Origin of the sequence: Catalinimonas alkaloidigena (assembly GCF_029504655.1) — a bacterium.
Classification (GTDB): domain Bacteria; phylum Bacteroidota; class Bacteroidia; order Cytophagales; family Cyclobacteriaceae; genus Catalinimonas; species Catalinimonas alkaloidigena.
Genome location: NZ_JAQFIL010000001.1, coordinates 5,656,629 through 5,714,299 on the forward strand (window position 1 = coordinate 5,656,629; position 57,671 = coordinate 5,714,299).

Consider the following 57,671-nt stretch of genomic DNA (forward strand, 5'->3'; position numbering starts at 1 on the left):
CTTTGCCCTCATTCATGATTTCAGTCTTGAAGACTGAAACCAGTTTTTAGTTTAATGTAAATAAGTCTTCATACTTATGTAAGAAGTAGGAAGCGTGAAGTTGGAAGCCAGAAGTAAAATTTCCCGCTTCTAGCTCCCTACTTCCACTTCCTGTTTCTCCTAAAACCCAAACTGCCTCGGCAGCCAGAGACTGATTTCAGGAATATAAGTTACCAGCAGCAGCACAATGATCATAGCGATAAAGAGGGGAAGTAAGGGCCGGATGACTGATTGTATTTTGATGTTGGCGACACTACAGCCAATAAAGAGCACGGTGCCTACCGGCGGGGTACATAAGCCTACACAAAGGTTCATGATCAGTATGATGCCAAAATGTACCGGGTCTATGCCCAATTGCTGAGTAACTACCGGCAAAAAGATGGGTGTAAAGATCAGTACCGCCGGTGTCATGTCCATAAATACCCCTACGAAAAGCAGTATAATATTAATGATCAGCAAGATTAAAAAGGGGCTATCACTAAGCTGTAATAATGCCGCACTCACATTCTGAGGAATCTCCTGATATGCCATGACCCAGGATAAGCCAATGGAAGACGCTACCATCAATAATACGATGCAGGTGGTCAGACTTGTCCTGATCAATATTCCCGGCAAGTCACTCCAACTGATTTCCCGGTAGATAAAAGCCAATATCAGACAGTAAATTACAGCTACCCCTGAGGCTTCAGTAGCGGTAAATATTCCTGCTACGATACCCCCCAAGATGATTACCAGCAGCAGTAGACTAGGTAAGGCAGCCAGTAATTTGTAAATACCTTCTTTCAAAGGCACCTTATCGCCGGTGGGATAATTATGACGGTAAGCATGCGCCGCTGCGAAGCCAATGAGCGCAATACCGGTCAAAACTCCGGGTATATATCCAGCTAAGAATAAGGCAGCGATAGAGACACCACCACTCGCCAGCGAATAAATAATCAAAATATTGCTGGGAGGAATGACCAAACCGGTAGTGGCTGATGATATATTGACTGCCGCACTGAAATTTTCGTCATACCCCTCCTTCTTCATGCGGGGATGCATGATGGTACCGATAGCGGATGCCGCAGCTCCGGCTGAGCCGGATATTGCTCCAAAAAGCATGTTAGCCAGAATATTGACTACTGCCAGCCCACCGGGTAAGCGACCTACGATTACTTTGGCAAACTCTATGAGGCGGGTGGCAATTCCTCCGGTATTCATCAACTGACCAGCCAGTATGAATAAGGGAATGGCCAAAAGTGTAAAACTATCTAAGCCGGTAGCCATCCGCTGGGCAAAAGTGGTGACAGCAGGAAGATAGTCTATGGATAACAGCATCGTAATGATGCCTGCCAAGCCTATACAATAGGCGATGGGAACTCCAATAATGATAAAAAAAACAAAAGTGATGACCAGTACTAAGACTTCAAATACCTCCATTATTGCGTTGCTGTATGTAGTTCGTTGTATGTATTATCAATTGAATAATAGGCGATGAGCAGTCCGGAAACAGGGACGACGAGGTAGACATAACCCAGAGAAAGTTGCAGAGAAGCGGATACCTGTCCGAAGATAAAGCTGGTATATACCAACCATACTCCACCCACACCCAACACGCCTAAAGCAAAAGTGATGACGAAAAAATTGATTAGCAGGTCTATATACTTTTTACTTTTTGGTGACAGACTTCCTGAGATGAGGTCAATGGCGAGGTGTTGTTTTTCTCCGGTGGCATAAGCAGAGCCTAAGAGCCCGACCCAAATCAGTAAATAGCCTGCCAGTTCATCAGTGAAGCCGAGCGGAGACTGAAAAAGGTAGCGGCTCACTACTTGCAAGCTTACATCCAACACAATCACCGTCATTAATACAATTAGTAACCATCTTACTGTTTGATCTATTAAGTGTCTTAATCTCATAGCTTGTTATTGTACCGCTTTAATTCTTTGGATAAGGGAATAAAGTTTTTCGTTCTCTCTAAAATCTTCATAGACAGATTGTACCTCTTCCTGAAAGGGTGATTTTTCAGGATAGTTGATTTCCACACCGGCCGCCTTTACAGCTTCCATCGCTTCCTGCTCAGACTCTTCCCACAGTACCCGCTGGCGCTCTACTGACTCATCGGCTGCTTCCTGTACCCATTGCTGCTCCTCTTCGCTTAGTTTGTTCCAGATGATCTGGCTGATGAGAAACACATCCGGCACCTGCGTATGCTGATCTATAGAATAGTATTTACAGACTTCGTAATGACGCGACAAATAAAAGCTGGGCGGATTATTCTCAGCGGCATCTACCACGCCACTTTGTAGGGCAGTATATAGTTCTCCCCAGGAGATAGGCGTGGGGGAACCACCCATAGCCTGTACCATCTCTATAGCGGTATTACTTTTCATCACCCTCACTTTCATGCCTTCCAGATCCGAAGGGGTATTGATGGGACGATCTTTGGTGTAAAAGCTGCGGTAGCCGGAATCATAAAAGCCCAATCCCTTGAGCCAGTACTTTTCTCCCGACTGCAGGATTTCTTTTCCAATCTCTCCATCCAGCACCTTGAAGGCGTGCGCTTTGCTCTCAAAAAGGTAAGGGAGCCCCATTACTTTGTACTCTTCAGCAAAGCTTTCCATTACCGCGGCCGATACTTTGGTCATGGCAAGGCTGCCAAACTGCAGCATCTCCAGACATTCTCTCTCCGCGCCTAGCTGTTCACTCGGATAAATTTTGAGTTGTAATTTTCCACTGGATTTTTCCTCCAGCCGCTCTGCCATAAATACCATTGCCTTATGTACAGAATGGTCGGCTGATAATCCATGACCGAGTCTCAGTACCCTAACCTCATCTTTATCTTTACAAGCGAAGAGTATCAGCAGTAATAACAGCCAGCAGTTTTTTTGTAACAGGAAATTTTTGCTCATCTACATATAGTTTTCACACACACAATAATCTGTTCAAGAGAAGCTTGAAGTCACCTATCGTGAAGTCAATTTTTAAAAAATGCGTTTACTGCACCTCCGCCCGGCTCATCTCATAAGCCTTCATGGTGATGTAGTACTTGGCAATCATATTGGCTACCTCCCATTCCGGAAGTTCACCTGCTACCAGATAGTCCAGGTACTTTTGTGTCACCTGAGAAAAGTGCGACTCATGCCCTACTTTATATTCTTCAGGAATGATAATCTCCCAACCTACATCAGCTTTTTGCATGCTCAGTCCCGGATATTTATCACCAAGTGTTTCCAATGCAGCTTTCAATTTCTGCTCAAAGTCCTGCTGGTCTTCAACAGCTTCGGTCGGCTCCACGTACAAAGTAGGTTTGTAATTTTGCGGCTCATCCTGCCGTATGACCAGATTAGCTAAATTCCCCCGCATCATGGAGAAATGGGTGTCCAGCGCACCTTCAGGCGCTTCAAAATTCCATATTACGGATACCTTACCGTGCACACCGCGAGCAGTAAAGACAAACTCCCCATTAGAATATGTGCTCAAGACTGAATCATCTTCAATGTCTTTTTGCAGGTAATCGGGATATTCATCCAGGCCAGTTACCTTGCTAAATTGGGTAGGCGTAAGCTTCGTGGGCCAGTGGCGGGCACTGACGACCTGGGTATTGGCAGTATCTATCACCTCTTCAGGAAAACATTCCCAGAGGATCAGGTCTACCAGGTGGGTGGATACATCTACTATTCCTTCCCCCTGCTGCTCGGTGTCAAAGAACCAGGCCGGACGAATAAGCGGGCTACCGGCCACATACTTGAAAAAGTGATGCACGCTTTCTTTGGAGATGGCCGGGTTTTCAGGTGTTCCTTTTTCCAGCTCACCAAATACTTCAGCCACTTGAGCAAGTTCCTTCTGTAGCATGGTAGTGATTTCGTATCGCTCAGTCATGATATCGTACAGGAGTACGCCTTTTTCCTGAGCTGTCTCCAGGGCAGCTTTCAAATCAGGATATTCAGAAGGCTGAATAACCATGGGCTTGTCGGCCAGCACATTCAGCCCTGCTTCCACTGAGGCCTTGATGTACTCGGTTTTCTTGGCATTGTTTCCAGACAGTACCACCACATTGCCGGGCTGCTCTTCCATCATTTTTTCAAAGAAGTCCGGCCCAGTATATACATCTTCCTCCCAGGCGGTAGGGTCTTCCTCCCGGGTGTTAAAGCCTTCAATACGTTGCAGGTGCATTTGCAGGTCTTCACCCTCAGGGGCATATACATGCACTACCGAGTCTACTTGATCGTACATAAATTTCTGTACCAGGGCCGCATGGAAATGTCCGGGGTCCAGGGTCATCAGCTTTACTTCTCCGGGAACTCCTGTAAAGTTATTCATCGGACTGGTTTGGTCAGAAGAGTTTTCGGTTTCCTGGGTACCGGTACATCCGGCCACTAACATCAGGGGTATGGCAAGGGCAAGGAAAGGTTGTCGTAGGTTGTTCATGTTTTTTTCTTTACAAAATAGGCTGTACAGGTAAGAATTCACAAACCTATACAGACCACCGTAAAATCAAAGACTTATTTTGCGTAAGTGGCTCGCAGCGCATCAGTATGTTTGTAACCCCAGGGGTATCTTTGTGAGCGGGCCAGCATAGAGTTAGCCTCATCATCGTTTTTGAAGCGCTCGTTTACCGGGTCCCAGTAAAGTTTGCGGGGCACCTTCATAGCGATATGTGATACCAGGCAGGCGCTGCAGGAACGGTGCGCCACCTCTGCCGGAGAGATGGTCGCCTTACGGCTCTTGATGCAGTCCAGCCAGTTGCCATGTTGCTCCGGGCTTTCGTACAAGTGAATTTCATCCTCACCGATTTCAGACTCCAGAATTTTTCTATCGCTGGCAGCAAAGGCTTCGGATGTGCCAAAGTTAGGATCAGAAGAGGTAACCGCCACATTCCCTCTGGACACAAATATCCAGCCTTCAGAGCCTTCAAAACGAACACCATTAGGATACTCACCACTTACCAGCATGGTAACGCCATTATCATATTTAGCTGTTACATTGAAGTCTCCGTGCACATTCCATAAACCTGACTTAGGGAAACTAGCCGTAGCTTCTACTTCTACCGGACCGCTATATTCGGTCCCCATACCCCAGTGAGCAATATCAATATGGTGTACACCCCAGCCGGTGATCATGCCTGCACCAAACTGCTCGCACCTTAGCCAACCCGGGCGAGAATAGTCCTCCTGCGGATGTACCCGCTTCTCAGTATAGTACTCATAAGGGGTAGAACCCAGCCACATGTCATAGTTCAGATTTTCAGGGATGGGCATTTGTGGCTCTTCCTCCCCTCCCGGGTCGCCGGGCAGGCCTACTTTGATGGTATGCACTTCTCCTATCCTGCCGTTGCGCACCAGCTCGCAGGCTCTTTTGAACTGGGGCCAGGGATTCATAGAACGCTGCTGGCTACCCAGCTGAAATACCTGTCCGGTGCGGTGCATGATATTACTCATTGCCCTACCCTCCTCTATGGTCAGAGAAGTAGGTTTTTGCAAATAAATATCTTTGCCGGCAAGCGCCGCTTCAATGGCCGGTTGCGCATGCCAGTGGTCGGGCGTACTGATGATGACCGCATCAATATCAGAGTTGGCAAGCATTTCACGGTAGTCGTCATACATCTGTACATCAACATAGTTTTTCTTGCCCTTATTTTCTTCGTACCAGCCCTCTATGAAGCGTTTGCCATCTTCTTTGCGCTTGCTGTCTACATCACTCACCGCCATCACTCTGGCTATATCATATTTCATGGTCTCCGGTAAGTCATGTCCACGGGCTATTCTACCGAAGCCAATCTGCCCAATATTAATTTTATTGCTAGGGGCGTTTTTCCCAAATACGGTAGAGGGTACGATGGTAGGCACAGCAAACGCTCCGGCTACCCCGATTGCAGACTTTTTGAGATAGTCTCTCCTACTAATATGATTTTTGTTCTTCTTCTGTTGCATGTTGTATATGTTTAGGCTGTAATTATTAGTGTGATAAATAACGAGCAGTGAATACCTTAATGAATAATGATTAACGACAAACGATTAACGAACTCATTATCATTCGTCCATGCGCTATTCTTCACCTACTACCCACTGGATACCTCCCAGAATATGACGCATAAAGGTAGGGTCGGAGTAGTGTTCAATCCGGTGCCCTAAAGCAGTATACCACTGGCGTCCACCTTCAAACTCATGGTACCAGGCGAGCGGAAACTGATCTCCAAAAATGATATCAGGGTACTCCCCTCTCTTTTCATCTTCTACGGTAGTCAGGTCGGCGGCCAGCAGCACGTGATTGCTAGGGTTCAGATGCTTTTGGTAGTAACATTCGTCCATTTCCACCTTCCACACATCCGGCAGGAAGGAGGTAGAAGGATGGTTTTTGTCCAGCACAAATACATCAAAATCCTGACGTTTTGGATGACGCAAAAACCTGCCACCCAGCATCTGGGCAAACCAGGGCCAGTCACGCTCCGAACCGCTGGCAGAATGTATGCCTACAAAGCCCCCCCCGGAACGGATATATTCCTGAAAAGCTTTCTCCTGTGCTTCTGTATCAAAAACATCATTATTGGTATTGGAAAAGATCATCGCATCGTACTGCTGTAAATCTTCTTCGGTAAAGAGGGCGGGATCCTCAGAAGCTACCACTTCAAACCCGTTTTCTTTACCTAGTTTCCTGAGGGCTTCAACACTGGCAGCTATGTTGTCATGCACAAAGCCTTCACCGTTTTTGGTGTAGACCAGTACTTTCTTCCCTTCCAGCGAAGGCAGCACACTTACCTTAACTTTGGGCGGGTTGGCAAAATCATGCCAATAGCGTTCGGCAGTAGCACTGTCAATTTCACCATCATAAACCATCATGCGGTACTTCAGGCTGTATTCTTTGCCGGGTTGCAGTGTCCAGTCTCTGTCCTGGGCAGGATTGAAGTTGAAGAATACATTTTCTTTTCCTTCATTGGCACCTGTCGGCCAGATACGCAACTGCTCAGGATAATTATAGTTGACCGGAGACGTCATGAACAGCACCCCTGCCTGACCTACATCGGTAGGCCCATCAATAAAGCACCAACGGGCACGTGTCCCGTTACCATCGGACTTATCATAGCCTTCGGAGGTGACCAGCGTAGCCGTTTGATCATCCCATTGCGCATTGGCGCGGAAGCCAAATCCCTGATAGCGATACTCTTTGATGGTGAGCGGGCTATTAGGAGCATTCAGGCTGGAAACAAAATCCACCAGAAATACTTCAGCTTCCGGCTCAGTGTTCCACACCCTGATGTCCCACTCTTCATTCAGGGCTACTTCATTATTTTCAGCATTGAGGGTATCCAAGACCACATGTTCGTGTAGCGCAGTTACTTTTCCATATACATCGCCTTCCGTGACGATAGGCACACCTTTCACCTGTACTGTACCCTGGCCTTTGTAGATATTCCAGAAATCTACTTCTTCGCCTTTGTATTCGGTATGCGTCCAGGGATTCCAGATGCCGTAATGATGGTAATGGTCAGGCGGCTGCACGCGGGTGAGGACTCCACCTTGGGGAGATTTTAGCGGGTGAATGTATCCCCCCCGACGGTAGAGAGGCGAAGCCCCTTCCGGCTCAGGTCTTAGTGCATACTGATAAGCCAGCACTTCGCTATCACCTACCTTCAATTGTATCGCCTCGCCCCTATCTTCAGCAGTGACTTTAGCACCAATTTCACTTTCACCACTGTTTTTGGAAATAAATTTGAGCTTGAAAGTTCTGCTGCCTCCGGGCGGCGTTTCTCCTCTTAGTATCCAGTGTAGCTGAGGGCGGTAGCCGGTTTCCAGTTGAGAAGGCACCGGCTTTTCCTGTCCATTGGTAATTTCTACCAATTGCAGATTATACTCTGCCAGATGTAAAGGCAAATTTTTGAGAGAAGCAGAAACAGGAGTATTTTGGCGCTGGTATTTTCCTGCTTCAACTAGCATATTGACCTCGGGGAGCGATTGTGCATGAAGCCAGGTATGTATGCCCATACAGCACAAAACAATGAAAAGGAAAATTCGGAATGCAGCTTTTGTGACAAGAAGCATAGGTAGCGGTTAAGTTGATGTAAGAATCAGGTTTCGTAATTTTCTTGATTGTTATCCATAAACATAAAAAATTAATTTTTATTTTACGCAACCGATTGTGTAAATTTTAGCATAACTTTATACATGTAGCCTGTGGGCGTGCTTCAGCCTTTACTATGCATAAGCCTGTAGCGGGTTAGATATCATTCTATATGCATTCCGACAAACAGCAATTTGTAATGCTACAAGTACGAGGGTTCCTTACGGATAAGGCTGAGCATGATGGAGTAGTGAGGCAGAACTCCGGATTATGTTTAAAACCATGAAGAAAAACAACAAAGAAGTAACCATATACGATATAGCCAGAGAACTTGAGGTTTCTCCCGCTACTGTGTCCAGAGCCCTTCAGGATCATCACAGCATAGGTAAAAAGACCACAAAGGCAGTCAAAAAACTTGCCCAAAAGCTGGGTTATCATCCTAATACAGTAGCATCCAGTCTCAGAAGGAACAGAACCAACACTATCGGGGTGATTGTACCGATGATACACCGCCCCTTCATCGCTTCGCTGATCAGTGGAATTGAGGAGACTGTCAGTAAAAAAGGGTATAATGTGATCATCTCCCAGACTTACGATGTCTATGAAAAAGAAGTAATCAATGCCCGGACACTTTACTCCAGCCGGGTTGCCGGTCTGATCTTTTCTCTCTCTATGGAAACCAGCAATTACGAACATTTCCACTCTTTTTTACATAAGAATATTCCTCTTGTATCCATAGACAGAATCGCGGAAGAAATAGACACCGACCGGGTGATTATTGACAATTACGCGGCTGGCTTTAAAGCTACTGAACACCTGATCAGCATGGGCTGTACACGCATTGCCCATTTCGGAGGGGCGCAGCACCGCAATATCTACGATGGAAGACAGAGAGGGTATATTGATGCTTTGAAATCACACAACCTTCCCATTGATGAAGACCTTATTGTGCACAATAAACTGAGCATGGAAGAAGGACAAAAAAGCACCGAACATCTTCTGGGCTTGGCTGAACCTCCTGATGGTATATTTTCTGCCAATGATTCGGCCGCAGTAGGTGCAATACAATATGCCAAGGCAAAGGGAATACGCATCCCCCAGGAATTGTCTATCGTAGGGTTTAATGATGACCCTATCTCCTCCATCATTGAACCAAGCCTCACTACTATCTCTCATCCCGCATTTGATATGGGGAAAATAGCAGCCCAGCAAGTGCTCAAAAACCGGGAGCATACGGATATAGTCCAGTCACAAACAATTGTGCTCAAAACTGAACTTATACAGCGTGCCTCCTCCTTAAAAAATGGGGCTGCTGTAAAAAAATAAGGTAAAGTGATTGAGGTCGGAGCTTATAACCAATCATATAAAAAGCGCTATTTATTAAACCGATTGCAAAAACATACAACATTAATGGATATTTTTACGATTTTTCTATTTATTGAATACATATTTAATGTAACCCTCTCCATGCAGATCCATTAAGCCAAGATGAACACGAGAAAAGAAATTACCATTTATGATATTGCCAAAGCACTGAATATTTCGGCTGCAACGGTCAGCAGAGGCTTAAAAGACCACCCTGCCATCAAAAAAGAAACAAAAAAGAAGATAGTAGAGACGGCCCAACAGATGGGCTATCAGCATAATATTTTTGCTAGTAGCCTGCGCAAAAAGAAGACCAATACTATAGGCGTAGTTGTTCCTCACCTTAACAGCTATTTTATGTCTTCCGTCATAGCTGGTATAGAAAAGGTAGCCAACCAGGCAGGCTACAACCTACTTATCAGCCAATCCCTGGAGTCCGTACAGAAAGAGCTGACCAATGTCACAACCATGTATAACAGCCGTGTGGATGGCTTACTGGTCTCACTCTCGGGAGAAACGCAAGATATTGAACACTTTGACTTTTTATTTAAAAAGGGGATACCGCTCATTTTCTTTGACCGAATATTCAAAAGTTCCCACTGTAGCAGTATCGTTATCGATAACTTCCAGGCTGGCCACGATGCTACCCATCATCTGCTGGAACAGGGCTGCCGAAGAATCGTACACATCAGCGGAAGCCTGAGGTCCAATGTATATGCAGACCGACACGCAGGCTACAGAGCAGCCCTGAATGATTACCAGGTAGCATATGATCCCGAATTGGTTATTATAGGGATCAGAGGTGGACAACTGGGCATCAAGGCCGCTCAGCAGATACTGGATATGAAAATACTGCCCGATGGCATTTTTACTGCTAACGATACTGCCGCCATTGCCTGCATGAGTGAGTTGAGAAGGGCTGGTCTCCGGATACCCCAGGACATTGCTATCATTGGTTTCAATGATGATCCTATATCCAGCCTGATTGAGCCTCTCCTGAGCAGCGTGTATTATCCCGGATATGAAATGGGTGAGCTGGCTGCCAGCACCCTAATCAAACAGCTGAATGATAAATCAGGAAATAGTCAGCGTACCATCGTCTTAAGACATGAAGTGGTGGTGCGGGAATCTTCTCTAAAAAAAGTTACTCATTGACATTGATTGCCTAGCTATATGAAAGTAAACTCACTGTTTTTTGTACTGATTTTTTCTTTTGTAACCAACAGTATACAGGCTGAAGATGGTTACCGCCTTTGGCTGAGGTATGATCAGGTTAAAGATGCACAACAGCTAAACACCTACCGGGAAGCCATCGGTGGCTGGCTGGTTGAAGGTGAGTCCCCAACCTTTGAAGTGATCCGTAAGGAATTACAGCTGGGTTTAAGCGGCCTGCTGGGAGCGTATATGCCTTCACTGCAATCTGTTGAGCAAGACGGCATGCTACTGGCCGGCACCCCTTCTTCTTCTCCTTTGATTGCTTCGCTTAACCTTAATGCCCAACTGGATACGTTAGCTGACGAAGGATATATTATTACACAAAAGACTGTCAACACTCACCCGACAACCATCATTACAGCAAAGCATGATGTAGGTGTTTTATATGGAATATTTCACTACCTGCGGCTTTTACAAACACATCAACGCATCGATAAGCTATCCATCCAAAGCACACCGGATGTGATGCATAGGGTGTTGAACCACTGGGATAACCTGGACCGAACCGTAGAGAGAGGCTACGCAGGCTTCTCCATCTGGGACTGGCACAGACTTCCTGAATATATTGCCCCTCATTACATAGATTATGCCCGTGCCAATGCATCTATCGGCATCAATGGTACAGTGCTGACCAATGTCAACGCCAACGCGCTAGTGCTTACCCCTCATTATCTGGAAAAAGCCGCTGCTCTGGCGGATGTATTTCGTCCCTTCGGAATCAAAGTATACCTTACCGCCCGCTTCAGCGCTCCGGTAGAAATCGGCGGACTGGAAACTGCTGACCCCCTTGATCCCGAAGTACAGCAGTGGTGGAACGAAAAAGCAAATGAAATCTATGAATTTATTCCTGACTTCGGAGGATTCCTGGTCAAAGCCAATTCGGAAGGCCAGCCCGGTCCGCAGAACTACGGCAGAACACATGCCGATGGCGCCAATATGCTGGCCGATGCTGTAGCTGAGCACGGTGGCATCGTGATGTGGCGTGCTTTTGTATACAGCGAGGAGGAGCCTGAAGACCGGGCCAAGCAAGCATATAATGAGTTTAAACCTCTGGATGGTGCGTTTCGGGATAATGTAATGGTACAGGTCAAAAACGGAGCTATAGATTTTCAGCCCCGTGAACCTTTTCACCCGCTTTTCGGAGCTATGCCTCAGACTCCGCTGATGATGGAATTTCAGATCACCCAGGAATATCTGGGACAGGGTACACACCTGGTCTTTCTAGCCCCTTTGTTTGAAGAAGTACTACAGTCCGACACCTATGCCCAGGGAGAAGGTGCTACCGTCGCTAAAGTGATAGATGGCAGCTTACACAACTATCAGATTACCGGCATGGCCGGAGTAGCCAACATAGGTACAGACCGCAACTGGACCGGACATCATTTTGGCCAGGCCAACTGGTACACCTTTGGCAGAATGGCCTGGGATATGAATATGTCTTCAAGAGATATCGCTGATGAGTGGATAGGCATGACCTTTTCCAATGATGAGGGCGCTATGCGAAACATCCGTACAATGATGCTCAATTCTCATGAAGCCGTTGTCAACTATATGACACCGCTGGGACTACACCATATCATGGGCGCAGGGCATCACTACGGGCCTGGTCCCTGGGTAGCGGAAATGCCCCGCGCCGACTGGACTTCGGTGTATTACCATCAGGCTGATAAAGAAGGGATAGGATTTGACCGTACCGAAACCGGCAGTAATGCAGTAGAACAATATTTCCCTCCGGTAGCCAGGAAATTTGGTGAGCCGGAAAGCTGCCCCAACAAATACCTGCTCTGGTTTCATCATCTGGACTGGGATTATAAGATGAAATCAGACAATATTTTATGGGATGAGATCGCTTTTCATTATCAGGCAGGGGTAGATAGCGTACGGCTGATGCAGGAAAAGTGGAACAGTCTGGAAAGTGAAATTGACCAGGAACGCTTTCAGCACGTCAAATCTTTTCTGGAAATACAGGAAAAAGAGGCGGATTGGTGGAAAGATGCCTGCCTGAACTATTTCCAGACCTTCTCAAAACTTCCCATTCCTGAAGGAGTAGAAAAACCAGAAGAGTCGCTGGAATACTATCAGAACCTGAGTTTTCCTTTTGCTCCGGGGATAAGGCCGAGATGGTAATCTAAAGTGCGCACGAGCAAAAAAGTAATAAATTACTCTGAGGCGCTGTGATTGATAAAATAGGTTTATCTTTTAAACTGACGAAAAATGAAATTACTATCAAGAGGGACTATAGTGGTAATTACCATAATGCTTTTGACCGGATTTTTTCTGGCTACTCCTTCCTTAAAAGAAGTATTTGAGGAAGATTTCCTTATAGGCGCAGCGATCAACAACAGGCAGGTTGATGGTGAGGATAAGCAGGCAGTAGCACTTGTTAAAGAACATTTTAACACCATCACTCCGGAAAATATGCTGAAATGGGAACGGGTACACCCTAAACCCAATGCCTACAATTTTCAGCCTGTTGACAATTATGTAGCCCTGGGCAAAGAGAATGATATGTTCATTATTGGGCATACACTGGTCTGGCATCAGCAGACTCCCAGTTGGGTATTTGAAGATGAAAAAGGCAATCCGGCAAGTAAGGATACACTGCTTAACCGCATGCAACAGCACATTGCTACTGTAGCGGGAAGATATCAGGACAAGATTGACGGTTGGGATGTAGCAAACGAAGCCCTGAATGAGGATGGCAGCCTGCGTCAAACGAAATGGTCAGCAATCATTGGAGAAGATTATTTGTCCCGGGCCTTTACTTTTGCTCATGATGCTGCTCCAAATGCGGAATTGTATTACAATGATTATAACCTGTGGAAGCCTTCTAAAAGAGAAGGCGCTATTCGCATTGTCAAAAAACTAAAAGAAAAAGGCATTCGGATTGACGGCATTGGCATGCAGGGGCATTATAGCCTCACTTCACCTCCCATAGATGAGATTGAAGCCAGCATACTTGCTTTCTCCAGACTGGGCATAAAAGTAATGGTCACCGAACTGGATATAGATGTACTACCCCGGCCAGGTAATCAGGGCGCGGATTTAAATGAAAGCTTTGGTGAAAATGCAGAGTACAACCCTTATCCCAACGGGCTACCAGATGCTGTACAGAAACAATTAGCAAAGCGTTATACCGAACTGTTTGCGCTTTTTCATAAGCATAGGGAGAAAATCAGCCGGGTAACTTTCTGGGGAGTGGCTGACCATCACTCCTGGCTCAATAACTGGCCTGTCCGTGGAAGAACTAATTACCCTTTACTCTTCGGCCGGGACTTCCAACCCAAGCCTGCATTTGAGGCGGTGATCAGGCAAGGTAAAGAGGGCTAAGACTGGCTGTATCAGGGCAATTTTCTACTCAACGCTTTTAGCCTCCTGGAAATCTATCCTGTACGCATGTCCATGCTTGTCCAGCAGTGAGAGTAAGTGTTTGCCATTCAAAAGGGAGATTGGTTTATCTCTGACATACGCCCTGGCGTCTTCCTCATATTCGGCAGTTGTAATTAATATACCTTTGGTAGCCTTCATCTCAGTTACATGCTCAAATAAAGTCTGTAAGACAGGTAAACTGACCTTCTTTCTTTTTCTTTGTGCATAAATGACAATTTTACCTCCCCGGATAGGATCAGGGTCAAAAGCCACAGCTTTTAAGATTCTTTTGCTATCTGATTTTATGAGCGTTACTTCTCCTCCCGCTACGTTAAACTCATGCTCAAAAACCTCCGTGATCAAAGCCGCAAAATCTTCCCAAGGCATAGCTACCAGGTTATCAGATTCATGCTGTTCAATAATTTCTTTCTGCGGAGCCTCACGCTCATTTTCTTTCTCAGGTTCCGCTTCAGCCATTTCCTCAGGTTTTAACGCTTGTAACTGAGTGTGGGTGACACCTCCCAATTGCTTGAAGAGTGTTTCCGGATCTTCATCTGACAGCTTAACTTCCATAAACTCAGCCTTAGGTGTATGTAGAGAAATGACACTCTCCTTGATCTCATTGCCGCTTTCCTCTTCAATGGAGGCTAGCCAACCATTAAACCGGATAAGCTGAAAGGCATCGGCCTGATCAGACTGGAATAATGCATGCAGGATACCTAATGAGATACCACACAATGCTGTGTTGTACAATGTTATCACTTGTCCATCGTTCAAGTGAACCTTAGCATCCGATACTTCTAAAGCAAGCTGCTCTTCTTCTTTTTGCATGAGCACAGCTTCAATGGAGGGCATGGCAAGCTCCAGCATCAGGCAGTGGTCATGACGGCTATATTCAAACTTAAAGTCAATAGGAAAACCCGCAGGAAAAGCTATTTTTTCCATTATCATTCTACAGTACTTGAGTATAGCTGTTGATTCTTTATTATAATAGGCCTCTCTCAACTGATCAATCTGAGCATGCTCTTGTTCTTGTTTGTTGAAGAAAGCATCTTTTCTAATTTTCCAAGCCTCAACAGCCTTTTCCCATTCCTGTTCTTCCTGCGCATACCTTTCCTTCCGCTCTATGTTTTCTTTATCAATCATTTCGCATATTTCTCGCCATTTTTTGTAGGCAATCTGGAAATTTCTGTAGGCCTTATCTCTTTTTTTAGACTTTAGCGGAGTGATAGTCTTATCTATCAGGTTTAGTTTTGGCCTGAATTCGTAGTCGCGAAAATCTGGTTCTTTAGGGTACTCAGTAGGTAATGTTCCCGAAGGCCTGGCCGGCGGAAGTTCCGTAAAATCTTCAAATGGTTTCATGCGCTCCCACTCTACGCTGATTTCCTGAGCAAGAAGCTGGGGTAATATATTTTGTATGGCATCCACTCTTTGCTGGCTCACCACTGTCAATGCTTCGGGCTCCTGAGTATCTGTTTCTTCCTGAACTTCTGCTTCTAACTGAATCTCTGCTTCTTCCTCGATATCTTTCTCTTGATCTTCCCTGGCTTTCCACGCTTCTTCTTCCAGGGATTCAGACTTCAGGTTAACTTCTTTTTCAGTTTCTCCTTGCCATAAACTGTCCAGTTCGGAGAGTTGCAGTGGTTCTTCCTGAACTGAGGTTGAATTTTGCCGCTTACGCCATTGTTCATCCCATGCATCAATCTGATCTCTTATCTCATGTACTATCTTCGGATGATCCACTGAGGAAAATACTTTGTGGGCATGCAAACCCGTATGCACTAGTTCTACAGTAAAGACAGTGCCTTCTTCACTTTGAGAGGTGTATTGTCTGGCCCTGATAAATTCGTTTCCCTGCTGTAAAGGCATAGCTCCAAGCTAAATTAAATAAATAAGAACGCACTATTAAAAATAAGATAATCTCCAATATAGAGCGAAAAATCAAGTTTTTTAGTATAAAAAGAATTTATGTAGAAGTTGTTGAATACATGTAGCGTGGTACGTTCACTTTTATAATAATCTACGCAAGGTCAATTGTCATACTTTTGTTTTCAATTCTTCCGCTATGTTTTGAATGCTTTCCGAAAGTGAATACAACCAGTTAAGCTGGGTACTGACCAGGCCAGCCTCCTGTAACTGATGATATTTTTCCAAGGTTTTGGTAGCTAAGTTATCCGAAAAATCTACTTCATCTCTCCTCACTAATTCATCAAACTGATGTTCCAGATAAGATTTAGCTTCTTCCAGATTAAAATGATGCTCATCTTCTTTGGGTCTTTCGGTACTCAGGCTGGTCTGCGCCCGCTCAAGATGGTCGTCGGTGCTATCAATAAATGCCTGAACATACTGAGACTTCTCGGTGGTAACATGATTTTGGATAAAAGTACCCAGGGCTGCGGCCGCCGTAAGAAAAGTATGGTTGAGCACGACCATATCGTAAATTTTGGCATGGTTTAACCTTTTAGATTTGGGTTCCTGGCTCATCCTTTGAAATGCGGCACTTAGGTTACCAATTGCAAGAAAGGCTTCTTTGCGGGCCAGCTTATAGGAAGTAGGCACTTCTCCCTTGTTCTGGTAAAATACGCTGATCTCCCGAAGATAATTACGGTTTGCCTTGATGCTGTCCGCGATCACGGTATGGATGCTCATAAACTCCCAGCTAGGCCAGAAAAAAAGACTGGCCAGAAATGATAAACCTGCTCCCATAGCTGTATCCACCACCCTGTACTGAATAACATTCAGCGCATTAGGCTTAATGAGCGCATAGAGAAAAATCACAATCAGGGTGATGAAAATCGCTGAACCACCATAGTTTTTCTGTACCAATGAGAAAGCAAACACCAAAGAAACGGCAGCCAGTACACCATACACATAGGGATTCTGGGTAAACAAGACGATGCCTAACGCAATCACTCCCCCGATCAAAGTGCCGTAAACACGTTTAATAGACCTGCTCTTGGTCAGTCCATAGCTGGGGCGCATAATTACGATAATGGTCAGCATGATCCAGTAGGGCATTTGTATTGGCAATACTGTGCCCAGTGTATAGCCGAAGAGTACTGTGAAAGTGAGCCGAATCGCATGCCGAAAAATGGTGGAGCCGGAATTAAGGTTTTGTTTGATCACACTCAGATCATAATCCTGATGGGTGATAAATTTTTCAACGTCTTTACTTCTGCGCATCAACTGCTCCTGATCTACCAGATCCTGCAAGACCCTTTCAATACTTTCTACTTTCTGCTGCTGCTTTTGCTCGTAGTCCAGTAAGTTCCTCAGTATAACCGCCCCCTCGGCAGCCTGAGTAGTATGGTTTTCTTTGAGGTAGTTTGTGATCATTTCCTCCGCACTTTGGTAAAGCAAATGCATATCAGTACCGGCAGACTGGTACTTACCTCCGGAAATAACCCTGGACAGGACTTCTAGTCGCTGAGACACGACATTGATGATATCCACAAAAGGTTTGAGCACATTGAGCTGCCCCTGAAAATGCTTGCTAATGATTTGGTAGTTGGCGGGATTAGAGATGGCTAGCTCCAGAATGTCAATCAGCTCAATCAGGATAAGGATATACTTGTTGGCGGAATATGATGCGCCTGAACGTAGCCGGTCTTCTACAAAAAGCTCTCTTAGCTTTTCGTGCTTTTCATTAATTTCTGTTTGCAAAAGAAATAGTTCATCCTGCTTTTCATCCTCCTGATGTACAGAAGACTGTAAGAACCTGCCTCTGGTATTCAGGTATTTGGCAGTAAGTATCATACACTCAGCCAAGATCAGTTGATTGTGTCTTCGGTGTACCAGGCTATGGGCCAGCAGAGTTACGCCCAGGTACCACACACCTCCTGTTAATATCAGTCCGGCATGGACCAATAGCGCCATGCCTGAGGTAGGCCGGGCAAAAGCCAGGATAATCGCCAACAAACCGGAAAAGCTTACCAGAGAAGCCCTGAACCCATATACCGACAGCATTGAGTTGGCGAATACCATCGTACCCAAAACCGGCAGCACCGCCCATGTCCAGCCAAATGACAGATGAATAATGAGAGTGGTGAGGGTAGCGATAATGCTGCTAATGAGGATACCGAAAGCCATGTGTCGCATACTCCCGGGCACGTCGCTGGGAGAACACAGAAATACCCCCATCACAACACTTACTGCCAGCCCCATTTCGTCCAGGATATTGAAAACCCCTAAAGGGACGAGGATGGCAAAAAGAAGGGTAACACTTTTAAAAAAATCAATGCTTTTGACAAAGCCCTGAACTGTTTTAAACATATCTGTTTATGAACACTATCGCTGATATCTCCTTATATGATACTTATGAGGGAAAATTTGGTTGTTGAAAATGGTGACGATAGAACTCCAGCGTAAATTTAAGGTAAGAAAAGTTGATTAAGCTGTACTTTACTACGGACCTTGTGCAGGAATTATGCTAAGAGCGAATTCTTAATATCACGGATAGAACGATCAATCTCCTCTTTTAAAAAGCCTTTTAAACTTAAGTCTTCGTCTACATCCGGCCAATGAACACCGGCTCCTTTGCCGATTAGGCGGTAATTGTTGAGTTGTTCCAGAGTAGCTTTTTTGAGCCTTGGAGAAGAAGATATAGCTCGATTTAATATTTTTTTGTTGGACAAAACAATCAGCATCAAATCCAGGTCAGGGTGAAAGTGTAAGGCTTTGATCTTAAATCCATCTTCATAGATGAGCTTTTCTATGTTATCGTAATCATTATTGAAAGAATTCATACCATTTTACTTTTAACAGTTCTGCATTTTTTTCTACAATATGCATGATCTCTTTGCGCTCCTGGACCTTGAAGCCATTGAGATATTTGATCTTTACCTCTGGTTCTAGCCATACTTTTCCGTCTTTTTCACCTTTTTCTACATGCACATGTGCCGGTTCTGCCCGGTCTCCGGCATAGAAGAAAAAGCGATAACCTTTTTCATGATAGATTGTAGGCATAGTAGTAAAGATAACGATTTATTGCAATATAAATTACTTAATGCCGCCCACTTACGGCAGATTCAGCAGTACTTATGAGGGAGAGTTTGGTTGTTGAAAACCCCAAATCAAATTTTGAGTGTATATAAGAAAAGAAAATTTGTTTAAGCTCTACTTATCCCCTGTTCGCTATAAAAAAACATTCACCGACCATAAGCCGGTGAATACTAAAATAGCAATAAGCAGACTATTCCTTATCATACTTTCTCCATATAAGCTGAAGCTTCATCCAGTTGCTCCATATCCGCTTCGCTAAGTTCCAACTGGCTGGCTTCTATGAAAGCCTGCAGATGCTTGCTTTGGGTAGCACTGGCGATAGGCGCCGTGACGACAGGCTTATTGACCAGCCATGCCAGCGCTACTCCTGCCTGACTGACATTATGTTTGGCAGCCACATCATCCAATGCCTCAAGAATATTTTTCCCTCTTTCATCCAGGTATTTTTCGGCAAACATGGCCCGGGCTTTCCCTTCAAAGTCTTCTTTACTTCTGTATTTGCCTGACAAAAATCCGCTGGCCAGTGAGAAATAAGAGATTACGCCCAGACCTTCCTCTTTACAGATAGAAGCTACACCTTCCTCAAAACCCTGGCGGGCGTAAAGATTGTACTCCGGCTGAAAAACCTCATAGCGGGGTAGTCCATGCTGCGCACTGGCTTTCAGTGATGCCTTTAACCTGTCGGGAGTAAGGTTGGAAGCACCTATGTATTTAACCTTTCCCATTTCAATAAGCTTCTGATAGGCTCCTAAAGTTTCTTCTACCGGAGTACGGTTATCATCCCAGTGCGTAAGGTAAAGGTCAATCTGTTCTACCTGTAGTCTTTTCAGTGAAGCATTAGCAGCTTGCAGAATATATTCTTCCGTAAGGTCTTTATGGCCTTGTCCCATGTCAGCGCCTACTTTAGTAATGATATTGACCTGATCGCGATTTCCGCGGTCTTTCATCCACTTCCCAAGAATAGTTTCAGACTCTCCTCCCTGATTACCTTCAGCCCAGCGAGAATATACATCAGCAGTATCTATGGTGTTGAAGCCTGATGCCAGTATCTCGTCAAGCATTTCAAATGATTCCTTTTCGTTCAATGTCCAACCAAATACATTGCCACCGAAAACGATCGGGGCAGTATATAAATTGGTATTTCCTAATCTTCTTTTATGCATGATACTATCGGTTTATCGGTACTAAATTCATTTTCTTCTTTCTAATCAAGATGATGGCAAGGGCTATGAAAACTCCCATACCTGCCAGTGCCGCGCCTACCAGGTCTGCCGAGGTAAACCCATAACCTAATGCGATAGGCAAGCCCGCCAGATATGCCCCGGAAGCATTGCCCATGTTAAAAGCACTCTGGTTCATGGAAGAGCCTAACATTTCGGAGCCTTTCGCTGTCCTGATCATCGTAATTTGTATGGGGGCGGAAATACAAAAAGCGACTACACCTATCACGAATGTCATGACCAGCACCGCAATGGGGTCTCCTGCCAAAAATGTATTGGCCACCAACACACTTGCCATTAGCATAAGCGCGAAAACTACCGCATGGATAGGCGAAAACTTTTCAGCCATTTTCGCTCCCAAAAGGTTTCCTATGGCCATGCCTGTTCCCGCCAGGATCATTGCGTAACTTACCACACCTTCGGGGTGACCTGCTACTTCCGTGATGAGTGGGGCGATGTAACTATACCAGGCAAAAAACCCGCCTGTCCCTATGGTAGTCAGCAAAATTACCATCCATAATTCCAGCCGCCTGAATACTTTCAGGTCTTTACGTATGCCTCCCGAAGAGGATTGTGGCAACTCAGGCATCCAGTATTTGATGCTCAACATCGCCATAATCCCTACTACGCCTACCATCAGAAAAGCTACACTCCAGCTGAACTCATGACCAAAGTAAGTACCTAATGGTACGCCTATGACATTGGCTATGGTTAGGCCGGTAAACATAATCGCAATGGCCTGCGCCTCTTTGCCCGGTTTGGAGAGTTTCCCTGCCACCACGGCTCCTATGCCAAAAAATGCGCCATGCGGTAAGCCTGACAAAAACCTTAAAACCAGAAGGGACTCATAATTGTTGGCAAAGGCGGATAAAGTGTTGAAAATGGTGAACCATACCATGAGGTAAAATAACATCCTGTGGGCAGGCCACTTGCTGCCTAAACCTGTTAGTAATGGTGCTCCTACCACCACCCCTAGCGCATAGGCCGAGATAAAATGTCCTGACTGAGGGATAGTGATTTCCAGTGCTTTTGCCACATCCGGGAGAATTCCCATAATTACGAATTCGGTCATACCTATACCGAACCCGCCAATAGCCAGCGCTACTAGTGCTTTGTTCATCTTTTACTCTTTTTGTTGGTTTATATTACTCTTATTCTTCTAAGCCTTTATGAGGCTATTCTCTATTCTACTGGCAAAGCTAGAAAATAGCATTGACAACTCCTCCATCTACTCTCAAAGCTGCGCCATTGGTTGCCGAAGAAAGCGGACTCGCCACATAGGCCACCATACTAGCTACCTCTTCAATATCAGCGAAGCGCTGAATTAAAGAGGTCGGCCTTCTTTCCTCAAAAAATGCAGTCTTCACTTCATCCAGACTTTTGCCTGCTTTTTCAGCTTCCTCTTCCAGGCCCGCTAAATTGGCTCGGCTCAGCGTAGGGCCAGGCAGTACCGCATTGACTGTCACATTCGTTCCTTTGGATAAACGGGCAAGCCCTCTGGAGACTGAAAGCTGAGCGGTTTTGGTCATGCCGTAGTGTATCATCTCCGTAGGGATATTCAGTGCGGATTCGCTGGAGATAAAGATGATCCTTCCTTCATTCTTCTTCAGCATCTGCGGGAAATAGTAACGGGCCAGTCGGACACCACTCATCACATTCACCTCAAAGATCTCAAACCACTCTTCGTCAGAGGTTTCTTCAAAATCCACCTCGTTAAAGATGCCAACATTATTGATCAGGATATCCAGCTCGGGAAGCTGAGCAATGAGGTTCTTGACCTCATCAGCTTTGGAGAAATCTGCCGCGATACCTTTTACTTTATCGTTGCTCGTATCTTTACGGATAGTGGATACAACCTCCTCCACATCTTCTTTTTTTCTTCCGTTGATGATTACCTCAGCACCTTCAGCAGCCAGCAGCTGAGCGATGGCAAAGCCAATACCTGCGGTAGAGCCGGTAACCAGTGTTTTTTTATTCTTGAGTTGCAAGTCCATAAGTATCAGTTTTTTGCTTTATAAATTGAATAAGCATTGTAGTCAGCAAAAAGATAAAGGAGGGAAAGGTATAGTCCGTAGAACATTTGGGTAGCTACCGATGACCAACTCTCCTGCAGGCTGGAACCAAAAATTAATACACAGATGAGCATGACCCCTGCGAAAGTAAATTTCCGCATGGCGAAGCCCAGCAACAAACCTATTCCCAACAGCAATTCTACCCAGGGCAGCGCGTAGGCAAAGGCTAATACAACACCATTGGGAAGCAAGGTTTCGCTAAAAGATGCTGCCATACCTTCGGCAAAGGAGGATAGTTTGGGAATGCGCACCAGTCCGTGTCCGAAAAAACTAAAACCAATAGGTAAACGAGCCAATACGTAGGCTATCATCTCTTGCTGCATAATGATTCATTTTTTGTCGATTAAACTCCAGACAGCTTTTGCAGTTCTTGTAAATATCTAAGGTAATTATGTAAATATGCATCATGAAGCGATACAAGCAGTTTGATAGCCTGATGATAGATGATTTTGAGGTGGACGAATGGGAACATCCCATGCATAACCACAATCATTTTGAGTTGATATTTATCGTAAGGGGTACAGGTACGCATCACCTGAATGGGGTGGAGTCAGAATACAGGACGGGGCATTTATTTCTTTTAGGTCCTGAGGATGTACATGCATTTAAACTTAAGCAAAAGACGAGGTTCGTCTATTTTAAATTCACCAGGCAATACCTTCACCACCACGGAGAATTACCTCTGCCTGAACTCTGGCACCGTGACCTGGAGCAATTATTATATAGTCCTGAAAGAAAAAAAGGTAATTTACTAAGCGAAGCTACAGATCAAAAGTTGGTAGAGCATCTCTTGCTCATCATTTCTGAAGAGTTTAACCGTCAGAAAGCCTTGAGCCGAAAAATTATTTTTCAGCTTTTCTCAGTGACCATACTCATCGTGAAACGAAACAGCCAGGGCTTTACGCTACAAAAATCTTCTCAGGCCGCATCAGGCATTGCTGAAGAAATTATGGGTTATATTGAAATGAATATTTATGATCCCAGGAAGCTTAGGCTGAAAAACCTGGCGGATCATTTTCATTACTCTCCCAGCTACATAGGCATGCTTTTCAAAGAAAAAGTAGGCAGCACCCTGCGAGACTATGTCAGTCAGTATCGTTACAAACTGATTGAGCAAAGGCTGAAAAGTAGCCAGACCGGCATGAAGCAGATCGCCTCAGAATTTGGTTTTGTTGACGAAAGCCACCTCCACAAATTCATCAAAAGCAAAGCAGGTAAAAGCATGAGCGAGCTCAGGGAGTAATGAAAAAAGCTTGACTTATTGTAAAGAGATTGAGAGATTACAGCGATTACCAACTATTATTTTTTTCTTTAAAATGTTAAAATCAAGCACATTTTTTCCAGCGGAGTGGCATCCGCAAAGTGCCATACAGCTTACCTGGCCACATGCAGGTACTGACTGGTTTGCTTCACTCCATGAGGTTCTGGAATGCTACGCAGAAATTGCCCGAAACATTGCTGAGAGACAAATGCTACTCATCATCTGTCATGAGCCAGAAGAGGTAAAAACGCAGCTTAAAGGATGTAATTTAAACAATATCAGGCTGCATAAACTACCTACTAATGACACCTGGGCAAGAGACCATGGAGGCATTACTTTAGTAGAAGACGGCAAGCCGGTTATACTTGACTTTCGTTTTAACGGCTGGGGGCTCAAGTTCGCTGCCAACCACGATAACCTGCTTACCCGTCGGATGTATACGGATGGGCTTTTTGCACCAAAGGTACATTATCGCAATTGCCAGCATATGGTGCTGGAAGGTGGTGCCCTGGAGTCGGATGGAGCAGGTACGTTACTCACCACGGTAGACTGCCTGATGGCTCCCAACCGCAACGATCACCTCAACAAAGAGGAAATAGAGGCTAAGCTAAAAAAGATATTCCACCTCAAACGTGTACTATGGCTGCACTACGGCTATTTGGAGGGCGATGATACCGACAGCCACGTAGATACGCTGGCCCGTTTCTGTGATCCGCAGACTATCGCCTATGTGCAGTGTCAGGAGCAGGATGACCCACACTTTGAAGCCCTGCAAAAGATGGAACAGGAACTGCTGAACTTCAAAACGCTGGAAGGTGAGCCTTATCGCCTCATTCCTCTGCCTATGGCAGATATTGCTCTGGATGAAGAAGGGCATCGCCTGCCCGCTACTTATGCTAATTTTTTGATTATCAATGGAGCCGTATTGCTACCTTTTTATGCCAATGCAGTCAAAAATCAGCAGGCAAAAGAGGCGTTGGAAAAAGCTTTTCCCCAACATGAAATTATTGGTATCAACTGCGAACCATTAATTCAGCAACACGGTTCTTTGCATTGCATTAGCATGCAGTATCCAGCAGGAGTGATTGCTAATGAGTAATAGTCTAATACCTAACATCCAATGACCAAAACCATTAAAATAGGACTGGTACAACAGTCAAACCAGGCGGAGGTAGATGCCAACGTTAATAAGCTCATTCAGAATATTGAAGCCTGCGCTGCTCAGGGAGCGCAACTGGTCGTACTGCAAGAGTTACACAATAGCTTATATTTCTGCCAGACAGAAGAGACCGATGTATTTGAGCTTGCTGAGCCTATTCCCGGCCCTTCTACTGAGCGCTTCGGAGCGGTAGCTCGCAAACTGGGCATTGTACTGGTAACCTCTCTCTTTGAAAAAAGAGCGCCCGGTATTTACCATAATACCGCCGTAGTCTTTGAGAAAGATGGTTCAATCGCTGGCAAGTATCGCAAAATGCACATCCCCGATGATCCGGCTTATTACGAAAAGTTTTATTTCACACCTGGCGACCTGGGCTTTCAGCCTATCCAAACTTCTATAGGGAAGTTAGGCGTGTTGGTCTGCTGGGACCAGTGGTATCCGGAAGCAGCCCGCCTCATGGCGATGGCCGGGGCAGATATGCTGATCTACCCTACCGCTATTGGTTGGGAATCTACTGATCCGGAAGAAGAAAAGCAGCGTCAAAAAGATGCGTGGGTGATCTCCCAGCGTGGACATGCGGTAGCCAATGGGCTTCCGGTAATTTCTGTCAACCGTATAGGGCATGAAGCTGACCCATCAGGACATACCAACGGCATACAGTTTTGGGGCAACAGTTTTGTTGCCGGTCCGCAGGGGGAGTTTCTGATACAGGCAGGTAATCAGGCAGAAGAAAACCTGGTGGTAGAGGTAGATATGCACCGCTCCGAAGATGTACGCCGCATCTGGCCTTTCTTCCGTGACCGCAGGATAGATGCCTTCTCCGGCCTTACCCAAAGGTTTCTGGATTAATTTCTTTCATTCTAATAATACAGAGCTTTTTATTCACAGAGATGAATAATGTCTTTCAAAACAGGGTGTAGGTTATTAGAATCAAACAAAAAAAGGTGATCTGTTGCCAGATCACCTTTGCTATTTAATGACGCCTTAATGCTGAATTATTTCAGCTCAAAACGGTCAAGGTTCATCACTTTGTCCCATGCCGCGATGAAGTCTTTTACGAATTTCTCCTGGGCATCCCCACATCCGTAAACTTCAGATATAGCACGTAGCTCCGAGTTAGATCCAAAGATCAGGTCTACACGGCTACCGTTCCACTTCACTTCGCCGGTAACACGATCACGGCCCTCAAAGTCGTTTTCAAACTCTGAAACTGACTTCCAGGTGGTGCCCATATCCAGTACGTTAACGAAGTAATCATTCGTAAGCGCCTCGGGACGATTGGTGAAAACACCACGCTGAGACCCATCATAATTCGTATTAAGTACACGCATACCTCCCAGCAATACTGTCATTTCGGGTACAGTCAGTGTCAGTAGTTGCGCTTTGTCCACCAGCATTTCCTCGGCTGAAGCAGAAATATTTTCACGCACCTGCATGTAATTACGGAAACCATCCGCATTTGGCTCAAGTGGTGCGAATGCTTCGGCATCAGTTTGTTCCTGCGTAGCATCAGTTCTTCCCGCTGTAAAAGGCACTGTTACTTCGTGACCAGCATTTTTCGCAGCTTTTTCAATAGCTGCGCATCCGGCTAGCACAATTAAGTCAGCCATTGAAACCTTCTTATTACCAGCCTGGGCATTATTGAAATCTTCTTGTATACCTTCCAGTGTCTCTAATACTTTTGCCAGTTGTGGAGGATTGTTCACTTCCCAATCTTTCTGAGGTGCGAGACGAATACGAGCCCCATTCGCACCACCACGTTTGTCGGAACCACGGAAAGTTGAAGCTGAAGCCCAGGCGGTAGATACCAGTTGAGAAACAGAAAGTCCGGCATCAAGTATTTTGGCCTTCAGAGAAGCAATGTCCTGGTCATTAACCAGTTCATGGTCTACTGCAGGCACAGGGTCTTGCCAGATCAGATCTTCCTCGGGAACTTCAGGACCAAGATAGCGGGCTTTAGGACCCATGTCGCGATGCGTTAACTTAAACCATGCACGTGCAAATGCGTCAGCAAACTCATCGGGATTTTCGTAGAAATGTCTGGAAATTCTCTCATACTCAGGATCTACTTTGAGGGCAATATCAGTAGTGAGCATGAAAGGAGCATGTTTCTTGTTAGGGTCGTGTGCATCGGGCACTGTACCTGCCCCGGCATCGCCCACAGGTTTCCACTGATGTGCACCGGCAGGGCTCTTGGTCTTTTCCCACTCATAACCAAAAAGGTTTTCAAAGTAGTTGTTGCTCCACTTGGTAGGCGTGGTTGTCCAGGCACCTTCCAGTCCACTGGTAATGGTGTCTCCGGCATTACCTGTACCAAAAGTATTTTTCCAGCCCATACCCATCTCCTCGAGAGACGAACCTTCGGGTTCTGCGCCTACATACTCTACAGGGTCAGCGGCCCCGTGTGTTTTACCAAAGGTATGACCACCGGCAATAAGGGCTACGGTCTCATAGTCATTCATCGCCATACGACCGAAAGTTTCACGTATGTCACGAGCTGCTCCGGCAGGATCAGGATTACCGTTAGGTCCCTCAGGGTTTACATATATCAATCCCATGTGAGCGGCTCCCAGAGGATTTTCCAGCTCATGGTCACCCGAGTAGCGCTGCTTATTTCCTAACCATTCTCCTTCTGAGCCCCAGTAGATATCTTCTTCCGGTTCCCAAACGTCCTCACGTCCGCCAGCGAAACCGAAGGTCTCTAAGCCCATAGACTCAAGAGCGCAGTTACCGGCAAGAATCATCAGGTCAGCCCATGATAAGCTTCTGCCATACTTCTGTTTTACAGGCCAGAGTAGCAAACGTGCTTTGTCAAGGTTCGCGTTATCAGGCCAACTGTTGAGGGGAGCAAAACGCTGAGTGCCTGTACCTCCACCTCCACGGCCATCAGCGATACGGTAGGTACCTGCACTGTGCCATGCCATCCTGATGATAAAAGGGCCGTAATGACCATAGTCAGCAGGCCACCACTCCTGAGAAGTGGTCAATACTTCAACGATATCTTTTTTAACCGCCTTCAGGTCAAGTTTTTGAAATTCCTCAGCATAGTTAAAGTCCTTACCCATAGGATCGGATAGAGAAGAATGCTGACGAAGAATGTTCAACCTCAACTGATTTGGCCACCAATCACGATTTGACGTACCACTACCAGCAGTAAAATTCAAGGCTCCGCCCATAAAGGGGCACTTACTTGATTCGTTTACTTCCCAACTTTTGTGGGTTCCTTCTGATGAAGTTGGATGTGTGTGTTCTTTCATTTTAGATTAAATTATTTTCATTAAGAACTCTAATTTACGCAATCCCTACTATAATTTTTATCAATTATTTTTATATAATCATAAGTAAAAATTATACTTCTATTTCCATGCTTATACCCTATTAATTTACAGAAACATAGCCCAATTCAAAAGCGTGGTAAAATAAGTGTCTACATTTTTACCCCCAAGGTTTAACAATTGAGCATAAAAAAATTTTGCTGTTTGCTGTATTGTAGCCTCCTGTTTATACAAATTGGATGGTGCCTGCACAGCTTAAAAGGCTAAAACGCGCTACTACACCCCATGAATTTTGATTTTTATGCCTGGGTCAAAAGCATAATAGCATAACAAAAAATGAGGGAGTCACTTGCTCCTTTATTGAGGTTTAAGCAAGCAATCAGGCTCTCCTGACTTTTTACTTCTCCCTCCTCTCCCTCCAAAAAAACCTCTTCTTACCAGGTTACACATTTCTATAAAGACCCACTAAGAAGTAAACCAAATCCTTTTAGGATTTCACTGAACTATCAACCTTAAACTTTTTAGTGATGGCACGCAAACACCATCTTAACAGATGCATACTTACCAAACTGATTGCCATTAGCATCATCGCTTTACTATCCTGTATTGGCAGAAATGAGGGAGATGCTTCCCTACAACGCTCCTCAGGAGAAGGATACACCTATGTTACCTATCCTGAAAAAAATAGCCTTAATAAATCAATGCAGTCAAACCAAAATTTTTGATCACTACTATGCTAAGATTCTTTTTGATTTATGTACTCCTCACTTTTATTATCAATCTGGATTTTGATCCTTCTCTCAGGGACAATCATCACCTTGTTTTTACTGAAGTTGACCAGCACAAAGAAATAGTAGTAAGACAGATGGAAGTTTTCAAAATACAACTGCCCACGCAAATGGGCACTGGCTATCAATGGACTTTTAGTGAGGTAAACCATTCAGAAGTCAAGTTACTCAGTCAAATAATGCATGACGACAAACCCCTGCCCGGAGGCAGGCAATTGCAGCTATTTTCTTTAAAAGTGCTTAGCAAAGGTAGCTATAGTATCCGACTGGCGCTTAAAAGACATTGGGAAGCAAAGGCTATCCGCCATGTGGTGCTCAGGCTAAACGTCATTGAATAACTTCATTTATCATCCATTGATTCTGAATCGGTAATTTTAGGAGTTGTACGCTCTAATTTTACTGCGTAATTTCTCAATACCATAAGTTTTTTCTATTTTTTGTTTTACACGCTGTATAGTTACAGGGTGTATTATACTCAATACGGCATAGTACTTTGCTTACTCAGCATAAGCAGTCTGGTAATATGTCATGCAACCACCTAAAATAGAAATAATCTATGCGAACACCTTTCCGTCTTTTTTCTATTCCTATCATTTCATTATTGCTGTGTAGTATCTTTTTTCAGGCTTCTTGTGCCAAGGCATTCCGAAAAGATACCATCGCACCCCCAGGGTGGCAATCGCTCAAGTCGGTTAAAGATTTCTGGGAAGCTTATCCCGATAGAATGCGTACCCTCATTGATGCGCTGGATCTCAGTTATCCAGGTTTACAAAGTGTGCAGCAGGCCGTACAGCAGGGTGATACCCTGGCGGCCGGAGAAGCAATTGTAAATTATTACCGAAATGCTGACTCCGGTTCCTGGCTACGGACAAGCTCTGAGCAAATGTCGGCTGATAAGGTTAGCAAAGAAGCTCATCAGCTTATCCATGATACAGTCAGCTTCAGCGGACTAACCGCAGCGGTACGCCTTACAGAAAGCGGGGGCTGGGACTGGGATTATCGCGGCCCTGACAAAGATGATGAGTTTGGCTACTCACTCAATGGGCAGAAATATCTTCCGATACTGCTGGAAGCCTGGCAGAAAAGTGGTGAGGCAAAATATGCTGAAAAATATGAACAGCTACTCAAAGACTGGATAGTCCACCACCCCTTACCTCCCAAGGAGGATTCTATCTACCTGGTGCTTAACTCCGGAGACGCACTGGACTGGAGAGATATAGGAGAAGTGCAGTGGCGTGATCTGGAAGCCGGGCATCGCTTAGGCGCTTCCTGGCCGCAGACTTTCTATGGTTTTCAGCCGGCGGAAGCGTTTAGCCCCGCAGCACGCCTGCTACTGCTGGCCAGCATCCCTGAGCAGACTTACTATCTGAGAAATTATCATAAGCAGGGCCACAACTGGACGACTATGGAAATGAATGGCCTTGCCCTTGCAGGACTGGCCTTTCCTGAATTTAAAGAGGCTGACGCCTGGGCAGAATATGCACTGGAAGTGATGCGGAAAGAAATTAACCGTCAGGTATATCCTGATGGCGTACAAACAGAATTGTCTACCAAAACCCAGTGGGTAGCACTGAACAGATTTGAATCCGTGGCCCAGAACTTTGAGCATGCAGGACGCGAAGTACCAGATAGCTATCTCCGCAGGATTGAAGAGATGTACAATTATATGGCTTATGCCATGCGTCCCGACGGACACCAACCCCTCAATAATGATTCAGACCGTGAAGATCTGCGTCCCCGGGTACTCACGGCAGCTCGGACTTACGACCGCCCTGACTGGCAGTGGATTGCTACCAATGGTGCGGAAGGTGTACAACCTGAGGGTTTGCCTACCACAGTATTTCCCTGGGCAGGTATCAACGTGATGCGCAATGGCTGGGACGGAGAAGCACACTGGGCTTTCTTTGATGCCGGTCCTTTCGGTACTGGCCATCAGCACAGTGACAAGCTCCATATCTCAATAGCCGCTTATGGCAGAGACTTGCTCGTTGATGGCGGACGCTTTACACATAAAGACTACTTCAGTTTTGACCCTGGTATGTGGCGGGGTTACTTCCGTAGCTCTTTCTCGCATAATGTGATATTAGTAGACGGCAAAGCACAAAACGGTGGTCCTACTATGGTGGAAGCGCCACTTGAAGAAGGGACAGACTATGTGAATACACCCGAGTTTGATTATGCAAGAGGAACTTTCTCCTCCGGCTTCAATGGGGTGGAAGGTGAAGTGGAACATAGCCGAGCGGTACTTTATGTGAAAGGCAAATATTGGGTAGTAGTAGACCATATTGATACAGATGGCCCTCATCAGTTGGAAGCACTCTGGCACTACGCTCCCCATTGTACCGTCAGCATAGAAGGGAAAGAGGTGGTGAGCACTGATGAAGGAGAAGGCAATCTGCGCATTGTACCGCTTGGCGCAACTGACTGGAAGGTAGAAATGGTTCAGGGAAAGGAAGAGCCTTATAAGCAGGGGTGGTACAGCGCTGACTATGGCAAGAAAGTCCCTAATCCTACGCTGGTATACACTGCTGATATTGATGAACCTTCTACTTTTGCCTGGCTACTTATGCCTGCCAAAGGTAAAGTCCCTGAGGTAAAAGCAGAAATTATCAGCAGCACAGATGAAGGTGTAGCAGTACAGGTCACAGAGGCGGGTAAAGTTCCCATCACTGTGAATGTACCTCTAACGCAGGGTACACCGGGAATAAAATAGGACTAAGTTGTTGCCGGCATATAAGGGTTCAATAGATCTGCCAAACTGTAATAGTTTAGCAGATCCACCTATTTCATTTCGATCATTGAGGCTTGGATTTTTGGAAACTACCTCCCGGTTTCCGGACTCTTGCCAATAGAGATCATATTGGTAAGCAGACGATATGCTCCGGGGACTCCGGCAGGAAGCTCTCTAAAGAAAGATAAGCCCGAGTATATATAATACCCTTTTCCGTACCTGGCTACCAGTAACGATCCTTTTTTGGGATCTTCTCCCGGATCATTCATGGAAAGCACAGGCTCAAATTGCTCTTCATCCCATTCATCAGGAAAATACAAGCCTCTCTCCTGTACCCAGTTATCAAAATCTTGTGTAGTAATTTTGTTGGGCGTATTCAGCAGAGGGTGGTCTTCCTGTAAAAAACGAACTTCAGCCTTTTCGTCAGCCACACGATCACGGGATATGTTAAGCTTATAAGGAGAAAAATTCTGCGTAAGCAACATATGTCCGGTATTGTATTGAGTGATCAGCGTCCCTCCCTTCTCTACATATTGTAACAGCTTGCTGTTTTGGTACCTCAACCAATCCACTGTATTGTACGCTCGTATTCCGATCATAATCGCATCATAAGTGCTCAGCTGACTTACGTCCATATCATCACTGCTTAAAATAGATACGTTATAACCAATTTCCTCCAAAGCTTTGGGCACTTCATCTCCGGCCCCCATAATGTAGCCGATGGTTTCCCCCTCTTTGCGAATATCAAGTTTCACCAATTGTGCCGATGCTGTCGGAAAAAGCGTTTGGGTAGGAATATGCTCGTAAGCAATGGTAAGCATGCTCTGAGCATACGACTCTCCGGACTGCTCAGCTACGGCCTTTACCTCTCCCACGCTCTGAGCTTGTGGAGGCAGCACGCTAAAGACAAACTCTTCTTCCTGTCCTTTTAGCGCGATACTGTAATCAAATGAAGAAGGATCAGACGCCCAGCCATCTGGAAGGTCCAACGAAACTTTTCCTTCAATACCAGATTTTCCTGCCTTTACAGTTACATGGATCGCCTTAGCTTCCTGTTCGGCAAATACATGCACATCACCTTCTATTTCAACATAGACCGGTGGCGTAATGATAAAAGGGCGATAGGTTTCACCAGAACGCGCATCATTTCTTTTGTATACTACAGGAACTTTTATATCTAGAGGCCTGCTGTCCACAGTAAGTTTGAAAATACCTTCTACCGCCGGTGGCGTATCATCCAGCCCAATCAACTGCTGATCATCTACCGTAAAGCTGAACCCATCGTGTGGCTTGCGCAGCCAGTAAGGGCCCGAATATGGCAGATCCTGAGGAATCAGTACGTCTGTCTTGTAATCCAAAGGTTTATTATCCTCAAGTGCGGTATTGATCGTTGTATCTTTACTGATACTGGTAAAAGAAACACTTCTCAATTCTACGGGCACGGCAGAGCGGTTGATTGCTTCTACATTAAGTACTACTGAATCTCCCGGTGTGGTAGAGTATTCGGCGATACCTGAGCGGCTGTTGGAGCGAAACCTGCGGCTGAGCGCGTTGGTACCACTGCGTACTTCCAGATACAAACCCAGGCAAGCCTTGATAACTTTATCTAGTTCTTCTCTTTTTACGCTCTTCCAATACCCATCTTCCAGCTGGTTCAGTGCTTCAGAAGCATCCATGAGTTTGGAAACAACGGCAGCAGGATTTTCCGGACGAAAAGAAGTGTATGCCTGCGCCAGAAGCTGCCCTACTTTCTCCCCTCCTTCTACCCTGGACCAGCTGGTATTAATACCATCAAATAGTTCATCTTCAGCCATCTCACCTTTGACATGTCTGAAGTACTCAACATCAGGTCCTCTGGAGCCGGTAGCCCCAAAACCCTGACTCTGGTGTTTGCTGCGACTCTCAGCAGCAATTTCAGTTACTGACTTGCCCAGCAGCGGGTTGTATGCCCCCAGGTCTATGCTAAGGATGGAGTCATTATCTACACTTTTTTTCTCTATGTCTTCTGTCATCCAGCTGCTTTCGTTAAATACCAGGCGGGTAGGCTGCCACAGCTCTACGTATTTTAGCTGTTCGGGAAATGCTTCCGGATCAGCAGCCAGGTCAAAAGCTTCCGCTGCCAGTATCCCTGATGTGGTATGATGACCGTGGCCTGCTCTCTCGTCAGGGGGAAAACGGGTAATCATTACATCTGGCTGAAACTTACGGATCACCCAAACTACATCGGAAAGTATTTTGTCTTTATCCCAAAGCTCCAGCGTTTCTTCGGCAGTTTTAGAGTAGCCAAAGTCAATGGCTCTGCTAAAGAATTGCTTGCTTCCATCTACACTACGTGCCTGAATCAGCTCCTGGCTGCGCAATACGCCCAGTTTTTCCCTGATTTCAGGGCCGATAAGATTTTGTCCGCCATCACCGCGGGTAAGGGCCAAATAGCCGGTGTTCATGAGTTTAGTTTGTGAGAGGTAACCGATCACCACCTGATTCTCGTCGTCAGGGTGCGCTGCCACATAAAGTGCAGTACCCAGGCTGTTTAGCTTCTTCAGCGCCAGTTGAATCTCAGCCGCTGAAAGTTTTTCAGGTGCCTGGGCAATGGCCGCGAAATGATATGTCAGGAAAAATAGTATAGTCAGGAGACTAGCACGATACTTTGTATTCATACAAAATGAATTTTAGCTAATTCGGGAGATTAACAAATTTAAGAATTAATATAAGAAGAGAAATTCCGCTTACAAGTTTGTCTGAAGTTTCTTTTTTTCTGATCATTGCAGTATTCAACGCAAGTTAAATAGGAGATAACTTTAAGTTTCCAACGATTATGATAGATTTTGTATTAGCGAAATCTATATTCAACGCAGATTTTAGACCAAAGGTATCATCTCATCTACATACGAGAGCCACGTTCTTGAGAGATGCTTTACAAAGGGAACTTCTCTATGCTTATCTTCCTTAAACATCAGTATTCTTTTATCATCAATATTTCTAATACGCTCAAATTTATAGCGATATTATGACTGTTTTTGTAAATGAAGAGCCTCTGCGTTTATTCAGAGGGGCTAATGTGGGTGATGCGATCATGAAGTATTCAGAGTCAATTTTTCGTGACATTCTATCCAGAAGAAAAGTGGTGACCAACGCCACCGGCAAGGCTTTGCCACTACAGGGCGATGTGCATGATGGTGACCGTTTTGTGGTAACCTCTTCACAGTGACCATTTCATGGCGACCATAAATAATTAAGCTTTTGGAAATCTAGACTTTGAATGTAATGCTGGGCAAAAAAACCGAGTGGCTGATTCGTATATCTGGTAGTGCTTTGCTATTTCTTGCTTTTTATAAACTGTACACTCGTCCGCTTACCCATAGTTATCACGAAGCTTTTCTTTTCCTGCACTTACAGCTTGTACTCTGGCTTATGCTGTTGCTGATTATGGCACTTGTCAGTAGTAGTTTCTCAAAGCGGAAAAACCAATGGGCTATAATTATTTTATCATTTCTATTATTAGCGCCTTATCCTTTTTTTCACCAGAGGTTTACAGCGCAGGCTGAGCAACACTTTTTTCAGCAGCGTTATACATATTTTGAGCAGATCAACCGGCAAACTTTAGATAAAACTACCGCTGCTGACGAAGAGAAATTATATAATCAGTTGGCTTCCATAGATGTGAGGAGCTATGAAAAAGGAGAAAACTACGTCGCTTATTGGGTAGACCGCATGCCTGAACAAAGGAATGGGTTTATTTTTTTGCTTGAGGGACAAATACCTGACAAACTCTTTGGATATCCGGTAAAGCAAACGAAACATATTGGAAAAAACTGGTTTAGTTTTTCCTCAGAATAGGCTCATATTTATACTAGCACCGATTTTGTTTCCTAATCAATAGCAAAATCTTTAATTTACCCCCACTTATGAGCCAAGCATTGAACGAACAGCTCTTATCTTCAGATACATAAGCATTTTATGGCTTATCTCTTAGGTTACTATCTCGGTGAGTCCTTCAGATTTCAATGCTTGCTCGGGAGTATAAATTTTATCTTTTCAAATTCATTTGAACAAAGCATGACGAAAAAAACCTACTTAGCACTCACTTTAGCGGCCAGCATGTTTGCCTGCCAGCAGCCTTCCAGCGACAGCACCTCAGAAAACGACAGCAGTAGCAATACTGAAGCGGTAAGCTCTTCTTCCGAAGAAGCTGAATTTCAACCAATCTTCAATGGTGAGAATCTTGATGGCTGGAAAATTCACGGTACCGAAAAGTGGTATGTAGAGGACGGGCAGATCATTTGTGAAAGTGGACCGGATGCAGCTTATGGCTACCTGGCAACTGAAAAATCTTACAAAGACTTTATCCTGGAACTGGAGTTCAGACAAGAGGCAGATGGTAATAGCGGTGTCTTCTTCCGCTCTTCACTGGATGGGACCAAAATCAGCGGCTGGCAGGTTGAAGTAGCTCCTCCCGGTAACGATACCGGAGGTATCTACGAATCATATGGTCGGGGTTGGCTGGAGCAGATTCCTGAGGAGAAAGAAGATATCCTGAATATGGGAGAATGGAACAAGATGCGTATTGAAGTCATCGGTGACAAAGTAAGTACCTACCTGAACGGAGAAGAAATGGTAGTACTGGAAGATGAAAAAATCGGAGATGCCAACGGTTCTATCGCATTACAAATCCATGATGGAGGTGGAATCAAAGTGAGGTGGAGAGATTTGCGAGTAAAAGAAATGTAGACACCAAACTTCTGAAGAACCAATGATTCTTCGGCTAACCTCTTATTGATCAACACCTTGAGCGATCACTTTGGGGTGTTGATCAAAACAAAGTCCTATAAAAAAAATAAATTTCAGAATATTATTCTTAACATTTACACTCTACTCATTTTAAGTTGTATTCTGATTCTTTTTATTCTATGCCACTTTATCAAAAAAAAGTAGCTAATTTTGCAATTCACTCAATCTAATCGAACAGAAAAATGGACCAAGCTACTGCACTTGAAAAGCAATTTGAGAAAATTCCTACAAGTATTTTTGAGGATTCTGAAACTGCATCTAAAGAAATTGCCAAGACCATACGGGACCTGATTGTTGAAAGACAACAGCAAGGCAAAAAAGCTGTTCTGGGTTTGGCTACCGGTTCTTCTCCTACCCGAGTATACGAAGAACTGGTTAGGATGCATCAGGAAGAAGGACTGAGCTTCAAAAATGTGATCACCTATAACCTTGATGAGTACTATCCTATTGAGCCCGACAAGCTGCAAAGCTATGTGCGCTTCATGAAAGAGTATCTCTTTGATCATGTAGACATAGATCCTGAAAATTACAATATCCCCGACGGTACCGTACCCATCGAAAAAATCAGTGAGTACTGTGTAGCGTATGAGAACAGAATCAAAGAAGCAGGAGGTATTGACATCCAGCTTCTTGGTATTGGAGGTACCGGACACATTGGTTTCAATGAACCAGGTTCCAGAGAAATGTCCCGTACCCGCCTGATTACACTTGACAAAATTACCCGTACCGCAGCAGCAAGTGACTTCTTCGGAGAGGAATTTGTACCTCGCCGGGCGATCACTATGGGTGTACAGACCATTATGGAATCTCGTCAGATTATCCTGATGGCTTGGGGTGAAGGAAAAGCTTCTGTGATCCAAAAGGCTGTAGAAGGCCCTATCACTGACCAGATTCCTGCTACTTTCTTACAGGATCATGCCAATGCACAAGTGATTGTGGATGAAGCCGCCGCCGCTGAACTGACCCGTGCTAAAACACCCTGGCTGGTTGGGCCTTGTCATTGGGACCAGAAGCTTACCCGCAAAGCAGTGGTTTGGTTATGTGATAAAGTAGATAAGCCCGTCTTAAAGCTAACCCCTGAAGATTACAATGAGAATGGTATGAGTGACCTCATTGCTGATCATGGCCCTGCTTATGATATCAATATCCGTATTTTCAACGAACTACAGCATACCATCACAGGCTGGCCAGGAGGAAAACCCAATGCGGATGACAGCCAGCGGCCCGAAAGAGCGCAGCCTTTCCCCAAGCGAGTGTTGATTTTCAGTCCTCACCCTGACGATGATGTTATATCTATGGGAGGAACACTACTCCGCCTGGTAGATCAGGGTCATGATGTACATGTTGCTTACCAGACTTCTGGAAATATCGCGGTCTTTGATGATGACGCGCTCCGCTTTGCTGATTTTGCCAATGATTTCAAAGAAGTTTTTGATCTGAAAGACGACAAAATTGAGACTTTATTCGACGAAGTTTTTAAAGCTACTGAGAGCAAGCTTCCCGGTGAGGTAGATCCTCGCCCCGTACAGTTGATCAAAGGGTTGATTCGTCGTGGTGAGGCTAAAGCAGCCTGTCGCTATTGCGGTATCCAGGAAGAAAATTACTACTTCATGGATATGCCTTTCTACGAAACTGGAAAAGTACGCAAGAAGCCTTTGGGCGAAGATGATATCCAGATCACTGTAGACTTACTGAAAAAGGTGAAACCTCATCAGATTTATGCAGCAGGTGACCTTTCAGATCCTCATGGCACGCACCGTGTCTGTCTAAGCGCCATCATGCAGGCAGTTGACAGGTTAAAAGATGAGGAATGGATGAAAGACTGCTATGTATGGCTGTACCGCGGTGCATGGCAGGAGTGGGATATTGATCAGATTGAAATGGCAGTGCCTATCAGCCCGATAGAATTGATGAGAAAGCGTCGTGCGGTGTTCAAGCACCAGTCTCAGAAAGACCGTCCTTTGTTCCCTGGCTCAGACCCCAGAGAGTTTTGGCAGCGTGCTGAAGACCGTAATAAAGGTACCGCCGATGCTTATGATAAGCTGGGATTAGCCGAATATGAGGCCATGGAAGCTTTTGTAAGATATCACTTTTAATAAGACAGATCTATTTTAACAACGGAAGGGTAGCTGTTTGGCTGCCCTTTTTTATTTTTCATACAGTTCAAGAGGCAAATCATCCGGGTCGGCAAAGAAAGTAAAACGCTTCCCGCTTAGCTTATCCGTCCTGATTTCTTCACAGTTAATTCCTTGCTCTGCTAAAGCCTGCACTGCTACCTCCACATTATCCACCTCAAAGGCCAAATGTCTCAACCCTCTTGCTTCAGGCCGACTGGGACGTGCAGGAGGCTCAGGAAATGAGAACAGCTCTATTACATACTGTCCATGAAGTGCCAGGTCCAGTTTGTAAGATTGTCTTTCCTCCCGATGCACTTCTCTTACTATCTGAAATCCCAGTATCTCTGTATAAAAGCGCTTAGACTTATGATAGTCTGAGCAGATGATCGCAATATGATGTATACCTTTGAGTTGAAGCATGCGGCTAAAATAAAAAAAGGTAAAGCCTTTCGCTCAACGTATTAGTTGAACGCCAGACTTTACCTTGAATGATGATAAAATATTTTTTTATGCTGCCTTTTTGGTTTGTCCGATTTTTACCTCTTTACGCTTATTAAGGTGAATAACGCCCGTTTTATCAAGCAGCAAGATAACCAGATAAGTTGGATCTATCTCATGCCAGCGGAAGCCTCCAAAATTAGCTCTGGAGCCATGCTTGTGGTGATTATTGTGATAGCTCTCTCCCATCATCAGGAAGTCAACAGGCAGGAAATTCTTAGAAGTATCGCTTACTTTAAAGTTCACATAGCCATACTTATGAGCAAACCAGTTGATGATTGCCCCGTGGACCGGAGACATCAGGAACTGAATAGGAAGGAGTAACCATAACCACCAAACGGTAGCAAACTGCATATAAATCAGTACATAGATAGTACCCCAGAAGAGACGGGAAACCCATGAGCGAGCGAATTTGTCAAAGATATCCCAACGGGGGTACTCCTTTGGTAAATCTTTCTTCTACTTCAAGCTTACCATTACAGATTGACGAATAAATGGTTTTGGTCTTCCACATCATCCTCCAGATCGTTTCATCGTAAGTGGGTGAGTGTGGGTCTTCGGGAGTATCAGCGAAAGCATGGTGCATGCGGTGCATCACTCCGTAACCATAGGCGCTCAGGTAATTAGAGCCCTGAAAAATCCAGGTAAGCACGAAAAATATTTTTTCGGTGGTTTTAGACATGGTAAATGCTCTGTGCGCAGCATACCTGTGTAAAAAGAATGTCTGGAAGAATAATGATAAATACCAGTGGGCTACAAAGAAAGCAAGAATTACGTACATAAGTGTTAGTTAAATAAAGAGTATGTTTCTATACACCTTTCCCTTCAAAAGGGATGTCATTTTTAAAGACAAGTGAGAAAATGAGATGTGACAAAAAAAGAAAAGTTTTTTACTTCTTTTGAAGCGTAAACTTGTTCACCTCATGGCTGACCTGGTTCACAAATTCGGATAGCTGACCAAAGTTGCAGGCTTTTTTGAAGCTTTCCAGCAGTTGAAGAGGTTGGGTGTCTGTTGAAGATTTTTTTCTGTTTTCCTGTTGAAGTTTTTCTTTAGCTCTGGAAAAAAGCTGACGGCAATTTTCTTTTTTCTTACCGAAGATTTCCTGTAAATCTTCATATTCATAATCAAACACTTCACGAAGCAGATAAATTCCTTTTTCTACCGGCTCCAGTTTTTTGTGCACCAAAGCAAGGGCTTCAGAAAGTTCATTTTCCAGATCAAAACGAGGGAGTTCAAAATCACGATATTTTTCCAACAACTCACTGTTTTTCAGATTGCTGAAATATTCGCTCTTTTTCTTACGGAAAGAATTGAGGTGGTTAATACAATTATTGGTAACTGTACGGATCAGATAAGCTTTGGTGTTTTCTATCTTTTCCTGATCTATGGTAAGCCATTTCATAAAGGTATCCTGTACGATATCTTCAGCATCCTGTAAAGATCCTACCATGCGTAATGCAATAGCATACAGTAAAGGCTGATAAAGTGATATGGTTTGTGTTTGGCTCAATTCTCCTTAAACATAGTAAATTTAGTGCCAGAATATCAAAGGCAAAGTTAAATATTGAAAATTATCTGCAAATTTTTTTCAACAGACTTAATCCATAACCAAAACCTATTTTTCTGTATCTATCCAACCGTGATGTCCCTCACTTGTTCTGACAAAAAGCAGAGAATCATAATTAGCCAATACTTCTGTATTTCCGGCGATCCAATCTCCACGTACTGCCCCGCTTCCGTAAGGATTGTCAAAGTAAAATTTATCCTGTTCGCTCAGTTCAAGCTGTTGGGTGGGTTCATCCAAGGGCTCTATCAGGCTGTCATGAATAAACCCTTTTTGCTCATCAGGCAGAGCAACGCGATACCAGCGGTTACTTTTGCCTTCAATATTCAGCCATGTATACTGAGGAAAACGCCCGATTACTTCTGAGTCTGTTGTCGGTCCCTTTCGGATATTAGAAAGTGTGGCGCTGGTGCGTACGGCAATTCCTACTTCAGAAGGATCAGCTGCCAAAATTTGCTCCTCCTTGAGCAAAGCATGTACGAAGGGATAAGGATCTACTGCCCCTCTGCTTATTTTGTAGATACTAAAATGCAGGTGCGGAGGGGTAGTACGTGCATTGCCGGTATTGCCCACAAAGCCTAAAGTATCTCCTACGGATACCCGCTGCCCTGGCTTCACTGCCTGACTATCCAGGTGAGCATAATATAGCCTGAAGCGCTTTTCCAAACTGCTTAACCAGACGACTTTACCTCCCAAACCACTTTGCATTCTGTGCCCTACCACTCCATCGCTTACTGCCAGCACAGGCGTCCCTTTAGGAGCGAAGATATCTATCCCCTTATGACTCCTTTTGCCCCCATCTCGGGGAGCACCGAAAAAACTCCCAACCGCTTTGCTGTCGATGCCGCTAACTGGAAAAGCCAGTGAAGGCTGAAAGTTAATGTTCAGCTTATAAGCTCCACCGCGCAATAGTTCAGGCTGAATACGCAAGGCATGCCAGCCGCTTTCTTCCACTTCGTACTGAAGTTGAGGCAAAGTATCGGCAGAATGTATAAGCTCAAGACTGCTGTCTTTTTCTACGGAAAAAACGTCTATGAAAATGGTAGCTTCCGGCTGCGCCAGGGTTTCCAGCGCAATGTGAATCTGCTGTCCTTCCTGTACCGGGTATCTGAGGCTAAGGGCTTTGGGCTTTTCAGGAGGAAAATAACCTGTCTCATGATAAGGCACCTCTATCAGCAGAGAATCTTCCAGGCTCATTTTGCCTGCTTTTAGCCAGTCTGCCCCCAGGGCTGTCCGGTCAAGCTCATTTTTTTGCAGCCTTTGCAGGTACTTCTCATAAGGAGAAGCTCTGGTAAAAAGCTGATCTAGTTGTTTGCTGCTGCTACATGCAGCGGCAATAAATACAATTCCGAATATATATACGCTATGAAATATTGATCGCATAGGTTAAAAGTGTAAATGACTCATCCTCTAACACAAAACCTTTCAGAATTATTCCCTGACTTACAAATACCTAAATTTTGATCAACTCAATTTTTATTTTTTGTTAAGCACAAAATAGACATGAGAGGACTGATTAAAATTTCCCGGCACAAAGCCAGCGATTTTTACTTCTTCTACTTCATATCCATTTTTTTCCAAAAGTGTGGTCCATTCTTTTATACTGCGAAATCCGCAGGGAAAAGCCATCTCAGGCACGCCTACTGCCAGGGCATTGGCCAAAAAATCTATCTGGATGATGCAGTCCTTTTGCGTAGCATAATCAAATTTGAGAAAGTCTGAGAGAGGATACTGTTGGCCTTTCAGTGACTCAAGCTGATGCTGATAATAAGGATTATTTTTTAGTTCGTCTTTTGGTAACATCACATCCTCTTCAATGATCAGCCTCCCTCCATCAGAAAGTGAATGTCGGATATTCTGTAAAAAAACACCCTGAGTTTCATCCGTATTACCTACATGATGGAGTACCGCCAGGCAACTCATCGTATCGTATTTGATTTCGCTAAAAGTGTCTGACTGAGAAAGATCCAGCGTCTGAAAACCGATCTCATCTTTTACAGCTTCAGTACGCCAGTCCATCACATCTATGCCTGCTACTCTCTGGAATGACTCATGTTGGTGTTTAAGAAAAGCCACAAAATCCCCTCCTCCACAACCTATGTCGCAATAGGAAGTACCTTGCAGGTAACCTTTTATCTTTTCGTAGCGTCTACGCAACTTCCGCTGATGTTTATAAAGCTGATAAGCCTGTAAAAATTCGTCAAACCAAATCTCATCACGAGGCTGCTTATTACGGGAAAGCCGGGCAAAAAGAGGAAAAAGCTCTTCGGCTGAACCTTGAATTTGTTTGATCCGCTGAAATGTGGAGTCTACCAGATACTGACATTTATCTATTACTGCTTTTCTATGAATAGATTGAGGATCAGGATGATGTTCAATGATTGCTTCCGCGTAGTTTCTTTTCATGATGGATTGCACAAACTTTCTGGCATCAGTATTGGTAAAAGATTTTAAGAAAGTACGGGCTTCGCTGAGTTTAGCCATATTAAATGTCAATAATTAGGGTAAACAGTAATAATTACTTAATTCAATACATTTAAGTGCGAAAGCACTTCATTCATATTAACTTAACAACAAGTTAGAATCTTTGCTCAAACCACAATTTTTGTATGCATATCATTTTTTTTGATACCCCGACCCTTAGAGATAACCTTAAGCCATTTACGCTTACTCGACCCATAAGTGAAATCCGCTCGGGTATCCTTACTATGGCTCAAAAATGGACCCATCGGCTTAGTCCACACAATCAGTACAGTAATTTTACCGAAGGCTACTTACAGAAGAAGTACCCGCTCCAGGCATCAGGAGCCGATCATCTTCTTTTTATCAATGCTAGTGTCTACCCTGAGGAAGCACTACAGCAGGCAATCACTCAGATGGAAGAAGGTCAAGCTTTAAGGCAGGGAGAACTACTCATCGCAGTTTATACTTCAGCTGATCAGCTTAATGAGATTGGTAATCAGCAGCATGATAGACCTTACAAAGAAGCTTTTGAGGCACTCACAAGTATGCTTTCCCATTGCCAGAATGTTGAATATAATCCTCCGATCCAACAACTTACGCAGCCCTGGCATATTTTTCTACAAAACGCAGCGCAAATTAAAGCCGATTATGAGCTCATTACAAAAAACCGACAGTCAGCTAAACTGGATGATCCCCATACCATCCTATATGGAAAGAAAGAAGACATCTTTATTGAAGAAGGAGTCTCAGTCAGGGCTTCCGTATTAAATGCTGAGACTGGTCCTATTTACCTGGGAAAAAACGCTACAGTTCATGAAAACGCCGTGATCAAAGGGCCTTTTGCCATGCTGGAAGGTTCACATGTAAATATAGGTAGCAAAATCAGAGAAGCGACTACTTTAGGCCCTCACTCCAAGCTAGGTGGCGAGGTGAAGAATGTGGTTATATTCGGTAACAGCAATAAAGGACACGAAGGTTTTTTGGGTAACGCTGTTATCGGCGAGTGGTGTAATTTCGGAGCAGATACTAATGCATCAAACCTGAAGAATAATTATAAGCCCGTCAAAGTGTGGAATTATGGGACACGCAGATATGAAGATAGCGGCGAACTCTTCTGTGGATTGATGATGGGCGACCATAGCAAATGTGGTATCAATACGATGTTCAATACAGGTACGGTAGTAGGAGTATCAGCCAATGTTTTTGGTACCGGCTATCCGGAAAAGTTTATTCCCAGTTTTAGCTGGGGGGGCGTAGGTGAAAGCAGTATCTATCGTATAGAAAAGGCGCTGGAGGTAGCACAGCATGTCGTCCAAAGACGCGGATTACAGCTTTCAGAAGCAGATACTGAAATCCTTGAATATATATATGAGCATCGCCAGGCAGAATGGAAAAAATGAGTACTTCCCTCTCTTTTGCCCTCTGTACTTTATTTCACTTTTTTAACGCATTGATTTCAAAAACCCTTTTCAAATTCAACTTCAGCTGATAAAAGTAGTGAGTAAAACCAACATTCATCTTTTTATTATATCTTTTATGATTTTTGTTAAAACCTCACAAAGATTTCTCGCACTGCTTTTGTAGTATACGTAAAGTATCTTAAGTAAAAACCGCTATAAACTTTTAAACTTATGTGTGGAATTGTTGCCTACATCGGACATCGACAGGCTCATGAAGTTGTCATCAAAGGACTGAAACGCCTTGAATATCGTGGATACGATAGTGCTGGGATTGCCTTAAATAATGGCAGTCTAAGTATATATAAGAAAAAAGGAAAGGTATCCGAGCTTGAGGGCCATTTGAATAACGAGCTTCCTGAAGAGTTGCTCAACAGCCATGTTGGCATGGGACATACCCGCTGGGCTACACATGGGGTACCGAATGACGTAAATGCTCACCCTCATTACTCCGGAAATAGTAAGCTGGCAATCATCCACAATGGTATCATTGAAAACTATGATGCGCTGAAGAAAGAATTGCTTCAAAAAGGACATACGTTCAAAAGTGAGACCGATACTGAAGTACTCATCCACTTCATAGAAGATGTAAAACAGCACAATGGATTTACGCTGGAAGAAGCAGTGAGAATAGCTTTGAAAAGAGTAGTGGGAGCTTATGCTATAGTTATTATGTCAGCAGATGAACCCGAAACACTAATAGCTGCGCGTAAGGGCAGTCCTCTGGTGTTGGGTCTGGGAAAAGACGAGTTTTTCTTTGCTTCCGATGCTACACCTATCGTGGAGTATGCTAATGAAGTAGTTTATCTGAATGATGATGAGGTTTGCGTAGTACAGGCTGGTAAATTTCATATCAAAGACCTGAACGATGTTCCTTCAGACCCTTATATTCAGACCATTGATATAGAACTGGAAGCTATAGAAAAAGGTGGTTTTGACTATTTTATGCTCAAAGAAATTCATGAGCAGCCCAAATCCATTAGTGATTGTCTGAGAGGCCGCCTCAATGCAGAAACTGGCACCTTAATGATGGGCGGTATCCGGGACTACATTGACGAACTCGTCAATGCCAAGCGTATCGTGATTGTGGCTTGTGGTACTTCATGGCATGCCGGATTGGTAGCTGAATACATTTTAGAAGATTTATGCCGTATACCAGTGGAAGTTGAATATGCTTCAGAATTCCGTTATCGTAACCCGGTAATCAATCCTGGAGATATTGTAATCGCCATCTCGCAGTCGGGTGAGACAGCAGATACGCTGGCGGCAGTAGAACTGGCAAAAAGTAAGGGGGCTACCGTATTAGGAGTTTGTAATGCAGTTGGTTCGTCCATTGCCCGGGCTTCTCATGCGGGTTCTTATACCCATGCCGGCCCTGAAATAGGCGTAGCCAGTACCAAAGCTTTCACTGCCCAGCTCACCGTACTTACGATGTTTGCCTTACTCATCGGTAAAAGCAAAGGCACACTCAAGGAGGATGCCTATCACAATTTACTTAAAGAGATGAGCCAGATCCCACAAAAGGTAGAAAAAGCGCTTACGCTCAATGAGCAGGTAGAGTATATTTCGCAGGTATATAAAGATGCACCTAATGCAATTTACCTTGGAAGAGGACATAACTTTCCGGTAGCACTGGAAGGCGCTTTAAAGCTTAAGGAAATATCTTATATCCATGCAGAAGGCTATCCTGCCGCTGAAATGAAGCACGGTCCTATTGCGTTGATTGACGAAGAGATGCCGGTAATCTTCATCGCTACCCAGGATGGTTCTTACGAAAAAATTGTATCTAACATACAGGAAGTTAAGGCCAGGAAAGGGCAAGTGATTGCCATAGTAACTGAAGGGGATACACAGATTGCCGAAATGGCAGATTATGTACTGGAAGTGCCTAAAGCAGATCAGCAGTTGATGCCACTGATATCTGTCATTCCTCTACAGCTGCTTTCTTATCATATTGCAGTACTGAGAGGTTGTAATGTTGACCAGCCTCGCAATCTGGCAAAGTCAGTAACTGTAGAATAATCCGAAATAAAAAACCAGCTAATCAGCATTAGCTGGTTTCTTTCAATATTTAGTTGGTATTTATACTTCAACCGGAATTTCTACCAGAAGGGTATCCCACATCATCATCATTTTGGTGCCCATCTCATTGAACTGGATAGTAAATGGCTCGTATTTTTCTGATCCTTTTTTCACTGGCACATCAAACCTCACCACATCTTTACTTTCATCGTACTCATAAGCTCCCCATAGCCCTAATTCACTGTTCAGAATGATAGTCCATTTGTCTTTTTCAGGAATAGCAAACATAGAATAAGTACCAGCTTCCACTTCCTCTCCTCCTAACTTTACATCTTCCGTCAGGGTAATTTCAGTAGCTTCATTAGCCCCCAATCTCCAGACCTTACCATAAGGCTCCTGCTCACCGATCATTTTCCTGTTACGCAGGTGAGGACGGCTATACACTACTTTGATGTAGGCATCATCTTTCTTCATTTTGGCTATTGCCATTGGGCTGGGCTTGGGTTCCATGGCTTTTTGGGCCAACACATTTTCACACATTAGCGCTACTAACGCAAAAGCAAAAAATGATAATACAATACTTTTTTTCATAGTGTGTAGTCTTTTTAGTTTAATCTTATGATAACCAAATGTAAACAAAAATGTATAAACATAAAGTATTACATCCGACAAAGATAAGCTACCCTAATGTTACTTAAATGATATTGACTTCAGGAGAAATTTCAATGTCAAACTTTTCCCAGACTGAGTCCTTGATCTCCATCGCCAGCGCCCTTACTTCATTACCTTGTGCCCCTCCATGATTTATCAATACTAAAGCCTGCTGACTATGTACGCCAGTATTACCTACTTTTTTTCCTTTCCAACCGCACTGCTCAATCAACCATCCGGCGGGGACTTTCACTTTTTTGTCAGGCAGTTGATATCCCGGCACATGCGGATAAGCTTGCTGTAAGCTTTCAAACTTACTGGCTTCTATTACTGGATTTTTAAAGAAACTACCAGCATTTCCTATTTTGAGCGGATCCGGCAGTTTACTCTTCCTTATCCGAATTACTGCCTCACTCACTTCTTCTATAGGGGTGCGGGCTTCATAGCCTTTCTGGGCACGCATCTCTTTCAGCGTCTCTTCTATGGCTCCGTAAGTTGTATTGACTTCCGGCTGCTTACTCAAGCGAAGGGTAACATGGGTTATGATGTATTTGCCTTTTAGGCTATGTTTAAATACACTTTCCCGATAGCCAAACTGACATTCTTCATGTGAAAACTGTTTTACTTTTCCATCACTCAAATTTACTGCTTCCAGGCATTCAAAGACATCCTGAATTTCCACCCCATAGGCACCAATATTTTGCATAGGTGCAGCCCCTAGCGTACCGGGTATAAGCGATAAGTTTTCTACTCCCCCATAACCACGAGCGATACAATGCAATACAAACATATGCCAGTTCTCACCCGCTCCTGCCCTTACCCATACAAAGTTTTCATTCTCTTCAACTACTTCTATGCCTGGTATATTCATTTTGACTACCAGCCCGTTAAAATTCTGTGTCAGCAGCACATTGCTGCCTCCCCCAAGAATGAATACTTCTTTCTCCCAGTAAAGCTCCTTGCTGATAAGTTCCTTTAAGTCATCTACGCTGTTTATTTCAACAAAAAAGCGCGCAATAGCATCTATTCCAAAGGTATTATAGGGTCTGAGCGAGATATTTTCCTGTATTGTCATTGGGTATGATTATTCATTGTATTGCAATTGTAAAAAATTCGCATCAAGTTTAAGACCGAAAACTTCAAAGTTTAAAATAAACGTAAGTTCTGGAAGGATATCTACCAAAGTATGCAGGAATTTGAAGAGTATTTGAGCAGCAAAAAAATAGACGCCAAAGCCTTTAAGGAAAAGGAAGCTGAGATGTGGAAAGACTGGTGTGCTCTTTTTACAGAAGTGCATCCCAATAGCTTCAGTCAGCAGAAGCTTTATTTAATAAATACCATTAGAAGACGATTTCCGATCAAAGAGAGTGCTGAACTTGAAAAAAAGGGCACAACATCTCAAGCTAAACCTAAACCAAAATTCAAAATCCCGAATCGTCCTAAGAAAAGTAATGAATAACTAGTCCTGGGTAGTCATACTCTCATCTGCAGTTTGTTTGGATTTTTCCTTATCCTTCTCTTTGGTTTTATCTTTATCCTTTTCTTTACCTTTCTCTTTCTTCTCTACAAATGCTTTTTCCTCAGCTTTGGCCTGGTCCAGTACAAACTCTTCTTCTTCTTTCTCTTCGTAGAGGTATTCATTTATTTTTTTCCTTAGCTCTTTTGCGGGAAGGTTATGAGCGATTTCTCCATTACGTACCGCAGACATCTGCCCGGTTTCTTCGGATACCACCAGCACCAATGTATCGGTAATCTCTGTCATTCCGATAGCGGCTCTATGCCGTAGTCCGAATTCAGCAGGCAAGTTATCACGCTCTGTTACCGGTAAAATGCAGCGGGCGGCTTTAATACGATTTTCATGTACAATCACAGCCCCATCGTGCAAAGGGCTATACTTATTGAAGATAGCAAGCAGCAATCGCTTAGAGACTACCGCATCTATTTCGTCACCAGATTCGGCGTAAAACTTTAAAGGAGAACTCTTTGAGAATACGATGAGCGCACCGGTATTGGAACCGCTTAGACTTTTAGAAGCATCTATAATGGGCGTGATGTTGATTTTTCCTTCGTCATCATCTTTTTTCCAAAAATTCTTAAAAAAATTATCTCGGTTGAATGCTGTAGTCTTACCTACCAGTAGAAGAAATTTTCTGATTTCAGGCTGAAAAAGGATCATTACCGCCAGTACACCCACGCTCATGAACTGACCTAAAATAGCAGAAAGCAATTCCATCTGGGCGGCTTTTACCGCCAGATAAATTAAATATAAGGTTAAAAAGCCAAAGAAAATACTCAGGGCTACACTTCCTTTCATTAGCTTGTAGACCTGGTACAAGAGTACACTTACCAGTAAAATATCAATGATATCTACCCAGCTAATTTCAAGAAACCCTATAGAAAAAAGATAAATCAACTATATATTTTTTTTAAAATTTTGATGGTTTGTATTGCTTCTTTTACATCATGAACTCTCAGGATAGAGGCACCATTCATAATGGCTACTGTATTCAGTACTGTAGTACCATTTAGCGCATCCTCAGCCGTGATTCCCAATCTCTTATAAATCATTGACTTTCGTGAGAGGCCGGCAAGTATAGGAACATCCAGCATCTGGAAGTCCTGCATTTTCCTTAACAGCTCATAATTCTGATCAATGGTCTTCGCAAAACCAAAACCGGGATCTATGATTACATCTGCCACACCCTTTTCTCTTAGTACTGTCAGCTTTTTCTGAAAGTAATCCACAATCTCTCCAGTCAGGTCTTCATACTCAGTTAACTCTTTCATTTCCTGAGGTGTTCCCCGCATATGCATCAATACGTAAGGAACTTGTAATGAAGCCACTGTACTAAACATATGGTCATCCAAGTTGCCACCCGAGATATCGTTGATCATGCATGCTCCCGCACCTACTGCTTCTCTCGCCACCTCAGATCTGAAAGTGTCTATTGATATATACGCTTCCGGAAAGAATTTAGATACCAGTTCTATTCCTTTTATTACACGTTTTATCTCTTCTTCTGTGCTGATGTGCGCCGCTCCCGGCCTGGAAGAATAGCCCCCTATGTCAATGATCTTTGCCCCCTCTTTGAGGATAGTCTCTGCCTGATTTAACAAGGAGCTTTCATCTGAAACGTAGCGCCCGCCATCGTAAAAAGAATCGGGGGTTACATTTAAAATCCCCATAACGATTGGGCTACTCAGATCAATCAGATTTCCCTTTAAATTTATGCTTCTTTTAAGAGAAAATATTTTACCTTTTGCTTGTATATTGATCAATTTTCGTACCCAAGTTATTTTATATATCAATTAATTTTGAGAATTCAAAATGTACACGAATATAGTCATGTTGCCAGCGCTTACAAAGAAGTCATTGAAAAGAAAAATACTTAAAGCCAGCTAAGTGAAAAATACCGTTTTTGCGTTTTCTTTTTAGGTTCGTTTAATACGCAACTTTACCTTTTCAAAAAGTAGAAAATCAATAAACCTCTACAGAACTATTAAATGAATAGATGGGGTTTTCTATTTAATCAGTTTAACTTTGTACAGTAGTAAATTATATTTCATGAATATTATTGTCCAGATTTCCCGCTTCCTAGTGGGTGGTTTATTTATCTTTTCCGGTCTGATCAAGATTAATGACCCTGTAGGCACTGCCATCAAGCTTGAAGAATACTTTGAAGTTTTTGCGGCTGATTTTGCTCCTTTCTTTGCATACCTGGTTCCTGCGGCTCTTTTTTTCTCGGTTTTACTAAGTGTACTGGAAGTAGTGCTAGGAGTAGCTGTACTGCTCAATTACCGCATGCGCATCACCGCCTGGATCTTACTGGGGCTGATTGTGTTTTTTACTTTCCTCACTTTCTATTCAGCCTACTTTAATAAAGTTACTGATTGTGGTTGCTTCGGCGATGCCATCAAGCTTACTCCCTGGCAGTCTTTTATCAAGGATATTATTCTGTTGGTACTTATACTACTTTTATTCTTGTACCGCGATCGGGTTGAACCTTTTTTGGATCAGGGAAGGGCAGATATTACTATTGGGGTGGTTGCTTTAGTCAATATCGCAGGAGCGATTATTGCTATTCAACATCTCCCTTACATTGATTTCAGAGCCTACAAAGTTGGGGCAAATATACCCCAATTGATGCAGCCTTCCGCTCAACTGAAGTACAAATACATTATGACCAAGGATGGTAAAGAGGAGGAGTTTATGGATTATCCATCTGATGGTGGTTATGAGTTTAAAGAAATGGTACTACTCAACCCGGAAGCTCAGCCTAAAATCACTGACTATAGTGTGTGGAATCCGGAAGGAGATTTTACCGAACAGACATTTGAGGGTGATAAGTTTATCATTATTATGTACGATGCTCAAAAGGCAGATACAGAGTCGCTGGATGAAATCAAAAGACTAAGCAGTAAACTTCCCGAGCACATTGACCCTATCATCCTCACCGCTTCCGGGGAAACTATTTTTGAATCTTTTCGCCACGAACATCAGTTGGCCCTACCCTACTACTTTGCGGATGCTACCGTGCTTAAAACTATTATCCGGTCAAATCCCGGATTGGTACTGATGCAAGATGGAGTAGTCCTCGCCAAGTGGCATCATAATGATGTGCCTGAAGCTAAAGCAATTGAGCAACTAATCAATAGAGATATTGCCTCCAGTAATTAATCTATGTCATGAAAATTTTTTTAGTGGGTATGCCCGGTTCAGGAAAAACTACCCTTGGCAAACAGCTTGCACGCCTGCTGGACATGCAATTTATTGATCTGGATACTGAGATTGAGCATCTTGCCCGTACCACGATTAGCGAGATCTTTCAGCAGCATGGTGAGGCTTACTTCCGGGAGATGGAACGAGACACTTTGGATAAAGTCATTCATGAACATGAAAGCTTCATAATGGCTACCGGGGGTGGTGCCCCTTGCTTTCATAACAATATGGAAGCTATGAACAGCGCTGGTCTGTCAATTTTTATTGATATTCCTTCTCATGAGATTATTAGCCGTATGAGTAAGAAGGGGATGGCTGACAGGCCCTTGTTCCAGGGGCTGGACACAGAAAATATGGTAGAAGAATTTGACAAAAAATTCAGACCCAGAATTCCTTTTTATAAACAGGCAAAAATAGAAATATCAGGTGATTATGTGACCGCCGAGCGTATCATTCACCTGATATCTCTACAAAAGAAAAAAGATACTAGAAGTTAAAGCCGACAGAGAGGACTACGTTCGTTAAGTTATTATCTGACTGAGGGGTATCATCAATTGAGAAGAAAGAAGCTCCCTGGTAAGGAAAAAAGTCAGTAGAATACTGTGTATTCACTACTGCCAGATCCGCAAAGAAAGAAGGAGTACTGATACCTACTCCACCAGAAAGTACCTGTCGGTCTCTGTCCAGGTTGTCATTCACATACTGCGTAGGATCAGCATACATAGCATAGCCTAAGCGCAGGCGAAAAATATCATACCTGAACTCTCCTCCTACCTTATAATTGATGACAGACTCCATCACATCGTCAATCTCAATATTTACATCTCCGGTATTAAACTCATTTGAGCTAAAGCGATTCGCTGCGTAATTGATATACTCCACGTCGGCAGTAATAAAACCGTATTTTTCAAAGAAATAAGCAAACCCACCGCTGACTTTAGAAGGCGTAGATAAGGTGTATTCAGAAAAGTTTTGAGGGCTTCTTCGTATTTCTTCAGGCCCTCCTGAATCAAAAGGCTCACTATCATCACTTTCTTGTATACCTAGTACTAATGATTCAAGGTTGAAAAAGTACTCTTCTGTAAGGCTGTAAAAGGTCGGTGTCTTGTAAGAAAAGCCTAAAGTAAGCTCGTTGATGGGGCGGTATACAAAGCCGAGGGTAGCATTGATCCCACTGCCGTCTAACCTCAATGTCTCTTCTAAGGTGACATAATCCACATAGTCAATAGACAACTGATTGTCTACTGGAAAGAAGGGAAAACCCTCCGCTACATCATCCTGATACTCCTGGGTATAAATGGGTGTTTCGTCAAAAACACTAACCTTTTCGTAGGTGAAGTTTTTGAACCCTATGCTCGCACCAAAATAAAGCTTATCTTTGTAGTTACCTCCATACGCAAAATTCCATTCACTCTGTCTACCTATTTCTTCCACTCGTCCCTCCTGGAGAGCGATAGTACCGGCAGGGATGGAGGCTACATAAGAATCCTGATCATCCGGATAAGCATTAATCAGGTAGTTTTCATAGGCCGCATCTATATAGCGCGGAAAAAAACCTTCGGCTGCATTGTCCAGCAGAACATCAGCATTATCACCAATGTCATTGGCCTGCAAAGCAAATTCATCAAGCAGTGAAAATGTATTTTCAGCGGGGCCAAAGGTATAATTCACATTGTACGAGTTGGTCTGATTATAGGTGATCGCGAATGAGCCTCCTCTATAATCAGCCGGAATAATATCATCCTTGGTATTATTAATTACCACACCAAAATTGGATACATTAAAATGATTATCAAACGTCTCTGAGTTAACGCCCAGAAAGTTCGTATTGGTGCGGGCATTCTGAAAATTTGGAGAGATCACTGCCTGCGAGCGGTTATAAAATCCTAATCCGGCAGGATTAATAAAAGCTGAGCTCACATCACCTCCGAGGGCAACGCCTCCCCCTCCGATACCCAATATTCGGGCTGTGCCAAGGGGAGCATTTCTGCTGATAAGCAGCGCATCTTCAGCAAACTGTGCATAACTCTCTGCTACCAAAAAGGCACAGAAAATAAAGGTTAATATATAGTGTTTATTAAGATACTTCATAGGTTATTCAAATCGTATTGACAAAAAAATAGTGTAGTAAGATAACGCTCTCACTACACTACATGTTGCCTTCAAAAAAGGTCTTAAACCTTAATCTTAACTATTTATTCACCGCCTCCGCCACGAGAGCTGCGTCCTCCGCTACTTCTGCTGGGAGAAGAGCTTCTGGAGGGTGATGAGCTTCTGTTATAGCTTCCGCTGCTCCTGGATGGAGAGTAAGAGCTATTGCTGCGAGAACGGCTGTTATAGCTGGGAGAAGAACTTCTACTGTTACTTCTTGTGCCATAGTTGCTACGTGAATTGTAGCTGGGGCTAGAAGAATATGTCCTTCTGGAAGGACTTGTACTACGGTAAGAGTTGCTTCTGCTGCTTCTGGTAGCTTCAGTGGCAGAATATGTTCTGCTACCTCTGCTGGCAGGCGTTGAACTTCTGTATACTCTACTTGACTCAGCAGATCCTGCACTTGATCTTGAGCGCTTATAATACTCGTTTTGGGTACGGGTATAATCTCTGCTGCTGGTAGTACGAGAATTTCTAATACTGCTGCGGTCAGAAACGGCTGTTGCTCTGTTCCTGCTGTTGTAAGAACGTCCTAATGCATCACGATTACTTCTGGTATCATATGATGCCCTGCTAGCTCTCTGAGTGCTCCTTCCGGTCGTAGCCAGACGGCGATTCACACCAAGCTCGTTATTATTGATGATCACTACACCGGGTCGGTTGTAATATCCACCGTAAAAGCCATCATAGAAACCGGCATAATAGCTATTTCTAAAGCCCCACGGACTTCCATATCCCCAACCTCTGTAAAACGGATCTCTCCAGGGACGATATGCCCAAGCATTACCAAAGCCCCATCCGAATCCAATGTTGACTCCTACATTCCAGCCCGGGCGACCCCACATGGAAGAGCCCATAAAAGGATCATAGAATGAGCTGTAGAAAGGATCGTAAAATCCACCGTAATAAGGATTCCCAAATGAGCTATAGCCCATGGGCGAACCGTAGAAATTGTTCACAACCTGAGGTTGTCTTTCATTTCCCTCGTAATAACCTTCACGATTATAGTCTTCTACATAATACTCTTCATTCTGCACAGAGTTTTCTTCTACAGGCTGCTGACTTTCAGCATTACTATACTTTGCAATGTACTCAGGGTTAACGTTCTTGGAGGAATAACTTTGCTGGTCGTAGACATAAGATCCCTGTTGGTACTCTGCTTCTTTAGGCTCATTTAGCTTAGTGAATTCTACTGTATTCCTATCGCTGGCCGTAAAGTACAAATCATCGTACTCATTTGATTGAGTAAGCTGATCTGAGGTAGCACAGGCACCTAACAGCGTCAATGCCGCCAGACCAATTGCTAATGTTGTTCCGTAAGTTTTCATAAATATCCTCCTATTTAAACTAATACTCTACAATTATTATACGGCAAAGTACGAAAATAGATTTGTAATAAATATCTTTGCCAGTGCCTAATATACCATTTTCAGGTAAAAATTCACAAATATAGTACCAACAATAAGCATTTCATGAGTAAAGGACTACCCAAAAGAAGCGAAGATTATTCAGCCTGGTATAATGAACTGGTTAAACGTGCAGAACTGGCAGAAACCTCTGAAGTTAGGGGGTGTATGGTCATTAAACCCTACGGATATGCCATCTGGGAAAAGATGCAGGCTCAGCTAGACAAGATGTTTAAAGCGACAGGACATACCAATGCTTATTTCCCTCTTTTTATCCCAAAATCTTACCTGAGTAGAGAAGCAGACCATGTGGAAGGATTTGCCAAAGAATGTGCAGTGGTTACGCATCACCGCCTGAAAAATGCCGAAGATGGAAGTGGTGTAGTAGTAGACCCTGAGGCTAAACTGGAAGAGGAACTGATTGTGCGCCCAACCTCTGAAACCGTGATTTGGAACTCATATCGTAACTGGATACAGTCATACCGGGATTTACCCTTACTGATCAACCAATGGGCCAATGTGGTAAGATGGGAACTCAGAACCCGCCTTTTCCTGCGTACTACCGAGTTCTTATGGCAGGAAGGGCATACCGCACATGCAAACAGAGAGGAAGCGATTGAAGAGACGGTCCGTATGATGAATGTGTATGCTGAATTTGCTGAAGAGCACATGGCTATGCCCGTGATCAAGGGCATAAAAACTGAAAGCGAACGTTTTGCCGGCGCATTGGATACCTATTGTATTGAAGCCCTTATGCAGGATGGCAAAGCCTTACAGGCTGGCACCTCCCACTTTCTGGGGCAGAACTTTGCCAAAGCTTTTGATGTAAAGTTCGCAACTAAAGATGGAGGACTGGAACACGTATGGGGGACATCATGGGGTGTTAGCACTCGTTTGATGGGAGCTTTGATCATGGCACACTCCGATGACAACGGTCTGGTGCTTCCTCCTAAGCTAGCCCCTATACAGGTAGTGATCGTGCCCATCTTCAGAAAGCAGGAAGAATTTGAAGCCATTTCTGAGAAAGCATTAGAAATGAAAGCTAAACTTGAGCAACTTGGAATTTCGGTCAAGTATGATGATCGTGACACACACAAGCCAGGGTGGAAATTTGCCGAATACGAACTTAAAGGTGTACCCTTGAGAATAGCGATGGGACCTCGTGACCTGGAAAATGGAACTGTTGAAATAGCACGCAGAGATATACTCGAGAAGCAGACTCATCAAGCCGATGAGAAGCTCCCTCAGATGATACATGACCTTCTGGACACGATCCAAAAAGATATTTACAACAAAGCATATAGTTTCAGAAAAGAGAGGACGGTACGTGTAGACAGCTATGATGAAATGAAAAAGATTTTGGAAGATGAAGGAGGATTCATCTCTGCGCACTGGGATGGCACCGCTGAGACAGAAACCCGTATCAAAGAAGAAACCAAAGCTACTATACGCTGTATCCCCCTAAACAGTGAAGGGGAAGAAGGTACGTGTATTTACTCCGGGAAGCCATCCTCTCAGCGGGTGATCTTTGCCAAAGCATATTAATCTTGTATATTGAGGAGTTCACTGCAGGCTCTTCAAAATTTTACCATCATGTGGTTAGCTATCATTATCCTGTTGATTATCGGTATTCTACTGATCGTAACTGAATTAGTTTTCATTCCGGGTACTACAATATTCGGAATTGCCGGCTTAGTACTCACTGCCGCGGGTGTAATTATGGCTTTCATTAACTTTGGTACGGCTACTGGTCTCATCATATTGGCAATTTCTTTCGTGCTCATCTCTGCTTTGTTGATCGTAAGCTTCAGGTCAGATACCTGGGAGGGTATATCTCTGAAAAGCGCAAATACTGGACACGTCAATGAGGATGTGAAAAACAATCTCTGGAAAGGTGATAAAGGCATAGCTCTTTCTGCACTTCGTCCGGGAGGTAAAGCTGAATTTAAAGATACAATAGTAGAGGTGAGCACCTTAGGTCAATATCTTGACGCAGGATCAGAAATAAAGATTATTAGTATAAAAGATCATAAAATCATTGTAGAACCAGCGAATACACACCAAACTAAAACTACTAACCAGTAAAACTTCTATGGACGGACTCTCGCTCATTTTGATCATTGTTGCTTCAATAGTAGCATTTTTCACTTTTTTGTATTTTATCCCACTTAACCTGTGGATCACTGCCCGCTTTTCAGGCGTAAAAGTTGGGCTACTGGAGCTGGTCTTCATGCGAATCCGTAAGGTTCCTCCTCGTATCGTCGTGGACTCACTTATTACAGCAACTAAAGCGGGACTTGATGT

General features: G+C 44.0%; 48 protein-coding genes and 1 pseudogene (1 of these 49 only partly in view). 22 read left to right on the forward strand and 27 right to left on the reverse strand.

Translation table 11 applies throughout. The annotated features are described in order from the left end of the window. Window positions 1-159: 159 nt before the first annotated feature. From OKW21_RS23005 to OKW21_RS23030, 6 genes are all read right to left on the reverse strand, one after another. Window positions 160-1,458, reverse strand: coding sequence for a TRAP transporter large permease (locus tag OKW21_RS23005; protein WP_277483958.1), 1,299 nt, complete (start codon window positions 1,456-1,458; stop codon window positions 160-162). Continuing rightward, on the reverse strand, window positions 1,458-1,934 hold the full coding sequence (locus OKW21_RS23010; RefSeq protein WP_277483960.1) for a TRAP transporter small permease: 477 nt from the start codon (window positions 1,932-1,934) through the stop codon (window positions 1,458-1,460). The genes OKW21_RS23005 and OKW21_RS23010 overlap by 1 nt, the downstream gene beginning before the upstream one ends. 6 nt (window positions 1,935-1,940) lie before the next feature. After that, window positions 1,941-2,927, reverse strand: a complete 987-nt coding sequence (locus OKW21_RS23015) for a TRAP transporter substrate-binding protein (RefSeq protein WP_277483963.1) — start codon at window positions 2,925-2,927, stop codon at window positions 1,941-1,943. A gap of 85 nt (window positions 2,928-3,012) precedes the next feature. Continuing rightward, the gene (locus OKW21_RS23020) at window positions 3,013-4,446 is read right to left on the reverse strand and encodes a putative oxidoreductase C-terminal domain-containing protein (RefSeq protein ID WP_277483965.1); all 1,434 of its coding nucleotides are present in this window, start codon (window positions 4,444-4,446) and stop codon (window positions 3,013-3,015) included. Between the two features lie 74 nt (window positions 4,447-4,520). Then, window positions 4,521-5,948, reverse strand: a complete 1,428-nt coding sequence (locus OKW21_RS23025; protein WP_277483967.1) for a Gfo/Idh/MocA family protein — start codon at window positions 5,946-5,948, stop codon at window positions 4,521-4,523. Between the two features lie 114 nt (window positions 5,949-6,062). Beyond that, window positions 6,063-8,054 carry a ThuA domain-containing protein gene (locus OKW21_RS23030; protein ID WP_277483969.1) on the reverse strand — a complete coding sequence of 664 codons (1,992 nt, stop codon included), beginning with the start codon at window positions 8,052-8,054 and terminating at the stop codon, window positions 6,063-6,065. Between the two features lie 301 nt (window positions 8,055-8,355). On the opposite strand from OKW21_RS23030, the gene OKW21_RS23035 reads away from it, so the two are divergent. The 4 genes from OKW21_RS23035 to OKW21_RS23050 all read left to right on the forward strand — a co-directional run bounded on the left by OKW21_RS23035 (window position 8,356) and on the right by OKW21_RS23050 (window position 13,983). Further along, on the forward strand, window positions 8,356-9,399 hold the full coding sequence (locus tag OKW21_RS23035) for a LacI family DNA-binding transcriptional regulator (RefSeq protein ID WP_277483971.1): 1,044 nt from the start codon (window positions 8,356-8,358) through the stop codon (window positions 9,397-9,399). A 162-nt stretch (window positions 9,400-9,561) separates the two neighbouring features. Next, entirely contained in the window at window positions 9,562-10,593 is a 1,032-nt protein-coding gene (locus OKW21_RS23040) for a LacI family DNA-binding transcriptional regulator (protein ID WP_277483973.1), read from the forward strand. Between the two features lie 18 nt (window positions 10,594-10,611). Further along, the gene (locus OKW21_RS23045) at window positions 10,612-12,780 is read left to right on the forward strand and encodes an alpha-glucuronidase family glycosyl hydrolase (protein WP_277483975.1); all 2,169 of its coding nucleotides are present in this window, start codon (window positions 10,612-10,614) and stop codon (window positions 12,778-12,780) included. 87 nt (window positions 12,781-12,867) lie between these two features. After that, window positions 12,868-13,983, forward strand: coding sequence for an endo-1,4-beta-xylanase (locus tag OKW21_RS23050; RefSeq protein ID WP_277483977.1), 1,116 nt, complete (start codon window positions 12,868-12,870; stop codon window positions 13,981-13,983). A 24-nt stretch (window positions 13,984-14,007) separates the two neighbouring features. On the opposite strand, the gene OKW21_RS23055 is transcribed toward OKW21_RS23050, so the two are convergent. From OKW21_RS23055 to OKW21_RS23090, 8 genes are all read right to left on the reverse strand, one after another. After that, window positions 14,008-15,891, reverse strand: a complete 1,884-nt coding sequence (locus OKW21_RS23055; RefSeq protein WP_277483979.1) for a restriction endonuclease — start codon at window positions 15,889-15,891, stop codon at window positions 14,008-14,010. A gap of 168 nt (window positions 15,892-16,059) precedes the next feature. Beyond that, window positions 16,060-18,294 (reverse strand): FUSC family protein, encoded by a 2,235-nt coding sequence (locus tag OKW21_RS23060; protein ID WP_277483981.1) that lies wholly within the window; start codon window positions 18,292-18,294, stop codon window positions 16,060-16,062. A 152-nt stretch (window positions 18,295-18,446) separates the two neighbouring features. Next, window positions 18,447-18,767 (reverse strand): DUF2442 domain-containing protein, encoded by a 321-nt coding sequence (locus OKW21_RS23065; protein ID WP_277483983.1) that lies wholly within the window; start codon window positions 18,765-18,767, stop codon window positions 18,447-18,449. Beyond that, window positions 18,751-18,987, reverse strand: coding sequence for a DUF4160 domain-containing protein (locus OKW21_RS23070; protein WP_277483985.1), 237 nt, complete (start codon window positions 18,985-18,987; stop codon window positions 18,751-18,753). The genes OKW21_RS23065 and OKW21_RS23070 overlap by 17 nt, the downstream gene beginning before the upstream one ends. Before the next feature lie 236 nt (window positions 18,988-19,223). Further along, a complete protein-coding gene (locus OKW21_RS23075) occupies window positions 19,224-20,186 on the reverse strand; it encodes an aldo/keto reductase (RefSeq protein ID WP_277483986.1) in 963 nt (320 codons plus the stop codon). 4 nt (window positions 20,187-20,190) lie between these two features. After that, the gene (locus OKW21_RS23080) at window positions 20,191-21,363 is read right to left on the reverse strand and encodes an MFS transporter (RefSeq protein ID WP_277483988.1); all 1,173 of its coding nucleotides are present in this window, start codon (window positions 21,361-21,363) and stop codon (window positions 20,191-20,193) included. Window positions 21,364-21,442: 79 nt separating this feature from the next. Then, on the reverse strand, window positions 21,443-22,237 hold the full coding sequence (locus OKW21_RS23085; RefSeq protein WP_277483990.1) for an SDR family NAD(P)-dependent oxidoreductase: 795 nt from the start codon (window positions 22,235-22,237) through the stop codon (window positions 21,443-21,445). 5 nt (window positions 22,238-22,242) lie between these two features. After that, window positions 22,243-22,638 (reverse strand): DoxX family membrane protein, encoded by a 396-nt coding sequence (locus tag OKW21_RS23090; RefSeq protein WP_277483994.1) that lies wholly within the window; start codon window positions 22,636-22,638, stop codon window positions 22,243-22,245. 83 nt (window positions 22,639-22,721) lie between these two features. Here OKW21_RS23090 and OKW21_RS23095 point away from each other — a divergent pair, with 83 nt between their 5' ends. The 3 genes from OKW21_RS23095 (at window position 22,722) to OKW21_RS23105 (ending at window position 25,584) form a co-directional block, all read left to right on the forward strand. Next, window positions 22,722-23,558, forward strand: a complete 837-nt coding sequence (locus tag OKW21_RS23095; RefSeq protein WP_277483996.1) for a helix-turn-helix transcriptional regulator — start codon at window positions 22,722-22,724, stop codon at window positions 23,556-23,558. 73 nt (window positions 23,559-23,631) lie between these two features. Beyond that, window positions 23,632-24,675: an agmatine deiminase family protein gene (locus tag OKW21_RS23100; protein WP_277483998.1), complete on the forward strand. Its 1,044-nt coding sequence runs from the start codon at window positions 23,632-23,634 to the stop codon at window positions 24,673-24,675. Between the two features lie 21 nt (window positions 24,676-24,696). Next, window positions 24,697-25,584 carry a carbon-nitrogen hydrolase gene (locus OKW21_RS23105; RefSeq protein WP_277484000.1) on the forward strand — a complete coding sequence of 296 codons (888 nt, stop codon included), beginning with the start codon at window positions 24,697-24,699 and terminating at the stop codon, window positions 25,582-25,584. 146 nt (window positions 25,585-25,730) lie between these two features. Here OKW21_RS23105 and katG read toward each other — a convergent pair whose 3' ends face one another. Continuing rightward, window positions 25,731-27,992, reverse strand: coding sequence for a catalase/peroxidase HPI (gene katG, locus OKW21_RS23110; RefSeq protein WP_277484002.1), 2,262 nt, complete (start codon window positions 27,990-27,992; stop codon window positions 25,731-25,733). Between the two features lie 545 nt (window positions 27,993-28,537). On the opposite strand from katG, the gene OKW21_RS23115 reads away from it, so the two are divergent. The 3 genes from OKW21_RS23115 (at window position 28,538) to OKW21_RS23125 (ending at window position 31,511) form a co-directional block, all read left to right on the forward strand. Then, window positions 28,538-28,735, forward strand: coding sequence for a hypothetical protein (locus OKW21_RS23115; protein WP_277484004.1), 198 nt, complete (start codon window positions 28,538-28,540; stop codon window positions 28,733-28,735). An 8-nt stretch (window positions 28,736-28,743) separates the two neighbouring features. Beyond that, a complete protein-coding gene (locus tag OKW21_RS23120) occupies window positions 28,744-29,136 on the forward strand; it encodes a protease inhibitor I42 family protein (RefSeq protein WP_277484007.1) in 393 nt (130 codons plus the stop codon). A 218-nt stretch (window positions 29,137-29,354) separates the two neighbouring features. Further along, on the forward strand, window positions 29,355-31,511 hold the full coding sequence (locus OKW21_RS23125; RefSeq protein WP_277484011.1) for an alginate lyase family protein: 2,157 nt from the start codon (window positions 29,355-29,357) through the stop codon (window positions 31,509-31,511). A 107-nt stretch (window positions 31,512-31,618) separates the two neighbouring features. Here the strand turns inward: OKW21_RS23125 and OKW21_RS23130 are convergent, their stop codons facing one another. Then, window positions 31,619-34,186, reverse strand: coding sequence for a PIG-L deacetylase family protein (locus tag OKW21_RS23130; RefSeq protein ID WP_277484013.1), 2,568 nt, complete (start codon window positions 34,184-34,186; stop codon window positions 31,619-31,621). 350 nt (window positions 34,187-34,536) lie between these two features. On the opposite strand from OKW21_RS23130, the gene OKW21_RS23135 reads away from it, so the two are divergent. From OKW21_RS23135 to nagB, 4 genes are all read left to right on the forward strand, one after another. Next, the gene (locus OKW21_RS23135; protein WP_277484016.1) at window positions 34,537-34,737 is read left to right on the forward strand and encodes a hypothetical protein; all 201 of its coding nucleotides are present in this window, start codon (window positions 34,537-34,539) and stop codon (window positions 34,735-34,737) included. 56 nt (window positions 34,738-34,793) lie between these two features. Then, the gene (locus OKW21_RS23140; RefSeq protein ID WP_277484018.1) at window positions 34,794-35,366 is read left to right on the forward strand and encodes a hypothetical protein; all 573 of its coding nucleotides are present in this window, start codon (window positions 34,794-34,796) and stop codon (window positions 35,364-35,366) included. A 219-nt stretch (window positions 35,367-35,585) separates the two neighbouring features. Continuing rightward, window positions 35,586-36,257 (forward strand): 3-keto-disaccharide hydrolase, encoded by a 672-nt coding sequence (locus OKW21_RS23145; protein ID WP_277484020.1) that lies wholly within the window; start codon window positions 35,586-35,588, stop codon window positions 36,255-36,257. 242 nt (window positions 36,258-36,499) lie between these two features. Beyond that, window positions 36,500-38,413, forward strand: coding sequence for a glucosamine-6-phosphate deaminase (gene nagB / locus OKW21_RS23150; RefSeq protein ID WP_277484021.1), 1,914 nt, complete (start codon window positions 36,500-36,502; stop codon window positions 38,411-38,413). 51 nt (window positions 38,414-38,464) lie between these two features. On the opposite strand, the gene gloA2 is transcribed toward nagB, so the two are convergent. From gloA2 to OKW21_RS23175, 5 genes and pseudogenes are all read right to left on the reverse strand, one after another. After that, entirely contained in the window at window positions 38,465-38,854 is a 390-nt protein-coding gene (gene gloA2 / locus OKW21_RS23155) for an SMU1112c/YaeR family gloxylase I-like metalloprotein (RefSeq protein WP_277484024.1), read from the reverse strand. Window positions 38,855-38,941: 87 nt separating this feature from the next. Next, window positions 38,942-39,713 (reverse strand): annotated as a pseudogene (locus tag OKW21_RS23160) (acyl-CoA desaturase). A gap of 109 nt (window positions 39,714-39,822) precedes the next feature. Next, window positions 39,823-40,443 carry a sigma-70 family RNA polymerase sigma factor gene (locus tag OKW21_RS23165; protein WP_277484027.1) on the reverse strand — a complete coding sequence of 207 codons (621 nt, stop codon included), beginning with the start codon at window positions 40,441-40,443 and terminating at the stop codon, window positions 39,823-39,825. Between the two features lie 105 nt (window positions 40,444-40,548). Beyond that, window positions 40,549-41,880: a M23 family metallopeptidase gene (locus OKW21_RS23170; protein WP_277484029.1), complete on the reverse strand. Its 1,332-nt coding sequence runs from the start codon at window positions 41,878-41,880 to the stop codon at window positions 40,549-40,551. Window positions 41,881-41,973: 93 nt separating this feature from the next. Next, complete coding sequence (locus OKW21_RS23175) at window positions 41,974-42,981, reverse strand: class I SAM-dependent methyltransferase (protein WP_277484032.1); 1,008 nt, start codon at window positions 42,979-42,981, stop codon at window positions 41,974-41,976. A gap of 125 nt (window positions 42,982-43,106) precedes the next feature. Between OKW21_RS23175 and OKW21_RS23180 the strand changes: the two genes are divergently transcribed. Next, complete coding sequence (locus OKW21_RS23180) at window positions 43,107-44,360, forward strand: putative sugar nucleotidyl transferase (protein ID WP_277484034.1); 1,254 nt, start codon at window positions 43,107-43,109, stop codon at window positions 44,358-44,360. A 231-nt stretch (window positions 44,361-44,591) separates the two neighbouring features. After that, the gene (gene glmS, locus OKW21_RS23185) at window positions 44,592-46,439 is read left to right on the forward strand and encodes a glutamine--fructose-6-phosphate transaminase (isomerizing) (protein ID WP_277484036.1); all 1,848 of its coding nucleotides are present in this window, start codon (window positions 44,592-44,594) and stop codon (window positions 46,437-46,439) included. A 60-nt stretch (window positions 46,440-46,499) separates the two neighbouring features. Here the strand turns inward: glmS and OKW21_RS23190 are convergent, their stop codons facing one another. Beyond that, complete coding sequence (locus OKW21_RS23190) at window positions 46,500-47,030, reverse strand: DUF2911 domain-containing protein (protein WP_277484039.1); 531 nt, start codon at window positions 47,028-47,030, stop codon at window positions 46,500-46,502. Between the two features lie 103 nt (window positions 47,031-47,133). Continuing rightward, entirely contained in the window at window positions 47,134-48,165 is a 1,032-nt protein-coding gene (gene murB, locus OKW21_RS23195; RefSeq protein WP_277484041.1) for a UDP-N-acetylmuramate dehydrogenase, read from the reverse strand. 111 nt (window positions 48,166-48,276) lie between these two features. On the opposite strand from murB, the gene OKW21_RS23200 reads away from it, so the two are divergent. Continuing rightward, window positions 48,277-48,549: a hypothetical protein gene (locus OKW21_RS23200; RefSeq protein ID WP_277484044.1), complete on the forward strand. Its 273-nt coding sequence runs from the start codon at window positions 48,277-48,279 to the stop codon at window positions 48,547-48,549. Here the strand turns inward: OKW21_RS23200 and cdaA are convergent, their stop codons facing one another. Continuing rightward, window positions 48,550-49,503, reverse strand: coding sequence for a diadenylate cyclase CdaA (cdaA, locus tag OKW21_RS23205; RefSeq protein ID WP_277484047.1), 954 nt, complete (start codon window positions 49,501-49,503; stop codon window positions 48,550-48,552). Continuing rightward, window positions 49,500-50,276, reverse strand: coding sequence for a dihydropteroate synthase (gene folP, locus OKW21_RS23210; protein WP_277484050.1), 777 nt, complete (start codon window positions 50,274-50,276; stop codon window positions 49,500-49,502). The genes cdaA and folP overlap by 4 nt, the downstream gene beginning before the upstream one ends. Before the next feature lie 379 nt (window positions 50,277-50,655). Here folP and OKW21_RS23215 point away from each other — a divergent pair, with 379 nt between their 5' ends. Further along, window positions 50,656-51,768, forward strand: a complete 1,113-nt coding sequence (locus OKW21_RS23215; protein WP_277484052.1) for a BT_3928 family protein — start codon at window positions 50,656-50,658, stop codon at window positions 51,766-51,768. Between the two features lie 8 nt (window positions 51,769-51,776). Then, window positions 51,777-52,307, forward strand: coding sequence for a shikimate kinase (locus OKW21_RS23220; RefSeq protein ID WP_277484054.1), 531 nt, complete (start codon window positions 51,777-51,779; stop codon window positions 52,305-52,307). On the opposite strand, the gene OKW21_RS23225 is transcribed toward OKW21_RS23220, so the two are convergent. Then, the gene (locus OKW21_RS23225; protein ID WP_277484056.1) at window positions 52,297-53,901 is read right to left on the reverse strand and encodes a hypothetical protein; all 1,605 of its coding nucleotides are present in this window, start codon (window positions 53,899-53,901) and stop codon (window positions 52,297-52,299) included. The genes OKW21_RS23220 and OKW21_RS23225 overlap by 11 nt on opposite strands. Before the next feature lie 104 nt (window positions 53,902-54,005). Then, window positions 54,006-55,289, reverse strand: coding sequence for a hypothetical protein (locus OKW21_RS23230; RefSeq protein WP_277484058.1), 1,284 nt, complete (start codon window positions 55,287-55,289; stop codon window positions 54,006-54,008). Window positions 55,290-55,433: 144 nt separating this feature from the next. Between OKW21_RS23230 and proS the strand changes: the two genes are divergently transcribed. The 3 genes in view from proS to floA are tightly spaced (at most 48 nt apart) and all read left to right on the forward strand, a layout consistent with a single transcriptional unit that may run on beyond the window. Beyond that, window positions 55,434-56,912, forward strand: coding sequence for a proline--tRNA ligase (proS, locus tag OKW21_RS23235; RefSeq protein ID WP_277484059.1), 1,479 nt, complete (start codon window positions 55,434-55,436; stop codon window positions 56,910-56,912). 48 nt (window positions 56,913-56,960) lie between these two features. After that, window positions 56,961-57,452: an NfeD family protein gene (locus OKW21_RS23240; protein ID WP_277484061.1), complete on the forward strand. Its 492-nt coding sequence runs from the start codon at window positions 56,961-56,963 to the stop codon at window positions 57,450-57,452. Between the two features lie 7 nt (window positions 57,453-57,459). Beyond that, on the forward strand, window positions 57,460-57,671 hold the 5' portion of the coding sequence (floA, locus tag OKW21_RS23245; protein WP_277484064.1) for a flotillin-like protein FloA. Its footprint extends 778 nt past the window's final position; the window shows 212 of its 990 coding nt (coding positions 1-212); its start codon is at window positions 57,460-57,462; the stop codon falls past the right edge of the window.

Bases quoted from the DNA above. Each gene is read 5' to 3' on its own strand.
- OKW21_RS23005 (WP_277483958.1), bottom strand. From the start codon at position 1,458: ATGGAGGTATTTGAAGTCTTAGTACTGGTCATCACTTTTGTTTTTTTT.
- OKW21_RS23010 (WP_277483960.1), bottom strand. From the start codon at position 1,934: ATGAGATTAAGACACTTAATAGATCAAACAGTAAGATGGTTACTAATT.
- OKW21_RS23015 (WP_277483963.1), bottom strand. From the start codon at position 2,927: ATGAGCAAAAATTTCCTGTTACAAAAAAACTGCTGGCTGTTATTACTG.
- OKW21_RS23020 (WP_277483965.1), bottom strand. From the start codon at position 4,446: ATGAACAACCTACGACAACCTTTCCTTGCCCTTGCCATACCCCTGATG.
- OKW21_RS23025 (WP_277483967.1), bottom strand. From the start codon at position 5,948: ATGCAACAGAAGAAGAACAAAAATCATATTAGTAGGAGAGACTATCTC.
- OKW21_RS23030 (WP_277483969.1), bottom strand. From the start codon at position 8,054: ATGCTTCTTGTCACAAAAGCTGCATTCCGAATTTTCCTTTTCATTGTT.
- OKW21_RS23035 (WP_277483971.1), top strand. From the start codon at position 8,356: ATGAAGAAAAACAACAAAGAAGTAACCATATACGATATAGCCAGAGAA.
- OKW21_RS23040 (WP_277483973.1), top strand. From the start codon at position 9,562: ATGAACACGAGAAAAGAAATTACCATTTATGATATTGCCAAAGCACTG.
- OKW21_RS23045 (WP_277483975.1), top strand. From the start codon at position 10,612: ATGAAAGTAAACTCACTGTTTTTTGTACTGATTTTTTCTTTTGTAACC.
- OKW21_RS23050 (WP_277483977.1), top strand. From the start codon at position 12,868: ATGAAATTACTATCAAGAGGGACTATAGTGGTAATTACCATAATGCTT.
- OKW21_RS23055 (WP_277483979.1), bottom strand. From the start codon at position 15,891: ATGCCTTTACAGCAGGGAAACGAATTTATCAGGGCCAGACAATACACC.
- OKW21_RS23060 (WP_277483981.1), bottom strand. From the start codon at position 18,294: ATGTTTAAAACAGTTCAGGGCTTTGTCAAAAGCATTGATTTTTTTAAA.
- OKW21_RS23065 (WP_277483983.1), bottom strand. From the start codon at position 18,767: ATGAATTCTTTCAATAATGATTACGATAACATAGAAAAGCTCATCTAT.
- OKW21_RS23070 (WP_277483985.1), bottom strand. From the start codon at position 18,987: ATGCCTACAATCTATCATGAAAAAGGTTATCGCTTTTTCTTCTATGCC.
- OKW21_RS23075 (WP_277483986.1), bottom strand. From the start codon at position 20,186: ATGCATAAAAGAAGATTAGGAAATACCAATTTATATACTGCCCCGATC.
- OKW21_RS23080 (WP_277483988.1), bottom strand. From the start codon at position 21,363: ATGAACAAAGCACTAGTAGCGCTGGCTATTGGCGGGTTCGGTATAGGT.
- OKW21_RS23085 (WP_277483990.1), bottom strand. From the start codon at position 22,237: ATGGACTTGCAACTCAAGAATAAAAAAACACTGGTTACCGGCTCTACC.
- OKW21_RS23090 (WP_277483994.1), bottom strand. From the start codon at position 22,638: ATGCAGCAAGAGATGATAGCCTACGTATTGGCTCGTTTACCTATTGGT.
- OKW21_RS23095 (WP_277483996.1), top strand. From the start codon at position 22,722: ATGAAGCGATACAAGCAGTTTGATAGCCTGATGATAGATGATTTTGAG.
- OKW21_RS23100 (WP_277483998.1), top strand. From the start codon at position 23,632: ATGTTAAAATCAAGCACATTTTTTCCAGCGGAGTGGCATCCGCAAAGT.
- OKW21_RS23105 (WP_277484000.1), top strand. From the start codon at position 24,697: ATGACCAAAACCATTAAAATAGGACTGGTACAACAGTCAAACCAGGCG.
- katG (WP_277484002.1), bottom strand. From the start codon at position 27,992: ATGAAAGAACACACACATCCAACTTCATCAGAAGGAACCCACAAAAGT.
- OKW21_RS23115 (WP_277484004.1), top strand. From the start codon at position 28,538: ATGGCACGCAAACACCATCTTAACAGATGCATACTTACCAAACTGATT.
- OKW21_RS23120 (WP_277484007.1), top strand. From the start codon at position 28,744: ATGCTAAGATTCTTTTTGATTTATGTACTCCTCACTTTTATTATCAAT.
- OKW21_RS23125 (WP_277484011.1), top strand. From the start codon at position 29,355: ATGCGAACACCTTTCCGTCTTTTTTCTATTCCTATCATTTCATTATTG.
- OKW21_RS23130 (WP_277484013.1), bottom strand. From the start codon at position 34,186: ATGAATACAAAGTATCGTGCTAGTCTCCTGACTATACTATTTTTCCTG.
- OKW21_RS23135 (WP_277484016.1), top strand. From the start codon at position 34,537: ATGACTGTTTTTGTAAATGAAGAGCCTCTGCGTTTATTCAGAGGGGCT.
- OKW21_RS23140 (WP_277484018.1), top strand. From the start codon at position 34,794: ATGCTGGGCAAAAAAACCGAGTGGCTGATTCGTATATCTGGTAGTGCT.
- OKW21_RS23145 (WP_277484020.1), top strand. From the start codon at position 35,586: ATGACGAAAAAAACCTACTTAGCACTCACTTTAGCGGCCAGCATGTTT.
- nagB (WP_277484021.1), top strand. From the start codon at position 36,500: ATGGACCAAGCTACTGCACTTGAAAAGCAATTTGAGAAAATTCCTACA.
- gloA2 (WP_277484024.1), bottom strand. From the start codon at position 38,854: ATGCTTCAACTCAAAGGTATACATCATATTGCGATCATCTGCTCAGAC.
- OKW21_RS23170 (WP_277484029.1), bottom strand. From the start codon at position 41,880: ATGCGATCAATATTTCATAGCGTATATATATTCGGAATTGTATTTATT.
- OKW21_RS23175 (WP_277484032.1), bottom strand. From the start codon at position 42,981: ATGGCTAAACTCAGCGAAGCCCGTACTTTCTTAAAATCTTTTACCAAT.
- OKW21_RS23180 (WP_277484034.1), top strand. From the start codon at position 43,107: ATGCATATCATTTTTTTTGATACCCCGACCCTTAGAGATAACCTTAAG.
- glmS (WP_277484036.1), top strand. From the start codon at position 44,592: ATGTGTGGAATTGTTGCCTACATCGGACATCGACAGGCTCATGAAGTT.
- OKW21_RS23190 (WP_277484039.1), bottom strand. From the start codon at position 47,030: ATGAAAAAAAGTATTGTATTATCATTTTTTGCTTTTGCGTTAGTAGCG.
- murB (WP_277484041.1), bottom strand. From the start codon at position 48,165: ATGACAATACAGGAAAATATCTCGCTCAGACCCTATAATACCTTTGGA.
- OKW21_RS23200 (WP_277484044.1), top strand. From the start codon at position 48,277: ATGCAGGAATTTGAAGAGTATTTGAGCAGCAAAAAAATAGACGCCAAA.
- folP (WP_277484050.1), bottom strand. From the start codon at position 50,276: ATGGGGATTTTAAATGTAACCCCCGATTCTTTTTACGATGGCGGGCGC.
- OKW21_RS23215 (WP_277484052.1), top strand. From the start codon at position 50,656: ATGAATATTATTGTCCAGATTTCCCGCTTCCTAGTGGGTGGTTTATTT.
- OKW21_RS23220 (WP_277484054.1), top strand. From the start codon at position 51,777: ATGAAAATTTTTTTAGTGGGTATGCCCGGTTCAGGAAAAACTACCCTT.
- OKW21_RS23225 (WP_277484056.1), bottom strand. From the start codon at position 53,901: ATGAAGTATCTTAATAAACACTATATATTAACCTTTATTTTCTGTGCC.
- OKW21_RS23230 (WP_277484058.1), bottom strand. From the start codon at position 55,289: ATGAAAACTTACGGAACAACATTAGCAATTGGTCTGGCGGCATTGACG.
- proS (WP_277484059.1), top strand. From the start codon at position 55,434: ATGAGTAAAGGACTACCCAAAAGAAGCGAAGATTATTCAGCCTGGTAT.
- OKW21_RS23240 (WP_277484061.1), top strand. From the start codon at position 56,961: ATGTGGTTAGCTATCATTATCCTGTTGATTATCGGTATTCTACTGATC.